Annotated in this window: 47 protein-coding genes, 2 tRNA genes and 1 pseudogene (2 of these 50 only partly in view); 22 read left to right on the top strand and 28 right to left on the bottom strand. The window is 41.6% G+C overall.

Annotation, left to right across the window (positions count from 1 at the left end; genetic code table 11):
* The 4 genes in view from glgC to malQ are tightly spaced (at most 38 nt apart) and all read right to left on the bottom strand, a layout consistent with a single transcriptional unit that may run on beyond the window.
* Window positions 1–971, bottom strand: partial view of a glucose-1-phosphate adenylyltransferase gene (glgC, locus tag HBL79_RS05260; RefSeq protein ID WP_035684681.1) — the 5' portion only. Its footprint begins 337 nt before the window's first position; 971 of the gene's 1,308 nt are visible here — the first part of the coding sequence; it begins with the start codon at window positions 969–971; its stop codon lies beyond the left edge, outside the window.
* A 38-nt stretch (window positions 972–1,009) separates the two neighbouring features.
* Entirely contained in the window at window positions 1,010–3,007 is a 1,998-nt protein-coding gene (gene glgX / locus HBL79_RS05255) for a glycogen debranching protein GlgX (RefSeq protein WP_035684684.1), read from the bottom strand.
* A 12-nt stretch (window positions 3,008–3,019) separates the two neighbouring features.
* The gene (gene glgB / locus HBL79_RS05250; protein WP_035684686.1) at window positions 3,020–5,299 is read right to left on the bottom strand and encodes a 1,4-alpha-glucan branching protein GlgB; all 2,280 of its coding nucleotides are present in this window, start codon (window positions 5,297–5,299) and stop codon (window positions 3,020–3,022) included.
* A 9-nt stretch (window positions 5,300–5,308) separates the two neighbouring features.
* Window positions 5,309–7,444 carry a 4-alpha-glucanotransferase gene (gene malQ / locus HBL79_RS05245; protein WP_035684688.1) on the bottom strand — a complete coding sequence of 712 codons (2,136 nt, stop codon included), beginning with the start codon at window positions 7,442–7,444 and terminating at the stop codon, window positions 5,309–5,311.
* A 200-nt stretch (window positions 7,445–7,644) separates the two neighbouring features.
* Between malQ and HBL79_RS05240 the strand changes: the two genes are divergently transcribed.
* Window positions 7,645–8,031 (top strand): DUF805 domain-containing protein, encoded by a 387-nt coding sequence (locus HBL79_RS05240; RefSeq protein WP_035684697.1) that lies wholly within the window; start codon window positions 7,645–7,647, stop codon window positions 8,029–8,031.
* A gap of 40 nt (window positions 8,032–8,071) precedes the next feature.
* On the opposite strand, the gene HBL79_RS05235 is transcribed toward HBL79_RS05240, so the two are convergent.
* The gene (locus HBL79_RS05235) at window positions 8,072–8,512 is read right to left on the bottom strand and encodes a YcgN family cysteine cluster protein (RefSeq protein WP_035684698.1); all 441 of its coding nucleotides are present in this window, start codon (window positions 8,510–8,512) and stop codon (window positions 8,072–8,074) included.
* Window positions 8,513–8,584: 72 nt separating this feature from the next.
* Window positions 8,585–10,243, bottom strand: a complete 1,659-nt coding sequence (gene glnS, locus HBL79_RS05230) for a glutamine--tRNA ligase (RefSeq protein WP_035684700.1) — start codon at window positions 10,241–10,243, stop codon at window positions 8,585–8,587.
* A 227-nt stretch (window positions 10,244–10,470) separates the two neighbouring features.
* Here glnS and HBL79_RS05225 point away from each other — a divergent pair.
* From HBL79_RS05225 to tdeA, 3 genes and pseudogenes are all read left to right on the top strand, one after another.
* A pseudogene (locus HBL79_RS05225) lies at window positions 10,471–11,637 on the top strand (efflux RND transporter periplasmic adaptor subunit).
* Window positions 11,638–11,654: 17 nt separating this feature from the next.
* Entirely contained in the window at window positions 11,655–13,589 is a 1,935-nt protein-coding gene (locus HBL79_RS05220) for a MacB family efflux pump subunit (RefSeq protein WP_035684704.1), read from the top strand.
* Between the two features lie 96 nt (window positions 13,590–13,685).
* Complete coding sequence (gene tdeA / locus HBL79_RS05215) at window positions 13,686–15,059, top strand: toxin/drug exporter TdeA (protein WP_035684706.1); 1,374 nt, start codon at window positions 13,686–13,688, stop codon at window positions 15,057–15,059.
* An 84-nt stretch (window positions 15,060–15,143) separates the two neighbouring features.
* Here the strand turns inward: tdeA and HBL79_RS05210 are convergent, their stop codons facing one another.
* The 8 genes from HBL79_RS05210 to rsgA form a co-directional block, all read right to left on the bottom strand.
* Window positions 15,144–16,913 carry an autotransporter outer membrane beta-barrel domain-containing protein gene (locus HBL79_RS05210; protein ID WP_046097395.1) on the bottom strand — a complete coding sequence of 590 codons (1,770 nt, stop codon included), beginning with the start codon at window positions 16,911–16,913 and terminating at the stop codon, window positions 15,144–15,146.
* A 297-nt stretch (window positions 16,914–17,210) separates the two neighbouring features.
* Window positions 17,211–18,635, bottom strand: coding sequence for a dihydrolipoyl dehydrogenase (lpdA, locus tag HBL79_RS05205; protein ID WP_035684710.1), 1,425 nt, complete (start codon window positions 18,633–18,635; stop codon window positions 17,211–17,213).
* Window positions 18,636–18,721: 86 nt separating this feature from the next.
* Window positions 18,722–20,620, bottom strand: a complete 1,899-nt coding sequence (aceF, locus tag HBL79_RS05200) for a pyruvate dehydrogenase complex dihydrolipoyllysine-residue acetyltransferase (RefSeq protein ID WP_035684713.1) — start codon at window positions 20,618–20,620, stop codon at window positions 18,722–18,724.
* Window positions 20,621–20,671: 51 nt separating this feature from the next.
* Complete coding sequence (gene aceE / locus HBL79_RS05195; protein ID WP_035684715.1) at window positions 20,672–23,335, bottom strand: pyruvate dehydrogenase (acetyl-transferring), homodimeric type; 2,664 nt, start codon at window positions 23,333–23,335, stop codon at window positions 20,672–20,674.
* A 324-nt stretch (window positions 23,336–23,659) separates the two neighbouring features.
* Window positions 23,660–24,160 (bottom strand): PTS glucose transporter subunit IIA, encoded by a 501-nt coding sequence (gene crr / locus HBL79_RS05190; protein WP_017807272.1) that lies wholly within the window; start codon window positions 24,158–24,160, stop codon window positions 23,660–23,662.
* A gap of 62 nt (window positions 24,161–24,222) precedes the next feature.
* The gene (gene ptsI / locus HBL79_RS05185) at window positions 24,223–25,950 is read right to left on the bottom strand and encodes a phosphoenolpyruvate-protein phosphotransferase PtsI (RefSeq protein ID WP_035684716.1); all 1,728 of its coding nucleotides are present in this window, start codon (window positions 25,948–25,950) and stop codon (window positions 24,223–24,225) included.
* A gap of 97 nt (window positions 25,951–26,047) precedes the next feature.
* Window positions 26,048–26,305: a phosphocarrier protein Hpr gene (ptsH, locus tag HBL79_RS05180; protein ID WP_017807274.1), complete on the bottom strand. Its 258-nt coding sequence runs from the start codon at window positions 26,303–26,305 to the stop codon at window positions 26,048–26,050.
* 222 nt (window positions 26,306–26,527) lie between these two features.
* Entirely contained in the window at window positions 26,528–27,586 is a 1,059-nt protein-coding gene (rsgA, locus tag HBL79_RS05175) for a small ribosomal subunit biogenesis GTPase RsgA (protein ID WP_035684717.1), read from the bottom strand.
* A 71-nt stretch (window positions 27,587–27,657) separates the two neighbouring features.
* Here rsgA and orn point away from each other — a divergent pair, with 71 nt between their 5' ends.
* From orn to HBL79_RS05160, 3 genes are all read left to right on the top strand, one after another.
* Window positions 27,658–28,206, top strand: coding sequence for an oligoribonuclease (gene orn, locus HBL79_RS05170; protein ID WP_035684723.1), 549 nt, complete (start codon window positions 27,658–27,660; stop codon window positions 28,204–28,206).
* A 138-nt stretch (window positions 28,207–28,344) separates the two neighbouring features.
* A tRNA-Gly gene (locus tag HBL79_RS05165) sits at window positions 28,345–28,420 on the top strand.
* A gap of 15 nt (window positions 28,421–28,435) precedes the next feature.
* A tRNA-Gly gene (locus tag HBL79_RS05160) sits at window positions 28,436–28,511 on the top strand.
* 115 nt (window positions 28,512–28,626) lie between these two features.
* Here the strand turns inward: HBL79_RS05160 and prfA are convergent.
* From prfA to HBL79_RS05145, 3 genes are all read right to left on the bottom strand, one after another.
* Window positions 28,627–29,709, bottom strand: a complete 1,083-nt coding sequence (gene prfA, locus HBL79_RS05155; protein WP_035684725.1) for a peptide chain release factor 1 — start codon at window positions 29,707–29,709, stop codon at window positions 28,627–28,629.
* 203 nt (window positions 29,710–29,912) lie between these two features.
* Entirely contained in the window at window positions 29,913–31,202 is a 1,290-nt protein-coding gene (gene serS / locus HBL79_RS05150; protein ID WP_035684727.1) for a serine--tRNA ligase, read from the bottom strand.
* A gap of 73 nt (window positions 31,203–31,275) precedes the next feature.
* Complete coding sequence (locus HBL79_RS05145) at window positions 31,276–32,625, bottom strand: replication-associated recombination protein A (RefSeq protein WP_035684730.1); 1,350 nt, start codon at window positions 32,623–32,625, stop codon at window positions 31,276–31,278.
* Between the two features lie 187 nt (window positions 32,626–32,812).
* Between HBL79_RS05145 and HBL79_RS05140 the strand changes: the two genes are divergently transcribed.
* Window positions 32,813–33,172 carry a type II toxin-antitoxin system RelE/ParE family toxin gene (locus HBL79_RS05140; RefSeq protein WP_017806586.1) on the top strand — a complete coding sequence of 120 codons (360 nt, stop codon included), beginning with the start codon at window positions 32,813–32,815 and terminating at the stop codon, window positions 33,170–33,172.
* A gap of 1 nt (window position 33,173) precedes the next feature.
* A complete protein-coding gene (locus HBL79_RS05135; protein WP_017806585.1) occupies window positions 33,174–33,482 on the top strand; it encodes a helix-turn-helix domain-containing protein in 309 nt (102 codons plus the stop codon).
* A gap of 51 nt (window positions 33,483–33,533) precedes the next feature.
* On the opposite strand, the gene lolA is transcribed toward HBL79_RS05135, so the two are convergent.
* From lolA to HBL79_RS05105, 6 genes are all read right to left on the bottom strand, one after another.
* Complete coding sequence (gene lolA, locus HBL79_RS05130) at window positions 33,534–34,154, bottom strand: outer membrane lipoprotein periplasmic chaperone LolA (RefSeq protein ID WP_035684733.1); 621 nt, start codon at window positions 34,152–34,154, stop codon at window positions 33,534–33,536.
* Window positions 34,155–34,235: 81 nt separating this feature from the next.
* Window positions 34,236–37,088, bottom strand: a complete 2,853-nt coding sequence (locus HBL79_RS05125; RefSeq protein ID WP_035684736.1) for a DNA translocase FtsK — start codon at window positions 37,086–37,088, stop codon at window positions 34,236–34,238.
* Between the two features lies 1 nt (window position 37,089).
* Window positions 37,090–37,569, bottom strand: coding sequence for a leucine-responsive transcriptional regulator Lrp (gene lrp, locus HBL79_RS05120; protein WP_017806582.1), 480 nt, complete (start codon window positions 37,567–37,569; stop codon window positions 37,090–37,092).
* Between the two features lie 146 nt (window positions 37,570–37,715).
* Window positions 37,716–39,068 carry an anti-phage deoxyguanosine triphosphatase gene (locus HBL79_RS05115; protein ID WP_046097394.1) on the bottom strand — a complete coding sequence of 451 codons (1,353 nt, stop codon included), beginning with the start codon at window positions 39,066–39,068 and terminating at the stop codon, window positions 37,716–37,718.
* A gap of 1 nt (window position 39,069) precedes the next feature.
* Window positions 39,070–39,756, bottom strand: a complete 687-nt coding sequence (locus HBL79_RS05110) for a CidB/LrgB family autolysis modulator (protein WP_035684739.1) — start codon at window positions 39,754–39,756, stop codon at window positions 39,070–39,072.
* Window positions 39,753–40,175, bottom strand: coding sequence for a CidA/LrgA family protein (locus tag HBL79_RS05105; RefSeq protein ID WP_035684740.1), 423 nt, complete (start codon window positions 40,173–40,175; stop codon window positions 39,753–39,755). The genes HBL79_RS05110 and HBL79_RS05105 overlap by 4 nt, the downstream gene beginning before the upstream one ends.
* Window positions 40,176–40,299: 124 nt before the next feature.
* On the opposite strand from HBL79_RS05105, the gene HBL79_RS05100 reads away from it, so the two are divergent.
* From HBL79_RS05100 to HBL79_RS05085, 4 genes are read left to right on the top strand one after another with little or no spacing between them, the layout of a single operon-like run.
* Window positions 40,300–40,830, top strand: a complete 531-nt coding sequence (locus HBL79_RS05100; RefSeq protein WP_046097444.1) for a thermonuclease family protein — start codon at window positions 40,300–40,302, stop codon at window positions 40,828–40,830.
* A complete protein-coding gene (locus tag HBL79_RS05095) occupies window positions 40,820–42,019 on the top strand; it encodes an aminotransferase class V-fold PLP-dependent enzyme (protein ID WP_035684741.1) in 1,200 nt (399 codons plus the stop codon). Before HBL79_RS05100 ends, HBL79_RS05095 begins: the two co-directional genes overlap by 11 nt.
* A gap of 4 nt (window positions 42,020–42,023) precedes the next feature.
* The gene (locus HBL79_RS05090) at window positions 42,024–42,413 is read left to right on the top strand and encodes a SufE family protein (protein ID WP_035684744.1); all 390 of its coding nucleotides are present in this window, start codon (window positions 42,024–42,026) and stop codon (window positions 42,411–42,413) included.
* Between the two features lie 53 nt (window positions 42,414–42,466).
* Entirely contained in the window at window positions 42,467–43,081 is a 615-nt protein-coding gene (locus HBL79_RS05085) for a hypothetical protein (RefSeq protein WP_110478977.1), read from the top strand.
* Window positions 43,082–43,121: 40 nt separating this feature from the next.
* Here HBL79_RS05085 and ycfP read toward each other — a convergent pair whose 3' ends face one another.
* Together ycfP and HBL79_RS05075 are read right to left on the bottom strand one after the other, a co-directional pair.
* Complete coding sequence (gene ycfP / locus HBL79_RS05080; protein WP_035684749.1) at window positions 43,122–43,661, bottom strand: alpha/beta hydrolase YcfP; 540 nt, start codon at window positions 43,659–43,661, stop codon at window positions 43,122–43,124.
* Between the two features lie 137 nt (window positions 43,662–43,798).
* A complete protein-coding gene (locus tag HBL79_RS05075) occupies window positions 43,799–44,743 on the bottom strand; it encodes an ATP-grasp domain-containing protein (protein ID WP_035684750.1) in 945 nt (314 codons plus the stop codon).
* A gap of 174 nt (window positions 44,744–44,917) precedes the next feature.
* Here HBL79_RS05075 and HBL79_RS05070 point away from each other — a divergent pair, with 174 nt between their 5' ends.
* Entirely contained in the window at window positions 44,918–45,181 is a 264-nt protein-coding gene (locus tag HBL79_RS05070; protein WP_035684753.1) for a GrxA family glutaredoxin, read from the top strand.
* 121 nt (window positions 45,182–45,302) lie between these two features.
* Window positions 45,303–46,616 (top strand): amino-acid N-acetyltransferase, encoded by a 1,314-nt coding sequence (gene argA / locus HBL79_RS05065; RefSeq protein ID WP_035684756.1) that lies wholly within the window; start codon window positions 45,303–45,305, stop codon window positions 46,614–46,616.
* A 232-nt stretch (window positions 46,617–46,848) separates the two neighbouring features.
* On the opposite strand, the gene HBL79_RS05060 is transcribed toward argA, so the two are convergent.
* On the bottom strand, window positions 46,849–48,297 hold the full coding sequence (locus tag HBL79_RS05060) for an NAD-dependent succinate-semialdehyde dehydrogenase (RefSeq protein WP_035684760.1): 1,449 nt from the start codon (window positions 48,295–48,297) through the stop codon (window positions 46,849–46,851).
* 355 nt (window positions 48,298–48,652) lie between these two features.
* On the opposite strand from HBL79_RS05060, the gene dksA reads away from it, so the two are divergent.
* From dksA to folK, 3 genes are all read left to right on the top strand, one after another.
* Entirely contained in the window at window positions 48,653–49,090 is a 438-nt protein-coding gene (gene dksA, locus HBL79_RS05055) for an RNA polymerase-binding protein DksA (RefSeq protein ID WP_017806564.1), read from the top strand.
* Window positions 49,091–49,426: 336 nt separating this feature from the next.
* Window positions 49,427–50,698, top strand: coding sequence for a polynucleotide adenylyltransferase PcnB (gene pcnB, locus HBL79_RS05050; protein WP_370539164.1), 1,272 nt, complete (start codon window positions 49,427–49,429; stop codon window positions 50,696–50,698).
* Window positions 50,698–51,177 (top strand): 2-amino-4-hydroxy-6-hydroxymethyldihydropteridine diphosphokinase, encoded by a 480-nt coding sequence (gene folK / locus HBL79_RS05045; RefSeq protein WP_035684762.1) that lies wholly within the window; start codon window positions 50,698–50,700, stop codon window positions 51,175–51,177. The genes pcnB and folK overlap by 1 nt, the downstream gene beginning before the upstream one ends.
* A gap of 103 nt (window positions 51,178–51,280) precedes the next feature.
* Here folK and thiI read toward each other — a convergent pair whose 3' ends face one another.
* Window positions 51,281–52,729: a tRNA uracil 4-sulfurtransferase ThiI gene (gene thiI, locus HBL79_RS05040; RefSeq protein WP_035684763.1), complete on the bottom strand. Its 1,449-nt coding sequence runs from the start codon at window positions 52,727–52,729 to the stop codon at window positions 51,281–51,283.
* A gap of 588 nt (window positions 52,730–53,317) precedes the next feature.
* On the opposite strand from thiI, the gene xseB reads away from it, so the two are divergent.
* From xseB to yhbY, 4 genes are all read left to right on the top strand, one after another.
* Complete coding sequence (gene xseB / locus HBL79_RS05035; RefSeq protein WP_035684766.1) at window positions 53,318–53,605, top strand: exodeoxyribonuclease VII small subunit; 288 nt, start codon at window positions 53,318–53,320, stop codon at window positions 53,603–53,605.
* 38 nt (window positions 53,606–53,643) lie between these two features.
* The gene (gene ispA / locus HBL79_RS05030) at window positions 53,644–54,534 is read left to right on the top strand and encodes a (2E,6E)-farnesyl diphosphate synthase (protein WP_035685234.1); all 891 of its coding nucleotides are present in this window, start codon (window positions 53,644–53,646) and stop codon (window positions 54,532–54,534) included.
* A gap of 78 nt (window positions 54,535–54,612) precedes the next feature.
* Window positions 54,613–56,472 carry a 1-deoxy-D-xylulose-5-phosphate synthase gene (dxs, locus tag HBL79_RS05025; protein WP_017806557.1) on the top strand — a complete coding sequence of 620 codons (1,860 nt, stop codon included), beginning with the start codon at window positions 54,613–54,615 and terminating at the stop codon, window positions 56,470–56,472.
* 351 nt (window positions 56,473–56,823) lie between these two features.
* Window positions 56,824–57,120: a ribosome assembly RNA-binding protein YhbY gene (yhbY, locus tag HBL79_RS05020; RefSeq protein ID WP_017806556.1), complete on the top strand. Its 297-nt coding sequence runs from the start codon at window positions 56,824–56,826 to the stop codon at window positions 57,118–57,120.
* A 130-nt stretch (window positions 57,121–57,250) separates the two neighbouring features.
* Here yhbY and greA read toward each other — a convergent pair whose 3' ends face one another.
* Window positions 57,251–57,671: the 3' portion of a transcription elongation factor GreA gene (gene greA / locus HBL79_RS05015; protein WP_035684768.1), read on the bottom strand. The gene runs 56 nt beyond the window's last position; the window shows 421 of its 477 coding nt (coding positions 57–477); the start codon falls outside the window, past its right edge; its stop codon occupies window positions 57,251–57,253.

Here is a 57,671-nt window from a genome sequence, read left to right as displayed (position 1 = left end):
ATGTCCGATTTACTATAAAAGAATTTTGATGGATAAGTTTGCGTTGGGTTACCGCGAATCGGCCAGCGTTGATCGTAAATATCCAACTGCGGATTTTCTGACACTAAATCAATGTTAGATTGCCAGAAGCTGTCCAATGTTCCCACATCACGCCAATAGATTTCGCCATCGGTGTTGCGTCCCATACAAGAACGGCTAAATGGGTGGGCGTATAATGTGCCTTCTTCAAGGCATTTCGGTAAGATGTCTTTACCGAAATCGTGAGAGGTGTAAGGGGTGTTCACTTCACGCTCTAAAATATCGTAAAGATAATCGGCGTTAAATACATAAATTCCCATCGAAGCTAAGGATACGTTAGGTTTGCCTGCCATTGCCGGGGGATCTTTCGGTTTTTCCACAAAGGCTTTTACTTTAAGATTTTCGTCCACTGCCATTACCCCAAATTCACAGGCTTTTTCTCGGTCTACTTCAATACAGCCCACCGTACATTTGGCATTGCTAGAAACGTGATCGAGCAACATTTGGCTGTAATCTTGTTTGTAGATGTGATCTCCTGCCAAAATCAGAATGTATTTCGGGCAGTAATGATCGCGAATAATCGCCATATTTTGATACACCGCGTCCGCCGTGCCACGATACCAAGTGGAATCATCAATTTGCTGACGCGCTGGGAGCATATCAATGAACTCACCCCGCTCTTGCGGCAAGAACGACCAGCCTTTTTGCAAATGGCGTAGCAGTGAGTGTGCGGCATATTGAGTAACTACGCCAATCTTATTAAGCCCTGAATTAAGACAATTTGATAGGGCAAAATCAATAATTCGTCTGTTGCCACCAAAATATAACGCAGGTTTTGCCCGTTTATCGGTGAGTTCATAAAGCCGTGAACCACGCCCACCCGCTAAAATTAACACCAAGGTATCTTTCACAAGATCATATTTATTGGGTGATTTTGAAATACTGTTGCTCATTGCATTTTCCTCGCATTAATTTATTGATTGCTCAATAGTCATTTCCTTTTTTTCGTGCAACATACGAATGCGAGATCATTTACAGCCCATCGATTTCCTTGCATTTGTACTGACGCACCACAATATACAACTTCCCATTTCCCTTCGGGCAACAAGAATGTTTGTAATTCTGCTTTTGCATTGATTAAAAGTAACCAGTCTTTATCTAACTGGATTTGCATTGCTTTGCTGTGCGGATTATGCCAATCCGCCACGGTCATTATTTCCCCTTGCACATTTCGCCATTGCACATTTTTTTCACTCCACCATTCATCGCGTTGTAAACTCGGTATCGCTTTTCTCAAGGCAATGAACTGTTTTGTGGCTTCAAATAAGTGCGGTTGAAATTTTTGCCAATTTAGCCAAGTGATTTCATTATCTTGGCAATAGGCGTTATTGTTGCCTTGTTGGCTATGTCCAAATTCATCGCCCGCTGACAGCATTGGCGTACCGTTGGCAAGCAACAAACTGCCAAGCAAACCGCAACAAGTTAAAAAGCGTTGATATTTCACTTCATCAGGAATATTTTCCACGCCCTCTATGCCGTGGTTATAACTGTAATTTTCATTGCGACCATCACGATTTTTTTCCCCATTCGCAAGATTATGCTTTTCGTTATAACTGGTGAGATCGCACAGGGTAAAGCCATCATGTGCTGTGATAAAATTCACCGAATTATGTGGCTTGCGATCGCCACTTTGATAAATATCGCTTGATCCTGCGAAACGTTGAGCAAAACCACCCAGCTCCCCACTTTTCCATAACCAAAAACGACACAGATCATCACGAAAACGATCGTTCCATTCGGCAAAATAAGGCGGGAAATTTCCCACTTGATAGCCCCCCTCGCCGATGTCCCAAGGCTCTGCAATAAATTTACAATGTTGTAAACGTGGCTCTTGTGCAATTTCTACAAACAGCCGTGCTTGCGGGTTAAAGTCTGGGGTTTCTCTGCCTAACACTGTGGCGAGATCAAAACGGAAACCGTCAATATGGCATTCTTCCACCCAATAACGCAAACAATCAATGATCCAACGGCGTGTAATGTCATTGGCTAAATTGAGCGTGTTGCCGCAGCCTGTGGCATTGAGATATTCCCCCTGTGCGTTTTGCCAATAATACGTCCGATCATCAATTCCTCGTTGGCTAAAGGTTGGGAACGTTTTTTCTGATTCTACGCTATGGTTAAACACCACATCTAAAATCACCTCAATGCCCGCTTGGTGCAAGGTTTTCACCATTGTTTTAAATTCACTTAACGGTGTCGTTCCCGCCTGCCCTGACCAATAGTCCGATTCCACTGCAAACATTGCCAATGGGCTGTATCCCCAGTAATTGGTTAAGCCTTTTTCCTGTAAGTGCGGTTCGTTTAAATGATAATTTATGGGTAAAATTTCCACCGCACTTATGCCAAGTGCTTTTAAATAGGCGATCATTGTGGGGTGAGCCAGCCCCGCATAAGTGCCTCGAATGGCTTCGGGTAAATCTTGGCGAAGCTGGGTGAAACCTTTGATGTGTAATTCATAAATCAAGGTTTCCGCCCAAGGGATAGCAAGTGGTTTATCCCCTTGCCAATCAAAATGTTCATCAACTAACACCGCTTTCGGTGCAAGGCTGGCGTTATCTCGACTATCGCTTAACAAAAACCATTCACGCTTTTCCGCACTGCTTAAATCTGGCTTACCGATCACCGCTTTAGCATAAGGATCGAGCATTAATTTTTGTGGGTTGCACAATGTCCCCGCTTTGCCCTCAAGCCGAAAGCCGTATTCTGTGCCATAGGGTAGATCGCCTACCCACAAATGCCAAATATCCTCCGTTTGATACATTTCTAAAGGCAACTCTTGCCCATCAAAAAATAAGCATAATTTGACATTTTCCGCACAGGCAGAAAAAATCGCGAAGTTCCACCCCGCCTCGCCTTGATGACTTCCCGTCTGCGGGCGACTAAAGGTGCTTCCTAAGGGATAAGGTTTGCCGATTGCCGTGTTGATCATTACTTATCTTGCCTATTTTCTTTTATTTGTTCTTTGCCCTTTGGCAGCTTTAACCCCTTTGTCTTTTGTGCTTTGAGGCTTGTGCGTTTTTTCCGCTTTTGCGGGTTTCTTCCATTTCAAATACAAGGTTGCCAGTGGCGGAATGGTAATGGAAATGGATTGGGCTTTATCGTGGCTCGCGATGGCTTCACTCACCACCACGCCTTGATTACCTAAATTTGAGCCTTGATAAAATGCCGAATCAGAATTAAGAATTTCTTCATACTCCCCTGCTTCGTTCACGCCAAAACGATAATTATAGCGAGGCACTGGGGTGAAGTTGCTTACCACAATAAGTCGTTCGCCCCCACGGCTACAACGTTCAAATACAAAGACGGAGTTTTGATAGTCGTCCACTACCAGCCAATCAAAGCCTGCAGGATCATAATCCAACTCGTATAAAGCGGGGTGCGTTTGATAAGTGCGGTTCAAATCTTGCACAAATTTTTGCACGCCTTTATGCCAGCCTCCGCCGATATTTTCATCGAGCAAAAACCAATCAAGGCTTTCTTGATAGTTCCATTCTCGCCCCTGAGCAAATTCATTACCCATAAAGAGCAATTTTTTCCCTGGATAGCCCCACATATAGCCATAATACGCCCGTAGGTTGGCAAATTTTTGCCACGCATCACCAGGCATTTTTCCGATAAGTGAGCCTTTGCCGTGTACCACTTCATCGTGCGAAAGAGGAAGCACGAAATTTTCGCTGTATTGATACATCATTCCAAAGGTCATTTGGCTGTGGTGATGTTGGCGATAAATCGGATCTCTTTTCATATAGGCAAGGGTGTCGTTCATCCACCCCATATTCCATTTGAAGTGGAAACCTAGCCCGCCATCTTGCGGTGGGTGCGTAACGCCCGCAAAAGAAGTGGATTCTTCCGCAATGGTGATCGCCCCCGCATTTTCTGTTCCCAATACATAATTGGTGTGTTTTAAAAATTCGATCGCCTCTAAATTTTCCCGACCGCCATATTGATTTGGAATCCACTCGCCGTCTGCGCGGCTGTAATCACGGTAAATCATTGATGCCACCGCGTCCACACGCAAGCCGTCTAAACCAAAGCGTTCTAGCCAATATAACGCATTGCCAGATAAGAAGTTTTTAACTTCATAACGACCGTAGTTATAAATCAACGTGTTCCAATCTTGATGATAGCCCTCTTTCGGATCGGCATACTCATATAACGCCGTGCCGTCAAAGGCTGCCAAACCGTGGGTATCACTTGGGAAATGCCCTGGAACCCAATCTAAAATCACATTAATTCCCGCCTCGTGAGCTTTCTCGATTAAACGTTTAAAGCCCTCCGCTGTGCCGAAACGGCTAGTTGGGGAATAAAGCCCGATAGGTTGATAACCCCAAGAGCCGTCAAAAGGAAATTCTGACAACGGCAAAAATTCAATATGGGTGAAACCCATTTCTTTCACATAAGGGATCAGCTCATCAGCGATTTCATCGTAATCTAACCAAAAATTGTTCGCGAGATTTCGCCGCCAAGAGCCTAAATGCACTTCATAAATGGAAATCGGTTGATCAAACTGGTTGGCTTTGCGACGTTTTTCCGTCATTTCCACCACATTCGGCAATGGGCTAATTTGCGAAGCCGTATCAGGACGAAGCTGTGAGCTAAAGGCATAAGGGTCGGCTTTCAAACGGAGCTGATCGTTACAATCCAATAATTCAAATTTATACAACTGCCCCAGTGCCACTTTAGGGATAAACAGCTCCCAAATGCCACTTGAGGAATGAAAACGCATTGGGTGGCGGCGACCGTCCCAATAGTTGAAATCCCCCACCACCGAAACCCGCTTCGCATTCGGTGCCCATAAGCGAAAATTCACGCCTGATACGCCTTCGCATTGCATAAAGTGTGCGCCTAAAATTTCATAAGGGCGTAAATGCGAACCTTCCGCCAACAGCCAATTATCCAGCTCTTGAATCATTGGGTGAAAACGGTACGGATCTTCTAAAATCTGTGGCTCATTACCCCAATAGACTTCTAATTGATAAGCAAAAAAACTGTGTGTGTTTGGAATGATACCCGCAAAAAAGCCACGTTCATCAAGGCAATCTAAGGGATAAACCTTGCTTGGATTTTCTTTATCCAGCACCTTAACCTGATTGGCATCAGGCAATAATACGCGAACTTCAATGCCCTTTTCTGTTTCGTGCATACCCAGCACAGAAAAGGGATCGGAATGCGTGCCGTTGAAAAAGGCATTAATGGCTTGTTGTGGAAGCAATGTATTCATATAAACCTCTTATCGCTGACGTGCTTGGTTAATTTCAGTTAAAAGTGCGGTGATATTTTCATCAGAAAAAATGTCCTCAATGGTTCGGGCTAATTTCATACGCCAATTTGGATATTCCATTGATGTGCCAGGAAGATTGAAGGAAATTTCCTGTTCAATTAAATTTTCCAGTTGAACGCCAATGAGCTTGGTTTGGCTTTCTGCTAAATAAAGGTGGATCACCCGCATTAAGTTTTGGTGCATTGCCATTGTGAGGGCATCGCCCCAGTAATTGTCGGGTAAATATTGATCGCGGTGCAAGCTGTTTAATAGGGCTTGTTTATCTAATAACCGCTGATCGTATTTTTGTTTTAGCCCCTCGCCTGCCAATATGCTGAGCTGAGCAAAATGGGCTAAATCACGGCAATGCCAAAAACTCGCGAGTGAGGGAACATCGTGCGTGCCGATAGTGGCAAAAGCATTTTGTGGAAAGGTCTTTTTATCAGGATAATGCAAACCCTGTTTTTCAAAATACAGCACAAAATAAGAAAAAATCTGAAATTCGTTCAATTTCCACCGCACTTCATCAGGCACAGTGCCTAAATCCTCACCCACGATAAGACATTGATTTTGCTGGCTTTCAATGGCTAAAATTGCCATTAATTCAGCGAAAGGGTAATGCACATAAAGCCCATCGGCTGCGGTTTTTTCTGGCGGAATGAGCCATAAACGGAACAGCCCCATAATATGATCGATACGCAACACGCCAAAATGTTGCATATTGGCACGCAATAATTCAATAAACGGTTGGAAACCTCGAGCTTTCAACTCAGTCGGGTTATAAGGCGGAATATTCCAATTTTGCCCCACTGGCCCTAAAGGATCGGGCGGTGCGCCGACAGAAGCCTGAATGCAATATAAATCAGGATCTGCCCACACATCGGCGCTGCCTCTTGAACTGCTCACCGCTAAATCGCCATAAATGCCTAGCGACATTCCTTTATGACGACATAATTTTTGCACGCCATTAAGCTGTTCGTGGGTGAGCCATTGTAGCCAGCAATAAAACATTACATTTTCTTTATGCTGACGAACTAATTTATCTCGTTGCTTATCATTAAGTTGTTGATATTTTTGCCAACCGAGCCAACCAATATGCTGTTCGTCTTCCTTGTGTTGATGTGTGGCTTGCTGATCTAAAACTTCAAATAAACCTTGGTATAACAAGCCCTTACCCTGCTGTTGGACAAAATCCTTAAAAGCTTTCTGCCGGGCTTGCATTTTCGCCGCACGGCTACGCTGAAAATAGGCATATAATTTTTCAAGTGCAGTCAATTTTAAGGACAGAATTTCTGCATAATTTACTTGCTCATTTTGGCGTAAAGCCGAAATTTTCTCTTGAACCTCCGCTTGCTTCAGCCAATTTTGCACGGATTTACACAATTTATATTCAGGCAGCTCGTCAATGGCTAAGTACAGCCAATTTAGGTAACGCCTTGAATTGGCACTGTAAGGACTTGCCCATTCAGGCACGGCAGAATACATTGCGTGCAATGGATTAATGCCGATAAATTCCGCCCCATAACGCCCGCCTTGCTCCACTAAATAGGCAAGATCAGCGAAATCCCCAATCCCCCAATTTCGAGCCGACCGCAAACTATAAAGTTGCACATTCAAGCCCCACACTTTTTGCTGTTGCAAAATTTCAGCTTGATACGCCGTTTTTGAGTAAACCAGTAAGCGAATGTGATAAGTTTTTTCGGCAGTGGCGAGCTGTAAAAGATAATAACCAAAAGGAAGAGAAGGAAGCGAAAGATAAGGTTCAGAAAGCGAAATTGAGACTAAAGGTTGATGTTGTTCATTCAATAATACGGCGTGTTTTATGGCTTGGGGCGGACTTGGCAAATTTAAACGTTCAACAGGATAGCTTATCGGCTCATTTTCCTGCGCTAAAAAAACGTCATCAAATCGCACCGCACTTTTACTCTGATGGTTATTCTGATTATCTCGATGATGTGCATTTTGATAAGGCGTTTGGCTGAGTAGCTCAGTAAAATACGCCAAACTATCAGGGTTAGCATAAATCAACCGCCCCTCAATATCATAATGGGAAAACTGAATGCCTAACTCCTCTGCCCTTGATTGAATTTGTGTCGTCATATCCATTTGCGTTCCCAACAACCATAAAAACTGGAGAATTAACTTTATTCTACAAATGCGTTGGTTAAAAGCAAACGGTTTCCTTTAAATTCGTGATCTTTGTCAAATAAAGATTTTTTCTTTTAAAGACAAAAGATTGCTAATTGACAGAGATATTTCCAATTTCTAAAATAATGAAACTTTTTGTGAGTAATTAAAGGGTAAAAATGAACTGGTATTTGTATGTACTAAAAAACTATGCGCAATTTAATGGGCGCGCAAGACGTAAAGAATTTTGGTGGTTTGTGGCGGTTGATTTTTTATTGTATGTAATTTTAGGTATGCTCGATTTTGTTTTGCTTAATAACGATTTCGGATTTAGTGGTATTTATGGACTTGCAACCTTAATCCCTTCTTTGGCAGTGAGAGTAAGACGATTGCATGATATCGATCGCTCTGGCTGGTGGTTATTAATTGGCATCATTCCTGTAATCGGTTTTATTGTGCTAGTCGTATTTGCTTGTTTAGACGGAACACAAGGTAAAAACCGCTTTGGCGAAGATCCTAAAAATCCAGTGAATGAGCAACTCACTCACGCTAAATTCATTATATAGAAAAAGTGCGGTAAAAATTACCGCACTTTTTTATTTATCTTTACTCATCATCAATCACAAACTCAAACCAATCAATCACGTCTTTTTCGTGAATGCCGTTTTCAATGGGAATATGTGCGAGCTTCACGCTATTGGGATCGCCAGAAATTAACGGATGCCAATCAAACAGCGGTTTATTTTCGTATAGCAAGCGGTAAGCACAAGTATTAGGAAGCCAATGGAAATCAGGCAAATTCTTTTTGGTAAGTTTGGTACAATCGGCTTCAAGCTGAAAACGTTGCGAATAATTACCGCACTTTCCTGTTTCTAAATCTAATAAATTGCAGGCAATACGAGTAAAATATAACTTTTTCCGCCGCCCTCGCCCTTCAATAAATTTACGATAACAGCATTTACCGCAACCATCGCACAGGGCTTCCCATTCTGCTTCATTCATTTCTAACAGCGATTTATGCTGCCAAAAGTTTTTTTCTAATTGCATTGTTATTATTCAATAAAAAAGTGCGGTAAAAATTTTCTCAATTTTTCACCGCACTTATTGTTTAGAAAAGAATTAGAACCCTTCTTTCAAACTTACGGTTAAGTTGAAAATCAGGTGTTCAGGGTGGCTGTCTTTGCTATCAGCACAGAAATAGCCTTCACGTTCAAACTGATATGCTTGTTCTTCTTTGGCGTTAGCAAGGCTTTTTTCTGCGAAGCCGTGTTTTACGATCAATGAATTTGGATTTAACACTTCGTAAAGCTCTTCTGCCGCACTTGGGTTTGGCACGGTGAATAATTTGTCGTACAAACGAAATTCCGCAGGCACGTTATCCGTTGCCGATACCCAATGAATCACGCCTTTCACTTTGCGTCCGTCCGCTGGATTTTTACCTAAGGTTTCAGGATCATAAGTACAATAAACGGTGGTGATGTTGCCCTCAGCATCTTTTTCCACACGCTCCGCTTTGATCACATAAGCGTTACGCAACCGCACTTCTTTGCCGAGTACAAGGCGTTTGTACTGTTTGTTCGCTTCTTCACGGAAATCCGCTTGGTCGATATAAATTTCTTTCGTGAATGGCAGTTGGCGATGCCCTAGCTCTTCACGATTTGGGTGATTTGGTGCGGTGAGCATTTCTTGCCCGTCAAAGTTTTCAATCACGATTTTTAATGGATTAATCACTGCCATTGCACGCGGTGCATTTTGGTTAAGATCATCACGGATACAAGATTCTAACGCACTGAACTCCACCACGTTATCTTGCTTGGTTACCCCAATGCGACGGCAAAATTCACGAATTGACGCGGGTGTGTAGCCACGACGGCGTAAGCCAGAAATGGTTGGCATACGCGGGTCATTCCAACCATCAACCACTTCATCTTCCACTAATTTCAACAATTTACGTTTAGACGTGAGCGTATATTCCAAGTTCAAACGTGAAAATTCATACTGATGTGGCAATGGGCGTTTAATGGAAATATGCTCAAGCACCCAATCGTATAAACGGCGGTTATCTTGGAATTCCAAGGTACATAATGAATGCGTAATGCCCTCAATGGCATCGGAAATACAATGGGTGAAATCGTACATTGGATAAATGCACCATTTATTGCCTGTGTTGTGATGTTCGGCAAATTTAATGCGGTATAACACAGGATCACGCATTACCATAAATGGCGATGCCATATCAATTTTGGCACGCAAGCTTGCTTTTCCTTCGGCAAATTCACCATTTTTCATTTTTTCAAATAAAGCGAGATTTTCTTCCACGCTACGATCACGATATGGGCTATTTTTTCCTGGCTCGGTCAATGTGCCACGATATTCACGCATTTGCTCTGGGGAAAGCTCGTCCACATAAGCCAAGCCTTTTTCAATTAATTCAATGGCATAGCCATAAAGTGCGTCAAAATAATCAGAAGCATAGCGTGCTTTGCCCTCCCAGTGGAAACCTAACCACTCTACATCTTGTTTGATGGAATCCACATATTCCACATCTTCTTTAACGGGATTGGTGTCATCAAAACGTAAATTGCACAGCCCTTTATAATCTTCCGCAATGCCGAAATTTAAGCAAATGGATTTGGCGTGTCCGATGTGTAAATAGCCGTTTGGCTCAGGCGGAAAGCGGGTGTAAACGTGATTTACCTTACCCGCTTCAAGATCTTCGTCAATAATATGACGAATAAAATTGGTTGGTTGATGTTCGGTTTCTGTCGTATGGCTCATTTTGACCTCAAATTCTTCTCTATTTTTGTAAAAAAATTGTCGCCTATTCTACCTTGTTTAAACAGAGAATACAAAAGTGCGGTTGCTTTTCGGTGGATAAATGATACAATCCCCGCACCAAAATGAACGAACGTTCATTCACTATAAAAGTTTTTTCCTTAAGGAATTTTTAAGCTGATATCAACTATAATCCTCAGGCTAAGCAATTATTGTATTTCGGAGTTTTTATGCGTAAAAAATTAATTTTTACCGTGCTGATTAGCGGGCTTGTTGCCTTTGGTGGTTATCGTTATTTTGCTCATCGCGACCAAGCTGACATCACTTATTTAACCGAAACCGTTCATCGCGGTAATATCAAGCAATCGGTGATCACCGCAGGCACAGTGCGGGCGTATAATCGGGTTCAGGTGGGGGCGCAAGCCTCGGGAAAAATTGAAAAAATCCACGTTGTGCTCGGGCAAAAAATTAAACAAGGCGATCTCATCGCCGAAATTGATTCAAAAAATCAGGTGAATACGCTCAATTCAGCCCAAGCGGAACTGAAATCCTATCAAGCCCAGTTAGAAGCCAAACAGGTGGCTTACAATGTAGCAAAATCTTCTTATGATCGTTTATCAAAATTGTACACCAATAAATCCACCTCGTTAGATGAATTAAACGCGGCAAAAAATAATTTATCCGCAGCTAAAGCCGCGATTTCAGAAATTGAGGCTTATATTCAACGGGCTAAAATTCAAGTAGATACGGCAAAAACTAATTTGGAATATACCAAAATTCTTTAGCCCCTTGATGGCACAGTGATTTCAATCCCCGTTTCGGAGGGGCAAACGGTCAATGCTAATCAAACCACTCCAACCATTGTTCAAGTGGCGGATTTAACTAAGATTTTAATCAAGCCTGAAATTTCAGAGGGCGACATCACCAAAGTGAAAGCGGGAATGAAAGTGGAATTTACCACCCTTTCTGATCCTGATAAGGTGTATCATTCCACCATTTATTCTGTTGATCCTGCGGTAACCACGCTGACGGATAATGAATATTCCGAAAGCGTTTCTGACACCAGTGCAGTGTATTATTATGCCAATGTGTTAGTTGATAACCCTGATAATCATTTGCGAATTGGTATGACTACGCAAAATACCATTATCATTGCGGACGAAGAAAACACCTTGCTTGTTCCTACCATTACGTTACACAAAGAGGGAAAAGAAACCTTTGTTAATCTCTTGACAGAAAACAATAAAGTTGAAAAACGTGCCGTTGTTACGGGGTTAAATGATGAAATGAACACGCAAATTCTTAGTGGCTTAAACGAAGGGGAAAAAGTGATTTCCTCGCAAGTAAGCAGCGACGAAAAAGTCGGAAACAACTTCCGCGGCCCTCGGATTTTATAAAGTGCGGTGGTTTTTTTATGAATATTATTGAATTAACGCACATCAATAAGTTTTTCGGCGAGGGCGAAAACCGCACACAGGTGCTGAAAAATATTAATCTCAACATTCAAAAAGGGGATTTTATCGCCATTATTGGGCAGTCAGGCTCGGGCAAATCTACCCTAATGAATATTATTGGTTGTTTAGATACGGCAACCTCGGGTTCTTATCAAATCGCAGGGCAAGAAGTCAGTCAGCTTGATCGTGATGCCCTTTCTGATTTACGCCAGAAAAAATTTGGCTTTATTTTTCAACGCTATAACCTACTTTCTACCCTCAGTGCGGTGGAAAATGTCGCCTTGCCTGCCATTTATGCGGGCATTGATCAGCCTACCCGCCTTGCCAGAGCAAAAAGCCTGTTGGAAAAATTGGGGCTGAGCGATCGCTTAGAAAATAAACCAAACCAACTTTCAGGCGGGCAACAACAACGCGTGAGTATTGCCCGCGCTTTGATGAATGGCGGGGAAATCATTCTTGCCGATGAACCCACAGGGGCGTTGGATAGCAAAAGTGGCGAGACGGTAATGGAAATTCTCACCCAGCTACATAGCGAGGGGCACACCATTATTCTCGTTACCCACGACAAAAATGTGGCAAATTTCGCCAATCGCATCATTGAAATTAAAGACGGAGAAATTATTGAAGATCGCCGTAAAGCCGAGCAAATTAGCGAAAAGCAAGCCGTTAGCGTGCAATCTCGTAAAAATCCCTTGCAGTTTTATCGCGATCAATTTGTCGAATCTTTCAAAATGTCCATTAATGCCATTGTGGCACATAAATTGCGTTCTTTGCTAACAATGTTAGGGATTATTATTGGTATTACTTCTGTGGTTTGCGTAGTGGCATTGGGAAATGGTTCGCAACAAAAAATTCTCAGTAATATCAATGCCATTGGCACAAATACGATGGACATTTACAATGGCACGGGCTTTGGTGATCGGCGAGCGGCGAAAAATCAAAATCTCACCGTGAGCGATGCCAATATTTTAGCCAAGCAAAGCTATATTGATAGCGTTACGCCCAATAGTTCCGTCAGTGGCACTCTAACCTATGGTAGTCAAAGTTTTTCCGCACAAGTGCGGGGCGTTGGCGAACAGTTTTTTAACGTGAAAGGGCTGGCTCTCGCACAAGGGCGTTTTTTTACTGCCGATGAAGTGAAAACCAGCGAACAAGTGGCAGTGATTGATGAAAATACCTTGAAAGATGTGTTCAATCATCAAAACCCGCTCGGCAAAATTTTAATGATGAACAAAAAACCGCTGCGTGTCATTGGCGTTGCGAAGAGTAATAATTTTGGAATGAACAGCTCCAGCTTGAATATTTACATTCCCTACACCACCGCGATGAATAAAATTTCAGGCAACCAGAAAATTAGTTCCATTACGGTAAAAATTCGCGATGAAATTAATTCCAAAGTGGCGGAAAAAGATTTAACCAATTTGCTTACCGTACGCCACGGCAAAAAAGATTTTTTTGTGATGAATACGGATACGATCAAGCAAACTATTGAAAGCACTACTAATACAATGAAATTGCTGATTTCCTCTATCGCGTTGATTTCTCTTATAGTGGGCGGCATTGGCGTAATGAATATTATGTTAGTTTCAGTTACAGAACGCACTAAAGAAATTGGCGTGCGAATGGCGATCGGGGCAAGACAATTCAATATTTTGCAACAATTTTTAATTGAGGCGGTGCTGATTTGCTTAATCGGCGGCAGTACGGGCGTCCTGTTATCACTCTTAATCGGAATGGTGTTTAATCTTTTTGTGCAAGACTTCACAATGATTTTTTCCACCTTTTCCATTGTCGCCGCCCTGCTCTGCTCAAGCTTAATTGGCGTAATTTTTGGTTATATGCCAGCCAAAAATGCTTCGCAATTAAATCCAATTATTGCTTTAGCTCAGGAATAGTTTTTTGATAAAATTTCAACAATCACGCAATACAAAAACTCGGAAAAAACACCGCACTTTGTTTGCATACTATTTTTATTTAATAAGGAAAAAATGATGTTAAAACAATCTAAACTTTCACTTGCTATTGGCTTGTCTGTGTTATTGGCAGGCTGTGCAAATCTTGATGATTCCTATAAAACCTCACAGCAAGATTTTCAACAATATGAAGAATTAACCAAGCAATACAATATTCAAGAAAATTGGTGGACATTATATCACGATCCACAACTTAACCAGCTAGTTCAACAAGCCCTTGAAAACAATAAAGATTTAGCCAAAGCAGCCATAGCCGTAAATACCGCACTTTATAATGCGAATTTAATCGGAGCGAATTTAGTGCCAAGTTTCAGTGGCTCGCTTTCTTCCTCAGCCAGTAAAAATATTAACACGGGTGGAAACTCCACCATCAGCCACGGTGGCTCATTAAATGTCAGCTATACTCTGGATTTGTGGCGTCGTTTGGCTGATGCCTCTTCTGCCGCTGAATGGCGACACGCAGCAAGCGAGCAAGATTTAGAAGCGGCTCGCATTTCATTGATTAACTCTGTGATCTTAACCTACTATCAACTTGGTTACTTAAATGATGCGATTAGCACCGTGAATAAAACCATCAATTACTATTCCGAAATTAACCGCATTATGCAAAATAAATTCCGTCAAGGGGTGGCGGATCGTGCCAGTTCTGACCAAGCTCAGCAAGCCGTTTTAACCGCTCACAATACCTTGATCAACTATCAAACGCAAAAGAAAACCGCAGAAGCCACATTGCGTAACCTATTGAATTTAAAACCAAATGATAGCTTACCCGCAACCTATCCGCATATTTTGAATGTGAAAAATGTGGGCATAAACCTTAATGTTCCCCTTTCTGCCATTGCAAATCGCCCAGATGTAAAAGGCTATCAATATCGCTTAAACAGTGCTTTCAAAGATGCTAAAGCAATGCAAAAAAGCTGGTTTCCAAGCATCACTTTGGGCGGAAGTTTAGGCTCTAGTGGAAACAAAATTGATAACGCCTTTAATACGCCAATCGCTGGTGGAACAGTCGGCATCAGCCTGCCATTCCTTAATTGGAATGCAGTGAAATGGAACGTCAAAATTTCTGAATCTGCTTACGATTTAGCTTTAGTAAACTTTGAACAAAGCATTACTAAAGCTCTTAATGACATAGATACTAACTATTTCATTTATAACCAAGCCAATCAAAGTTTTGAAAACTTAAAACAAACTTATGACTATAATAAACGCATCACGCAATACTACAAAAACCGCTACGATGCAGGAATCTCTGAACTAAGAGAATGGCTAAATGCTGCCAGTACAGAACGCAACTCTGAGCTTTCCATTTTGAATGCCAAATATAACCTCATTCAAAGCGAAAATGCCGTGTATAGTGCGATGGGTGGGTATTACTCTGTTGAACAGTGATAAGATAAATAATTCTTAAAAATAAAGTGCGGCAAAAAATTTATTTGAATTTTCTGCCACACTTTATTTATATAGCAAACGTTATTAGAAGCGATATGAAAGTGTTGCTGATACTGTATCTAAGCGGGCGTTCGTTCTATTTCCTTCAATAAATTCAGCTCCAACTCTAATGCTAACTTTATCAAAGATAAATGTCTGACCTACTGATAATCGAACAGTAAACTTATCATTTTTAGAACCTGTTATTGTTGTTCCATCTTGTAGCTTTAAATCAAACCTATTCGCAGTCAACGCTTGCTCTACTCTTAATGCTATATCAGAACGTGTAGTGAAACTAGAAATATAAGTTTGATAAGAAGCTTGCATTCCAAGATGAGCAAAAGAATTGAAATATGCTGATGAGTCCACTTGTAGTGAATAAGGGGTGGCATTTTGAGAATCAGTCTGCTCATTGAAACTATCTTGATGATAATAGACATTTGTTAAACCACCATTCAACAAAATAGAGCTATTTTCAGTTTGATACAAAGATCGTCCATAAACAATATCTAACGCATATTGTTGAGTATTAAAGGAGGCATGCTGTTCTGAATTACCAAAAGGCGATCGACTAGTATTGACTTTACTAAATACTGCATAAGCTCCTAAATTTAGATAACTTTTATCAAATGCCCAACCGAATGTAGCCAGTAAGCCATTCGTTCTCATCTTCACTTTTGAGGCTAGTGTATAGTTATTTAAAGTCGTTGAATTTCCTTTCATGCTTATCATGGCTAACCCCAAGTTATAACCATTAATTTGAGCATAACCACCTAAGGTAATATCATTTCGATGAATCTTGCTGTGAAAATTCTTATTTTTTAATGTGTAATGATGATAAGCATAATCAACATACGTATTTACATTAGGTGTTGTTACATTCATCTCGCTAGGTTGACGGCGAAGATCACTCTTATCTATGCCTATAGGTTCTACAAAATAATGTCTATATGAAACAAAATACTGAGCATTATTTCTCACCATCGCTGACTGATCTTGTACTACTGCTGTATTATTAAAAAATGACGTTGCCATAGCTCGTGTAGTTTGACTTAAATCAGATAGAGTCCCACTAAATGCAGATGTTGCAGATGCTAAATTTTGTTCTGCTTTTATTTCCATAACTGGCTTAGCTTTTTCTGTCGTATCCCTTGCTTCAGTCATTTTAAGTGTTGGTGTAGCTGGAATAACAGTGGCAGACCCCATTTTAGGTAACTCAGTATGAGATGATGCATCTTCTACCCTCTCTTTTGTTTCAATTTTCTCGCTTGGTGTAGGTATGATTTCTCCTGATTTACCTTCTGCTTCAGGTTGAGAATTATTTGATATAATAGACGATGATTCTTTAGGGTGAACAGTCGCCTCTGAATTATTTGATGTCGGCTGAGAATCTGCTGTACTTCCCTTTTGAGCTGAAAACTTGACTTTTTCTTCTTTTGTCAGATGAACTTCTGATTTAAAAGTTCCATTTTCAGCTTGATATATATGTTTTTTCCCTTCTTCAGTTAAAGAGCCATCATGTTCAAACCACTCAAACTGAATACCATACGTTGTTTCAAAATCTTTACGATCCTGAGATTCAGCACCCTGCTGCAATTTGTCTACGATCATCAATTTATTGAATGATTTATCACCATTATCATATAAAAAAGCCGAAGTTCCTCCATTTACACTTCCATTAAGTGAACTAGAATGACTTCCTGTACTATTTACAGCATACAAAGGGTTTGCTGCTGCCGAAAAGCTATTTATAGAAGTTACTGTAAAAGCAATTCCCAAACTTATCGATACCAGATTTAAATTAAATGTTTTCATAGTAAACCCCACTAAACCTAAATAATTAATTATAATTAGTGCAATACTAAATTAAAATTGGCGGACATTCTAATTAAGTTAACTTGAAAAAGCTATATTCTTTTTCGGTTATAAGCATTCATATGGCTTACATTAAATAATTTCTAAAATTAGGGGGGATTAATTAGATAGTACAAAATATTACTTAAATACTAATAAGGGAGTTTAATTATCTTTTATAAGGTGAAATTGTGTATAAGAGCTAGAAGATAGTTTGAAGCCTTCATATTCAAAAGCTTCAAACATTTTACTAAGAAATTATTTTTTCTTTTTCGCTTTCGGATTTGGTAAATCCGTGATTGAACCTTCGAACACTTCTGCGGCTAAGCCTACAGATTCGTGTAAGGTTGGGTGAGCGTGAATGGTTAAGGCAAGATCTTCAGCATCACAGCCCATTTCGATCGCAAGACCGATTTCACCTAATAATTCACCGCCATTTGTACCCACAATCGCTCCACCGATAATGCGGTGAGTATCTTTATCGAAAATTAATTTGGTTAAACCGTCAGCACAGTCAGAGGCGATAGCACGACCTGAAGCCGCCCAAGGGAATTTCGCTACTTCGTAGTTAATGCCCTCAGCTTTACATTCTTTCTCAGTCTTACCCACCCAAGCCACTTCTGGCTCAGTATATGCGATTGATGGAATCACTTTCGGATCGAAATAGTGTTTTTGCCCTGCGATAACTTCTGCTGCAACGTGGCCTTCGTGTACGCCTTTGTGAGCAAGCATCGGTTGCCCTACAATATCGCCGATTGCAAAGATGTGCGGCACATTAGTACGCATTTGTTTATCTGTATGGATAAAGCCGCGATCGTCCACTTCTACGCCAGCCACATTGGCATCAATCAATTTACCATTTGGTGTACGACCGATCGCCACAAGCACTGCGTCATAACGGCGTGTTTCGTTCGCTGCTTTGCCTTCCATTGAGACATAAATACCGTCTTCTTTCGCTTCAACTGCGGTTACTTTAGTTTCAAGTAGTAAGTTGAATTTTTTCTCGATACGTTTTGTGTAGATTTGAACAATATCTTTATCCGCTGCTGGGATCACTTGATCAAACATTTCTACTACGTCAATGTTAGAACCAAGTGCGTGATATACCGTACCCATTTCAAGACCGATAATACCACCGCCCATAATTAATAGGTTTTTCGGCACTTCTTTTAATTTCAGTGCGTCTGTTGAATCCCAAATGCGTGGATCTTCGTGTGGGATAAATGGCAATTGAATTGGACGTGAACCTGCTGCGATAATAGCATTATCAAAATGAATGGTGGTTTCGCCTTCATCACCTGCAACGATAATGGTGTTAGGGCCTGAGAATTTACCGTAACCGTTTACCACTTGCACTTTACGCATTTTTGCCATTCCCGCTAAACCGCCGGTTAATTGGTTGATTACTTTTTCTTTCCAACCACGGATTTTGTCAATGTCAGTTTGTGGTTCGCCAAACACGATACCGTGTTCTGCTAAAGATTTTGCTTCTTCAATAACTTTGGCAACGTGTAATAAGGCTTTAGATGGGATACAACCCACGTTTAAGCACACCCCACCAAGGGTTGAATAACGTTCAACGATAACGGTATCCAAGCCTAAGTCCGCACAACGGAATGCCGCAGAATAACCTGCTGGGCCTGCACCAAGTACAACAACTTGTGTTTTAATCTCTTTATTCATTTTTTACCTCGTTAAATTGTTGCGATTTTTACACCGCACTTTAACTAAACAGCGTTTCCCATTATCAATGAGAAACGCTAAGGAAATTACATTACTAAACGGCGAAGGTCGCTTAATACGCCATTGATGAAGGTGATAAATCTTGCACCATCTGCTCCATCGATCACGCGGTGATCGTAAGAGAGCGATAATGGTAACATTAAGCGTGGAGTAAATTCTTTACCGTTCCATACTGGTGTCATTTCAGATTTAGACACACCTAAAATGGCCACTTCTGGCGCATTCACGATTGGGGTAAATTGTGTACCACCAATACCGCCTAGGCTTGAAATGGTAAAACAACCACCTTGCATATCAGATGCAGTTAATTTACCTGCACGCGCTTTTTTCGAGATTTCGGCTAATTCACGTGAAAGCTCGATGATGCCTTTTTTGTTTACATCTTTAAATACAGGTACAACTAAGCCGTTTGGTGTATCTACCGCTACGCCAATATTGATGTATTTTTTCAAGATCAAGCTTTGTGCATCTTCAGATAAGGAGCTATTAAAGCGTGGATAAGCTTCTAAGGCTTTCGCTACCGCTTTCATAATGAACACAAGTGGGGTGATTTTTACATCAAGTTTTTGTTTTTCCGCAAGCACGTTTTGCTCTTTACGGAATTGCTCTAAATCTGTGATGTCTGCTTTATCCCATTGTGTAACGTGCGGGATCATTACCCAGTTACGGTGTAAGTTCGCACCAGAGATTTTTTGGATACGGCCTAATTCAACTTGTTCTACTTCACCGAATTTGCTGAAGTCCACTTTCGGCCAAGGGAGTAAGCCTAAACCTGCACCATTTGCAGCCCCTGTTGAAGCAGTTGCAGACACAGAATCACTTTCAACGGCTTTCACTGCGGCTTTTACATAGGCTTGAACGTCTTCTTTCAGGATACGACCTTTACGGCCTGTTCCTTTCACTTTGTCTAGGTTCACCCCAAACTCACGGGCTAAACGGCGAACCACTGGGGTTGCGTGTGCGAAACTTGCACTTGCTGTAACTTCTGCTTGGTTAGCAGGCTGAGCTGATTGTACTGGTGCCGCCGCTTGAGTTTGTGCAGGTGTCGCTGCTGGTTGAGCCGCTGGGGCTGCTGCAGGTGCTGAACCTGCTACTTCAAAACGCATAATTAATGAACCAGTTGAAACCTTATCCCCTGATTTCACTAAGATTTCTTTTACTACACCGGCAAATGGTGCAGGGACTTCCATTGAGGCTTTGTCGCCTTCAACAGTGATTAATGATTGCTCTTCAGAAACGCTATCGCCCACAGCAACCATAATTTCAGTTACGTTTACTTCATCACCGCCAATATCTGGAACGTGAACATCTTGTACACTACCAGATACTGCAGCAGGTGCTGCTGGTGCTTCAGCCGCTGGTTGAGCTGCTGGCGTTGCGGCAGTGGTTTCAAATTTCATTACTAATGAACCTGTTGAAACTTTATCACCTACTTTGATAAGAATTTCTTTTACCACGCCCGCAACTGGTGCTGGCACTTCCATTGAGGCTTTATCGCCCTCTACGTTCAGAATAGATTGCTCTTCTGCAACGCTATCGCCTACGTTTACCAAGATTTCGGTTACATTTACTTCATCGCCGCCAATATCCGGAACGTGAATTTCGATGACAGAACTGACCGCACTTTGCGTTGGGGCCGTTGAAGCTGGAGCGGCTTTTTCTTCCACTGCGGGAGCAGAAGCTGGTGCTGAATCAGCACTTTCTAAAATAAACATTGGCGTACCAGTTGAAACTTTATCGCCAACTTTTACTAATACTTCTTTAATTACACCAGCTTCTGGTGAAGGCACTTCCATTGATGCTTTATCACCTTCAACATTAATTACGGATTGATCAACTTCAACCGTATCACCAGCTTTTACCATCACTTCGGTAACGGTTACTTCATCGCCACCAATATCTGGAATTTGAATTTCTTTAGCCATTTTCTTTTTTCCTCAAAACTCCCCCAACCAAAGTAAGGGGAGCGATGTTAATTATGCGTAAAGTGGGTTAATTTTATCTGCATCAATGCCATATTTTGCAATCGCATCTGCAACCACTTTCTTGTCAAAGATACCTTGTTTAACTAGCTCAGCTAAGGCTGCAACCACAACATAATGTGCATTTACTTCAAAGTGTTCGCGTAAGTTTTCGCGGCTATCTGAGCGACCGAAACCGTCAGTACCTAAAACGCGATAGCTTTGTGCTGGCACATAAGCACGCACTTGTTCCGCATAAAGTCTGATGTAATCTGTTGCAGCTACCGCTGGTGCATCATTCATTACTTGAGCAATGTACGGCGTTCTTGCTTCCGCTTCTGGGTGCAGTAAATTCCAACGTTCTACATCTGCTCCATTGCGTGCCACTTCAGTAAATGACGGCACACTGTACACATCTGAGGTTACACCAAAGTCATTCGCTAATAATTGTGCCGCTTCACGAACGTGGCGTAAAATTGCACCAGAACCTAACAGCTGAACTTTGCCTTTACCTTGACCGGTTACGGTTTCAAATTTATAAATACCTTTGCGGATACCTTCTTCAGCCCCTTTCGGCATTGCTGGCTGGTCATAGGTTTCGTTCAAGGTGGTGATGTAGTAATACACGTCTTCTTGCTCTGGGCCATACATACGGCGAATACCGTCTTGGATAATAACAGGCACTTCAAACGCGAATGCAGGATCGTAAGAGATACAATTTGGAATCACTGCGGATTGAATATGGCTATGACCATCTTCGTGTTGTAACCCTTCACCATTTAAGGTTGTACGACCTGAAGTTCCGCCAATCATAAAGCCACGCGCACGTTGGTCGCCAGCCAACCACATTAAATCCCCAACACGTTGGAAACCAAACATTGAGTAGTACACAAAGAATGGGATCATTGGTACATCGTTTGTGCTGTATGAAGTGGCCGCCGCGATCCAAGACGCAGTTGCCCCTTGTTCGTTGATCCCTTCTTGTAACACTTGACCATCAATAGCTTCACGATAATAAGCCACTTGCTCGCGATCTTGTGGGGTGTAGTTTTGACCGTGTGGATTATAAATACCGATTTGACGGAATAAACCTTCCATACCGAAAGTACGTGCTTCATCAGCCAAAATTGGCACAATGTGTTTACCAACAGATTTATTTTTCAGTAATACATTTAATGAACGCACAAACGCCATTGTGGTTGAAATCGGACGAGATTGTGCTTCAAATAGTTGTGCAAACTCTTCTAGTGCTGGCACTTCAAGTGCTTGGCTAAAACGTGGTGAACGAGTTGGCACATAACCATTTAATGCTTGACGGCGTTCGTGAAGATATTTGTATTCTTCAGAACCTTCTTCAAATTTAATGTAAGGCAGTTTCTCAATATCTTCATCAGACACAGCGATATTGAAACGGTCACGAACGTGTTTAACACCCGACATATCCATTTTCTTCACTTGGTGTGCGATATTTTTACCTTCGGCTGACTCACCCATACCGTAGCCTTTTACGGTTTTCACTAATAACACGACAGGTTTATCTTTAACTTGTTTTGCTTTATTGAATGCAGCAAAAACTTTTAATGGATCGTGGCCGCCACGGTTTAATGCCCAGATTTCATCATCTGTCATTTCTGCCACTAAAGCTTCAGTTTCAGGATAACGACCGAAGAAGTGTTTGCGAACGTAAGCACCATCTTTAGATTTAAAGGTTTGATAGTCACCATCAACCACTTCCATCATTAATTGCAATAATTTGCCTGAGGTATCACGTTGTAATAAACGATCCCAACGACGCCCCCAAATCACTTTAATCACTTCCCAACCACAGCCGTTGAATTGAGCTTCTAATTCTTGAATGATTTTACCGTTACCTGTTACTGGACCGTCTAAGCGTTGTAAGTTACAGTTGATCACGAAAACTAAGTTATCTAATTTCTCACGCGCTGCAAACGCAAGTCCACCACGAGATTCCACTTCGTCCATTTCGCCATCGCCTAAGAAAGCGTAAACGGTTTGGTCAGCGGTGTCTTTCAAGCCACGATGATGTAAGTATTTTAAGAAACGTGCTTGATAAATGGCATTCAATGGACCTAATCCCATAGATACGGTTGGGAATTGCCAGAATTCAGGCATTAGTTTAGGGTGCGGATAAGAAGAAAGCCCTTTGCCGTGAACTTCTTGGCGGAAGTTGTCAAGTTGCTCTTCTGTTAAACGTCCTTCTAAGAATGCACGGGCATAAATCCCCGGAGAAATATGACCTTGGAAGAAAACTAAATCTCCACCATTTTTTTCTGTACGTGCTTTAAAGAAATGGTTAAAGCAAACTTCATAAATGGTTGCTGAAGATTGGAATGAAGACATATGTCCACCAAGCTCTAAATCTTTTTTAGATGCTCGTAATACCATCATAATCGCATTCCAACGAATCGCACCACGAATACGGCGTTCTAAATCTAAATTTCCTGGATAATTTGGCTCTTCTGAAGTAGGGATAGTATTAATATAATCCGTTGTTACCCCTGTTGGTAAAGAAACAGAATTAGCTCGAGCGTGTTGCATTAATTGCTCGATAATAAACTGTGCTCTTTCAACGCCTTCTTCACGAATTACTGAGTCGATCGCTAATAACCAATCATTGGTTTCGATCGGATCTACGTCATTTGTTAACATTTCTGACATAGTCTTTTCCTTATTTATCAAGTTAAAGTTAAGTTTAGTCTCTTAGGAAAGCTAAACAACGAATAGATAATTAAATACTTATAACCTGCCTATTCTACAACTATTAAAAGGAGTTTACAAATAATTAACAAAATTAATAAAATATATGAGTTTTGTTGAAATTTAAAAATTTTGGAAAATTAGGAATGAAATATCAGGATCAATTACAATAAAAGTACTCAATAACTCCTTGTTTAAAAATAAAATAGTCAATATTAGTATTATTTGTGTAAGATAAGAAAAAACCCATTTATATCAATAAATGGGTTTTCCGTACTAGAGTTTCTATTTTTTTAGAATAAGTATAATAGATTCGCCCGCAATCACTTCCCCCGTCTTCTTCTCAATATGGCTAATCTCATCCATATTTGATATCACTACTGGAGTAAGTACTGATTTAGCTTTAGATTCTAATACTTCTAAATCAAGCTCAATGATGGTATCACCACGCTTTACTTTTTGACCTTCGTCAGCAACGCGAATAAAGCCTTCCCCTTTAAGTTCAACAGTATCAATACCGAAGTGTACGAATAATTCAACACCATCTTCTGATTCCATTGAGAATGCGTGATTTGTTTCAAAGATTTTCCCTACCACACCATCAACAGGAGCTACAAGCTTATTACCTGTCGGGCGAATGGCAACTCCATCACCTACTATTTTTTCAGAGAAAACAACATCAGGCACATCTTCAATATTTACAATCTCACCAGAAAGCGGTGCGTATATTTCTACTTCAACTGTTTTACTATTTTTTGAACCAAATAATTTATCAAAAAAACCCATTTTTAGTCTCCTACTAGATAGATAGTTGAGCTATTCTATCCCAAAATCTGAATAATTGGTATTTAGTTTAACGCTTTTTCCACTAAAAAATCGGTTACCAATCTTTCAATATCTGCTGCTGTTGGTTGTTCCAAAGCAGCATCAGCCAGTACTTTTGCATCCTGATAATTTACATTACGAATTAATTTCTTAATTCTAGGTACAGAAATCGCACTCATACTAAATTCATCTAATCCCATACCAAGTAATAATAATGTCGCTTTTTCATCACCAGCAAGTTCTCCACACATTCCTGTCCACTTCCCTTCAGCGTGTGAAGCATCAATTACTTGCTTAATTAAGTTAAGCACAGATGGTGTCATTGGATTATAAAGGTGAGAAATTAATTCATTACCACGATCTACCGCTAAAGTATATTGGGTTAAGTCATTTGTACCAATACTAAAGAAGTCCACTTCTTTCGCTAAGAATTTCGCATTCACTGCGGCTGATGGCGTTTCTACCATTACACCAATTTGAATATTTTCATCAAACGCTTTTCCTTCATTGCGTAATTGTTCTTTCAATAAAGCAATTTCTGCTTTTAATGCTCGAATTTCTTCCACAGAAATAATCATTGGGAACATTACAGCCAATTTACCGAAAGCCGATGCTCTTAATACCGCTCTTAATTGAGCGTGTAAAATTTCTTTACGATCTAATGCAATACGAATTGCACGCCAACCTAAGAATGGATTCATTTCTTTTGGAAGATTTAAGTAAGGTAACTCTTTATCGCCACCAATATCCATTGTTCTTAATACCACTAAGCGGCCATTCATCGCTTCAACTACTTCTTTATAAGCAATAAATTGTTCTTCTTCTGTCGGAAGCTGATCACGATCCATAAAGAGAAATTCGGTACGATATAGTCCTACCCCTTCGGCACCATTACGCTCTGCACCATCTATATCTCGGATTGTCCCAATATTCGCCACCACATCGACACGGTGCCCATCTAATGTTAAGGCAGGTAAATCTTTTAATTTCGCTAACTCTTCTTTTTCCTCTTTCAATTGTTGCTCTAGTTTTCTTAAACGATCAATTTCTTCCTGTGTTGGATTGATATAGACCTGATTATTCACTGCATCAAGAATTAAGAAATCTCCCGTATTGACTTGTTGGGTAACCGTGTTCGTTCCAACAATTGCAGGAAGCTCTAAAGAACGAGCCATAATGGAAGTATGTGAAGTGCGTCCACCAATATCAGTAATAAAACCTAATACTTTATCAAGATTTAGCTGTGCAGTTTCTGAAGGAGTTAAATCATAGGCAACTAAAATTGCTTCTTCATTAATCTCACCAAGATCAACGATCTTCATACCTAAAATATTTTTTATCAAACGATTCCCAATATCTTGAATATCTCCCGCACGTTCTTTTAGGTATTCATCATCAATTTCTGATAGCATTGCCACTTGTTGAGCAATAATGGTACTCGCCGCAACGCCTGCATTCACTTTATTTGAACGAAGATAATCAATGATTTCCTCTTCCAACTCTTCATCTTCTAAAATCATTAGATGACCTTCAAAGATTGCTGCTTTTTCTTCACCTAACGAAGCATAAGCCCGATCTTTAATCGCAGTAAGTTGCTCTACTGCGGCATTTCTACCAGCATAGAAACGTTCAACTTCCGCTTCAATTTGATCATCTTGAATTTTTTGGGTATCAAGAACAATTTTTTCCTCTTTTAAAACAAGAGCTTTACCAAATACGATACCGGGGGACGCTGGAATACCTGAAATCATAATAACCTTCCGAACTAAAAAATAAATACGAAGTACATTAAATAAAAGAATAGCCACAAATAGGCTATATCAGCAAATATCTGTGGCTAAATTCAAATTATTCTAATGTAGGAATCAACGCAACTAGGTGATCTACTGCTTTTTGCTCATCTTCACCTTCAGCAGAAATTGTGATCACTGTACCTTGAGTTAAACCTAGAGTTTGTAATTTGAAAAGGCTTTTCGCACTTGCACTTTTTCCACCAGAAGTTACTGTAATATCTGAAGCAAATGCTTTTGCCTCTTTTACAAACTGTGCCGCTGGACGAGTATGTAGACCATTTGGAGCAGTAATTTCAACATCTTTTGAATACATAGTAAAATCCTCTTGATAAATTGTTTTTATATAAGTGTCATTTTAAAATTAAACACATTACAATATTGCTTAATTTTTGTATTTATTTCATTATTCAAAATAAATCTCGACGTAGTATTAAACTTAACGAGAGAATAATCAACCCTAATCAATATAAAATTTGAACTAAATCACAAAAAATAGCCCAAGACGACGTTTTTTTATGCGATCATTAACCTTTATTTAACCATTATCTTGAATAACGAAGCGCCTATTTCCTTTAATATTAGACAAGCTTTCAATTAAATTATGATAATTATTAAAGCGAATTGGATGAATTTTGCCCTTTTCAACAGCTTCTTTCAAAGCACATCCAGGATCATTCAAATGTTTACAATCTCTAAATTTGCAAGTCCCTAAAAAGTATTGAAACTCACGATAACCTTTCGTAATTTGATTCGCATTTAAATGCCACAAACCAAGTTCACGAATACCAGGTGAATCAATTAAATCTCCACCTTGTGGCAAATGATAAAGCCGTGATGACGTGGTTGTATGTTTGCCTAGCCCCGACAGCTCGCTCACCTCGCCCACTTGTGCATTCACTTCAGGCAAAATCGCGTTAATCAAACTGGATTTCCCAACCCCAGACTGCCCAACAAAAATAGAGGTTCCCGATGATAAAAGTGCGGTCAGATCCTGCATATGTTTTCCCGTTTTGGCAGAAATCATCATCGTTTGATAGCCAATGTCTTGATAAATTTTCAACTGCGTTTCAACCTGCTGACGCTGTTCTTCGGACAATAAATCCACTTTATTCAATAAAATCACCGCGGGAATATTGGCATTTTCACAAACCACCAAATAGCGATCAATAATGTTCAACGAAAGCTCTGGCACAACCGCTGACACAATAATAATTCGGTCAATATTCGCCGCAATCACTTTCAAACCATCGTAATAATCAGGACGAGTAATTTCATTTTTACGCGGATGAATAGCTTCAATCACTCCGCTAACCCCTTGTAATTGCTCATTACCTTTTCGCCAAATGACCTTATCGCCCACGACTAAATTAGATAACGTACGGCGTAAATTACAACGATAAATTTGTCCTTGCTCGTCTTCCACATCGGAGTGGACAGAATAACGCGTAACGACCGTTCCCTCTTGTGTTGGACCAAGCATCTCATCTTGCCATTCAATTTCTTTTTTCATTTTGAGTTTATGGCGTTGCAAGGCTCTCACATTATTTGATTTAATTCGACGCTGTTGATTGTGGGTTAATTTCTGTTTGCTCAACGATAAATCCTTAAAGTGCGGTTAGTTTTCAGTTAAAATATTCAAAATTAACACAAATTATAGGATAACTTATGCAGTTAGATAAACAAAATCTTATTTGGATTGATTTAGAAATGACGGGGTTAGATCCCGAAAAAGAACGAATCATTGAAATTGCTACCATTGTAACCGATAAAGATCTCAATATCCTTGCCGAAGGCCCAGTGCTTGCCATTCACCAACCCGACAGCTTGCTCGCAAAAATGAGCGATTGGTGTAAAAAAACTCACCGCGAAAATGGCTTGATTGAACGGGTGAAACAAAGCAAACTCAACGAACGTGCCGCGGAATTGCAAACCCTTGATTTCCTTAAAAAATGGGTTCCTAAAGGGGCATCGCCAATTTGTGGCAACAGCGTAGCACAGGATAAACGCTTCTTGTTTAAATATATGCCTGATTTAGCGGAATATTTCCACTACCGCTATCTTGATGTCAGCACATTAAAGGAACTTGCCTCCCGTTGGAGTCCTGAAATCCTCAACAACTTCAGCAAAAAAAATACGCATCTCGCATTAGATGATATTCGCGAATCTATCGCTGAGCTTGCCTATTATAGAGAACATTTCATCAAAGCCCCTTAACCTCCCCCCTATCCTCCATAAAAAAGCGGAGGATAGCGGCTTTCTGATCAAAAACCAAGCAAGTGAATTATTTTTTTATTCTTCCCCTTGCGAGATAAAAAATTTTTCGTATAATACGCCTCGTTCTTTACAAAATATGCGGGAATAGCTCAGTTGGTAGAGCACGACCTTGCCAAGGTCGGGGTCGCGAGTTCGAGCCTCGTTTCCCGCTCCAAATATCTTATCTCTTGCGGGAATAGCTCAGTTGGTAGAGCACAACCTTGCCATGGTTGGGGTCGCGAGTTCGAGCCTCGTTTCCCGCTCCAAAGTATATCTATATTATTCTAATGAACTTAAATTTTCTGTTTTGATTGTGTTCTTCATAGTTAAATAAAACTAAAAAGATAATGTAATTCCACTACCTTTTTAGTCTTTAAGTATCTATCCCTGATCAGACAATGCAGCTAATTGATCAGCTTGATATTCGGTAATAATCGGTTGGATTAATTCATCCATTTTGCCATTCATCACTTCATCTAAACGATAAATCGTAAGGTTAATGCGATGATCCGTAACACGCCCTTGCGGGTAGTTATAAGTACGGATTTTATCTGAACGATCACCCGAACCCAGTAAATTACGGCGTGTATCCGCTTGTTCTGCAGCAAGTTTTTCTTGTTCAGCTTGCACAATGCGAGAAGCCAACACCGACATTGCTTTCGCTTTATTTTTATGCTGTGAACGCTCTTCTTGGCATTCCACCACAATGCCTGTTGGAATATGCGTAATTCGCACCGCAGAATCTGTGGTATTAACGTGCTGTCCGCCAGCTCCAGATGAACGATAAGTATCAATACGCAAATCAGCAGGATTAATTTCTGGCAATTCACTTTCTGGCAACTCAGGCATCACCGCAACCGTACAAGCGGAAGTATGAATACGCCCTTGCGATTCAGTTTTTGGCACACGTTGTACACGATGCCCGCCTGATTCAAATTTCAGCTGACCATACACATTTTCACCGCTAATTTTTACGATCACCTCTTTATATCCGCCCTGTTCGCTTTCATTGGCACTGAGCATTTCCACACGCCAACGCTTACTTTCTGCGTAGCGGCTATACATACGGAATAAATCTCCTGCGAAAATCCCTGCTTCATCACCGCCCGTTCCTGCACGGATTTCTAAATAGCAGTTATATTCATCGTTAGGATCTTTCGGTAGTAATAAAATTTGTAATTGTGCTTCCACTTGCTCAATTTCGGCTTTACATTCTTCAACTTCTTCTTGTGCCATTTCACGCATACTCGGATCATCGAGCAATAATTGGGCTTCTTCCATATTGCTATTCAGCTGTTTCCAACGTGCAAAGCATTTCACTACGTCTTCAAGCTGTGCATATTCTTTTGAATAGGCACGAAATTTTTCTTGATCGCTAATCACTGAAGCATCACCCAATAGTGCTTCAAGCTCTTCGTGGCGTTCATTTAAGCTATCTAATTTACTAATAATAGAGGGTTTCATTTGTTAACCTATAAAATCCACTGACAAAAAACGGTACTATTCTAGCACAATTTCTCTTTAAATTTATAACCACAAGCCAAAATCATCATAGAACTTCTTAGAAAAAACCGCGAATTTCTTACCGCACTTTATTTTTTAGAATAAATAAAAAAGGCAAGCGATTCGCTTGCCATATTGAATTATTTTAAATTCCGAAATTAAAGTTATTTCCCAATCACTTCCAATCCGCCCATATATGGACGTAACACTTCTGGTACGGTGATGCTACCATCTGCATTTTGGTAATTTTCAAGTACAGCAACAAGGGTACGCCCAACAGCTAAGCCTGAGCCATTTAAGGTGTGAACAAGGCGTGGTTTTTTCTCACCTTTTACGCGGTAGCGTGCTTGCATACGGCGTGCTTGGAAATCCCACATATTTGAGCAAGAAGAAATCTCACGGTAAGTATTTTGTGCTGGCACCCAAACTTCTAAATCGTAAGTTTTAGCTGAACCAAAGCCCATATCGCCCGTACATAGTAACACTTTACGATAAGGCAGATTTAACAACTGCAACACTTTTTCCGCGTGGCCAGTGAGTTCTTCCAAAGCTTCCATTGATTTTTCTGGCTCTACGATTTGTACCATTTCTACTTTGTCGAATTGGTGCATACGGATCAAACCACGCGTATCACGGCCGTAAGATCCTGCTTCTGAACGGAAACAAGGGGTATGTGCGGTCATTTTAATTGGCAGTTCCGCTTGCTCTAAAATTTCATCACGCACAAGGTTGGTAACTGGCACTTCCGCCGTTGGAATTAAGGCGTAAGGTTGCTCCCCTTCTAGCGGTTTGGTGTGGAATAAATCTTCGCCAAATTTTGGCAGCTGCCCTGTCCCATAAAGGGTGGCGTGATTAACTAAATAAGGCACATAGGTTTCGCTATAACCGTGTTGTTCGGTATGTAAATCAAGCATAAACTGTGCCAAAGCACGATGCATTTTGGCAATTTGTCCTTTCATTACCACAAAACGTGCACCGCTTAATTTCACGCCTGCAGCAAAATCTAGCCCTTGTAAATGCTCACCTAAGGTAACGTGATCTTTCACTTCAAAATCGAAGGTTCTTGGCTCACCCCAACGAGAAATTTCTACATTATCGTTTTCATCGTTACCCAGTGGCACTTCATCGGCAGGAATATTTGGAATGCTAAGGGCAATTTCTTGCAGCTCTGCTTGCACGTCATCAAGTTGGCTTTTCGCCATACTTAATTCAATGCCCATATTATCTACTTCAGCCAATAACGGAGCAATGTCTTCCCCGCGTGCTTTTGCCGCACCGATGGCTTTGGATCGCGTATTACGCTCTGCTTGCAAGGTTTCGGTTTTCACTTGAAGGGCTTTGCGTTGATCTTCTAATTCACTAATGCGAGCCTCATCAAGTTCAAAACCCCGTCTGATTTTTAATTTTTCAGCTACTTCGGCAAGATTATTGCGTAATAAATTTGGATCAATCATTTTGTTACCTTTCTGAAAATAGAGATTGTCAATATAGCCCTGTATTCTAGATCGGATTGAAAAAATAAACTAGTTACTTGACGAGTTTATAGCGTTGAATTTGGCTTTTTTCGTCAAGTTGGCGTAATTTTTCTAATTTCTCACCGATCTGAATTTCCATTCCCCGTTGCGTTGGAAAATAAAATTTCGTTTCTTTCAAGGCTTCTGGAAAATAATTTTCTCCCGCCGCATAGGCATTTTCTTCATTATGAGCGTAACGATATTCCGCCCCATAGCCTAATTCTTTCATCAACTTCGTTGGTGCATTGCGTAAATGCTCTGGTACATCATAATCAGGGCTTTCCACTGCCATTTTCTTCGCTGCGTTAAAGGCTTGATACACCGCATTACTTTTTGGTGCAACCGCTAAATAGACGATTGCTTGGGCAATGGCGCGTTCCCCCTCAGCCGCTCCCACACGGGTGAAGCAATCCCACGCGGCAAGAGCCACTTGCATTCCTCGCGGATCAGCATTGCCCACATCTTCCGACGCAATCGCAAGCAACCGCCGTGCCACATAAAGCGGATCCCCCCCTGCGGTGAGAATACGTGCATACCAATATAACGCCGCATCAGGTGATGAACCTCGCACGGATTTATGCAAGGCGGAAATCAGATCGTAAAAGCGATCCCCTTGTTTATCAAAACGGGCTTGCCGTTCCCCCAGCACTTCCGTTAATAAAGTGCGGTGTAAAATTTTGCCATTTTTTCCCTCTTCTGCCATATCTGCCATTAATTCAAGGCTGTTCAAGGCCAAACGGGCATCACCATTCACATATTCTGCCAGCAACTGCAATACATTATCTTCCAGCACAAAATGTTCATTGCCTAATCCTTTCTCTTTATCCTGAATGGCTCGTTGCAAAACTTGCTCAATATCTTGGGGCGTGAGCGGTTTTAAAATGTACACTTTGGCACGAGAAAGCAAAGCGTTGTTCAACTCAAAAGAGGGATTTTCTGTGGTCGCTCCAATAAAAGTGACCGTGCCGTCTTCAATGTAGGGCAAAAACGCATCTTGCTGGCTTTTGTTGAAGCGATGCACTTCGTCCACAAACAAAATCGTGCGTTGTCCTGTTAGGCGATTTTGTTTAGCTCGCTCAATGGCTTCGCGAATTTCTTTCACTCCCCCCGTTACCGCTGAAATTCGTTCCACTTCAGCATTAATGCGTTGTGCAATAATTTCTGCTAAGGTCGTCTTCCCCGTCCCTGGCGGCCCCCATAAAATCATTGAATGAATATGCCCCGCTTCAATGGCTTTGCGTAATGGTTTACCTACACCAATCAAATGGCGTTGACCATAATATTCCTCTAAATTCGTAGGACGCATTCTCGCCGCCAACGGACGAAAATCATTCTCAGCGAAATCAAACGCAAAATTCGACATTGTTTTTTCTCAGAAAAGTAATGGGAAATTTGCGGGATTATAGCATAGAAGAGAGGGGAAATAACCTCTAGCAAGAAGAATAGAATCTGTTCGCATATCTTTCCTCGTAAAAAATAATATAGAGATTATTGAAAAATATAATCTCTATATTATAATTTTGCTATCATTCTATGGTTTGGGACTTATTATGGTGGTAAAGAAAAAATGGGAAGTCATTGCAACAGCGAGATTTAAAATATGGTTAAAAGAGCAAGATGAGGCTACAAGGATTTCTGTTTTTAATGCATTAAATAATTTGCGGTTCTATGGTCCTCAATTATCTCGTCCCTATGTAGATACCATAAAAGGTTCTCAATATCCCAATATGAAAGAGTTGCGTATTCAACATAAAAGCAAGCCACTACGAGCATTTTTTGCATTCGATCCGCTCAGGCAAGCAATTGTTCTATGTGCTGGAAATAAAAGTAATAATAAACAATTTTACAAACAAATGATTACGATTGCAGATGCAGAATTTACCGATTATTTAGCCACATTGGAGAAATAAAATGACACAATATACTACACTTGATGAGCTTATCGCTCAAGAATCCCCTGAAACACAACAATGCATTAAAGAAATGTCCGAAGAACTCATTCTAGAAACCGGTCTTGCAATGATCCGCGAACAACTCGCACTTTCACAAAAAGAATTAGCACAAGCGATTGGCGTTTCTCAATCTGCAATCGCTCAGATTGAACAACGCGGAAATGATGTGAAACTTTCTACGCTTAAACGCTACATTGAGAAAATGGGCGGTGAATTAAGCTTAACCGTCAAAATGCCTACGGGTTATAGCCAAATTTTTCCACTTTAAAAAACTGCGGTCAAAACCGACCGCACTTTTCTTTTATCATTTTCAACCAAACTATTTTTTCTTACGTTGATCGTCTAGTTCCACGCCTTTGGGTACGCTAAATTTAAACAGGCTATCTGCCAGTGGTTGGTTGGTGATGTTACGCAGGAGATATAAATTAGTTTGCCCGTCTTTTTCCGTGGTGCTGAAATTTTTCAGCACGCCTTCCCCATCGATGCGAATATCAAATTGTTTGATTTGGCTTTTGGCTGATTTCGGTTTTAAGGTGAAAGTATCAGCGTTTTGCTCCACATTATATTGTTTCCAATATTGAGTATCGTTGCTAGTTAAGAGAACAAAAGGCGTGTTATTCACCGCGTCTGCCACCCAATTTGCGGTAACTTGTTGCACAAATGGATCGTAAAACCAGAGAGTTTTGCCATCAGAAATAACTTGGCTTTCTTGCGGGGCTTGGTTGTCCATTCGGAATAAATTTGGGCGTTTGATTTGAATTTTGCCTTTTCCTTGCTGAATTTCTTTGCCTTTAGGGTCGCTGACTTTTTGCACATAATCCGCACTGAGTGCCTCAACTTTGTTTAAGCGTGCCTGCAATTCACTCACGGCATCAGCCCAAGCCAGTGGGCTTAAGCCTAAACATAAAAGTGCGGTCATTTTTACAGCCATTTTTTTCATAAATTTTCCTTTAATTCTAAAATAATGGGAAATCATTGTTTATCAGACAACGATTTCCCTCATTTGTTGCATTGGGTCTAATTAATAATCTGAACGGCGAGCGAGAATTTCTCGCTTGCCATTTTGCAATGGCGAAACGATGCCTTGTTCCTCAAGCTGATCCATAATGCGTGCGGCACGGTTGAAGCCGACACGGAATTTGCGTTGAATTGAAGATGCGGAGGTTGTGCCTGTTTCAATCACAAAATTCATCACCTCATCGAAAAGATCGTCCAACTCCCCGTCATCGCCCGTGCGTGGCGTGTCGCTGTCTTCCTCTTCTGCACTATCCAAAATGCCCTCAATGTAGTTCGGTTTCCCTCTTGCCCGCCAATCATCAGCCACGCGTGCTACTTCGTCATCGCTCATAAATGCCCCGTGTACGCGGATTAGATCGGAAGAGCCTTGTCCTGAATACAGCATATCCCCGCGTCCGAGCAAGGTTTCTGCCCCGCCTTGATCTAAAATGGTACGCGAGTCGATTTTACTCGCCACCGTAAAGGCGATACGACTTGGGATATTGGCTTTGATTAGCCCTGTAATCACGTCCACCGACGGGCGTTGGGTGGCTAAAATCAAATGAATGCCGATGGCACGGGCTTTTTGTGCAAGCCGTGCGATCAATTCTTCAATTTGCTTCCCAGCCACCATCATTAAATCAGCAAATTCATCGACAATCACCACGATGTAGCTGAGTTTTTCTAATGCAGGTGGCATTGCGTCCATTGTGTCGCCTGGTCGCCAAATTGGGTTGGGAATCGGCATTCCCATTGCGTTATATTCCTCGATTTTTTCATTGTAGCCTTCGATATTCCGCACCCGTAACGCGGAGAGTAATTGATAGCGACGTTCCATTTCGTCCACGCACCAACGCAGGGCATTGGCGGCTTTTTTCATATCCGTAACCACTTCGGTTAAGAGATGAGGAATGCCATCGTAAATCGAAAGCTCGACCACTTTCGGGTCAATCATAATAAATTTGACTTCTTCAGGTTTCACGCGAAATAACAAGCTTAAAATCATTGTATTCACGCCAACGGATTTCCCTGATCCCGTTGAGCCTGCCACCAATAAATGTGGCATTTTGGCTAAATCCACCACAATCGGGTTACCGCTGATGTCTTTCCCCAATGCCATTGAAAGCAGGGATTTTGATTCACGAAATTCGGGGCTGTCTAACACATCACGCAGTGGTACCATTTGGCGGTGCAAATTTGGTGTTTCAATGCCAATGTAAGGCTTGCCCGGAATGACCTCAGCCACACGGATTGAGCGGAACATTAACGCTCGGGCTAAATCCGTATCAATGCTGGTAACTTTCGAGGCTTTCACGCCTGGCTGGAGTTCCAATTCATAACGGGTAACCACAGGCCCAACTAACACATCTTTCACGGTGGCTTTCACATTGAAGTTTCGCAGTTGCTGCTCAATGCGTTGCGAGGTGTCTAAAATTTCCTCGCGGGTGATTTCTTGCACTTCCACCTGACGTTTTTCTAGCAGATCCAAGCTCGGCAACGGTGTTGTCGGCTTTTCTTTAATGCTCACCTGCTTTTGTAATGCGGGGTGGATTAAGGAGTCGCCGTAAGGCTTATAGCTTGGCTGATTTGACGCGGGTTCTTGTTCTGCCAAAATGTGTTCTAACGTGTCCTCTTCGTTGATCTCTTTCGCCCGTTGTTGCATTTCAGCTAAACGCTGTTGCTCTTGTGCGGCAAATTGACGTGCCAAATCGTCCATTTCATCGCTTGGCTCGGCGAAATCTTCTGTAACCTGATAAGCCTCCACCGAATAGTCTGGAATGGAAACTTTTAACTCAGGTTCATTAGGTGCTTCATACGGCAAAAATTCCTCCGAAAAACTGACCGCACTTTGTGTATTTGCAGGTTGCGATATGGCGTGCAACTCAGGCTTTTGCGGAGTGATGGGCGGTGAAATTTGTGGACTGACAAGTTCAACTTGCACCACAGGTGCAACCGCTGAGGTAGATTGCGGAAGGCTCACATTTGGCAAGCTGTCGTCCTGCCCAACATCATAACGCGAAAATAATTCCATTTTACGCGGATCAAAAAGCGTCGCATTATTTTCCGTATTTTCTGCAGAGGAAGGAGCATTATCAGAAGCCACTGGTTGGGTTAATTCTTTCAAGCCGCTAATTTGAATAAACGGCTGATTGGATTTAGGCGATTCAGCCTCTTCGCTTTGCTCCGTGTTTTCTGCCTGTTGTGGTTCTGGGCGAGGCTCAACTTTATGAATGATGATCTCCTCCAAAGGCACTGGCTCGCTTTGTTCTTGCGGTTCTTCAGGCGTTGCCATTGTGGGAGTTTTGTGTTCATTCATTGTAAGCCAATAATAAAACCGTACAAAAAGCTGTATTAGCACTTTACCCGAACACAGTACAAAGCCCGCTACGGTAAACAATAAAGCGGACAAAATAAGCCCAGCTTTGCCTAAAATGGGATAAAGGGAAACGACCAAACTGCCCCCCAACACGCCACCCGCCAAATACGCGCTGGTGTTGGAAAGCAACAGCGTGGCTAATGTGGTTAATCCCGCGAATAATATCACGCCGCCGAGGGTGCGAATGGCAGCTTTGATCGCAGTAAGCTGAGTAAATTTTTTCGTTTTAAATAAATAAATCGGCACAAAGCACAATATAAAGGGGATCACATTGCCGATATGCCCAAACAAGGTGAAAAATAAGCCTATGAGCCAAGCTCCTAACGCCCCTGCCTTGTTGATCGTTTCTGGCTGCGAGGAAGACACCGCCCAAGTGTTATCAAATGGGCTGTAACTTGACCACGCGACAATCAAATATAAGCCAAACAGAGAAATAATACCTAAGCATAATTCACCCATATATTGCTTTGGCGTGAGATTTGTTGTTATTCGTTTAATCATTTTATTTTAATTGTAAAAAATTGGTCTGTTTCACTTCTTCCATTACCACATAGGTACGCGTGTCATTCACGCCCGGCAAACGCAATAAGGTCGTGCCAAGTAATTTGCGGTAAGCTGCCATATCTGCCACGCGGGTTTTCAATAAATAGTCGAAATCCCCCGAAACCAAATGGCATTCTTGAATTTCATCAAGCTGCTGCACTGCATCATTAAATTCTTCAAACACATCAGGCTTACCACGCACAAGGGTAATTTCCACAATCACCAATAGCGGAGAGTCCAACAGCTCAGGGTTAAGCAAAGCACGATAGCCCATAATCACCCCTTGTTTTTCCAAACGCTTTACCCGCTCCAAACAAGGCGTTGGCGAAAGTCCCACTTTTTTTGATAAATCAATATTTGAAATTTTGCCATTACGTTGTAATTCATTGAGAATTTTTATATCTATCGCGTCAAGTGCTTTAGGTAATTTCTTTTCCATAATATTTTTCACCACAAATTGCGGAATTCACCGCTTAAAATAAAAATAACACTTAATTTTACACTATTTTATGCAATTTTATAGGGAGAGATTCGTTCTTGAAAGGTTAAAATTTTTCATAAAAAATGATAACACTTTATAAATCGCTAAAGCTGTTGATACACTTTTATTGCATAGGCATCAGACATTCCTGCGATGTAATCGCAGATGATCCGCTTTTTTTGCTCCGCTGAAGCCATTTTCCAGCGATTTGCCGTGTTACGAGGTAACAAGCGTTCGGGGTCGCTTTCAAAAATTTGGAACATTTCGGTGAGCATTCTTTGCCCTTTATATTCAATACGTTGGGTGGTTACATCGCAAATGACATATTTCAACACAAAATCTTTGAACACCTTCAGCACCGCGAGGACGTCTTCGGGAAGCTCGGCGTTATAACGTAACAAAGGCTCAGTAAAATCTGCTGTGATTTTCCACCGCACATTGGTGATAAAATAGTTCACTAATGCCCCAATCGCATTTTTTCGCTCATAATGGTGTGCTGAAAATAATTTTTCACTGAGTGCATCAATATGCTCTCTTATCCACGGGGACGAGCTATTTTTTAATTGTGCTAAAGCTTCTTGCCATTGTTGCAAATGAATAACCCCCACCACAATGGCATCTTCCAGATTGTGAACACCGTAGGCAATGTCGTCTGCCAGCTCCATAATACTGCAATCTAAGGATTTATAACGGGTTTTTAAGGTTTGTTGCGAGGTTTCGCGTAGTGAGCTAAGGGTTTGAAATAAATGGCGATCCGCCTCGCTCAGTGGAGCGAGTAACCAATCAAACATCGCTTTATCCTCGCGGAACAATCCCTTCCCAGGAATCCAGTCCGTCAGTTTAATGGAAAAGGGATTGCTATGATTTGGCATCGCCAGCTCCGCATATTGCGGGGAGACCTCATCTAAAATCGCTGGATATTTCACCACACCGAGCAATGTGCGGCGGGTTAAATTCATTCCTGCGTTGAGGGTATAAGGCTCTAATTTGGTTAAAACACGGAAAGTTTGGGCGTTACCCTCAAAACCGCCGTGGGATTGCATCATATAATTTAATGCCACTTCCCCACCATGTCCAAAAGGCGGGTGTCCGATATCGTGTGCAAAACACAGGCTTTCAATCAGATCATTAGAGGGCAGCAACGGTTTGAGTTGCTTTTGTAACTGTGCATTTTCGATGTTGAGCTGTTGGGCTAGATGGGTAAAGGCTTCGCTAAATTTCAGTTGAGAAACAAGGCTGCTGCCAATTTGAGCCACCTCTAAAGAATGGGTCAAGCGAGTGCGATAAAAATCATTCTCCCCCACCGCGTGAATTTGGGTTTTCGCTTGCAGGCAACGAAAGGCGGCACTGTGCAAAATCCGTCCGCGATCACGGCGAAATGGCGGGCGATGATCTTTTTCTCTTGGATTATCATTAATAAATCGTTCAAGCCAAAGGGGGTTAATGCTATTTTTCATATTATGCCACCATAAGATAAATGAATTTGAACACAAAAGGGGCAAAAATTGAACTTAAAATACCACAAAGCACAAGGGAAATGGAACTAAAATTCCCCGCTTTAGGATCAGTTTCCATACAGCTTACCGTTCCCAAAACGTGGGAAACCGCTCCCACGGATAAGCCTATCGCTTGTGAATGCTTAATCCTTATGGTCTTTAAAATGACATAGCCGAACATTGAGCCTTGCAGCCCAGCCAATAGCACTGCCACCGCTGCCACAGAGGGAATGCCGCCTAAATTGTCCGCAATTTCCATTGCAATCGGCGTAGTTACAGATTTCGGCAAAATGGTCGCTACGATCTCAGGCTCAGCCCCCAACAATAAAGCCAAAATCGCCCCAACACACATTGAAAAGAAAGATGAAAGTGCGGTAATAAATAAAATCGTTTTCCAATAAGCCTGAATTTGGCGGAATTGTTCATAGAGAGGCAATGCTAATGCCACGACGCTCACGCCAAGCAAATGATTTAACGGGGCATTGCCTTGATAGTAATCCTCATAAGGCAAATGAAAAATTAACACGATGGTAATCAACATCGCCACGGTCAAAATAAAACTGTTAAATACTAAGGATTTCAAGCGTTTACTTATTTGCAATGCCAGTGCAAAGACAACAATCGTCAGCAATGTGTAAGCGTAAATCATTGATTCCCCCTACTCGCTTTCGCCCGTTTTTTTAACACTTTTTTACGCAAGCCAGAAAATGAGCCTTGTGAAAACAGATAATCCGCCAAAATTCCGCTTAATACGAGGGTGAGCATTGTTGCCACAATATTGGGAATGAGCAACACTTTGGCTTGGCGAGCGAGAAGATCGGAATATTGAATAATCCCAACGCTAACCGGCACAAACAGCACTGCCATATAACGCATTAACAAACTTGCACCAGCAAAAATCCAATGCACTTTAATCACTTGCAACATCAAACACATAAATAACAGCAACAGCCCCCAAATACTGCCTGGAATGCCGAGCGGGATAAAATGGGCGATTTGCTCCCCGAGAAAATACATTGAGAAAAGAATAATAAAAGAACGCAATAACTGAAAAATCTTCTGGATCATAAGGCTATAAATTATAAATTCATCAAAATCGAGATAATTCTACTCTTATTTTATTCGTTTTGTTATGAGTTTTCGTTACAATACGCTGAAAAATTCAACCTTTTTTAAAATCAATATGATTAGAATGTTAAGAAAGCATTTATTCTTCTTCATTTTTACATTATTTATGCTCCCTCAGGCAGAAGCAGTTCGCTCCGTTCAATGCCTTGTGGTGGCTGTTTCAGACGGTGATACCTTTCGCTGTTTACTCGCTAATAATAAGCAAATTAAGGTGCGTTTAGACAGCATTGACGCCCCCGAAAAAAAACAGCCCTTTGGTTCAAAAGCTCGCCAAACCTTAGCGGATTTCATTCGTAAACAACAAGTCCGGCTTGAAATTAAGGGCTATGATCGCTACCAACGCACCCTTGCCACAGTGTATAACTCACACAACCAAAATATCAATCTCGCAATGGTAAAATTGGGAATGGCGTGGGTGTATCAACACTATGCCAAAGATCCGCAATATTTCCAAGCACAACAGCAAGCCCAGCAACGCCGTCTCGGTTTATGGCGAGATCCTAACCCGATTTACCCCGAACAATGGCGAAAAATGCAAAGTGAGCAACGTAAACAGAAACCTCAGCAAAAAGAAGGATTATTCTATGGCTTTTGATCCCGCCACCTTTCGCCGCGATTTTCCCTATTTCCACCAAGCAGGGGCTGCGGTTTATCTCGACAGTGCGGCAACCAGTTTAAAACCGCAAGTGCTGATTGATGCCACCACCGCCTTTTATTGTTCAGCGGGATCCGTGCATCGTAGTCAATATGATGAAAAACAGACCGCACTTTATGAACAGGCTCGCCGCCGCGTGAAGCATCTCATCAATGCTGAAAGTGAACAGGGGATCATCTGGACATCAGGCACAACCCACGCGATTAATTTGGTCGCCAACGGCTTACTTTCCCAGCTCTCACCACAAGATAACATTATTATCAGCGAAGCCGAGCACCACGCCAATTTTGTCAGTTGGCAGCAGCTCAGCGAAAAATCGGGGGCGAAGCTGGTGGTTCTCCCGTTACTTGATAACGGCATTATTGATGATCGTGCATTCAAAAGTGCGGTCAATAAAAACACCAAAATTGTCGCCCTGAATGTGATGTCTAATGTAACGGGAGCGGTGCAACCGTTGGCGGAATTTATCCCCTTTATTCGTCAGCACAGTCAAGCCTTTGTTTTGCTGGACACAGCCCAAGCCATTAATCATCTTCCCATTGATTTTCAACAACTTGACGCTGATTTCCTCACCTTTTCTGCCCATAAAATCTATGGCCCTACCGGGCTTGGGGTGCTAGCTGGAAAATTAACCGCACTTAACCCACTTCAGCCCTTATTATTCGGCGGCAAAATGGTGCAACAGGTTAGCCCAACCCACACCAGCTTTGCGGAGTTGCCTTATCGTTTAGAAGCAGGCACGCCAAATATTGCGGGGGTAATCGGCTTTAATGCGGTGTTGGAATGGCTAGAAAAATGGGATAACCTCGCCGCTCATCGCTATGTCGCCACATTAAGTGAAAGCCTCATTGCACGCTTGAAACAATATCCAAACTGTCAGCTGTTTACTTGCGACACACACAGCCCGATCATTAGCTTTTTATTTAACGGCATCGATCTTTCTGATCTCGCTACCCTTTTGGCAGAACAAAACATCGCATTGCGTGCGGGTGAACATTGTGCTCAACCCTATTTGGCAAGGCTAAAACAACGTGGTACATTACGCCTCTCCCTCGCCCCCTACAACAATGCACAAGATATTGAACAGTTTTTTACCGCGTTAGATAACGCCCTCGCATTATTAGAGTAAACCGATGAGAACACAAATCAAGAACGCCCCAAGTTGGGAAGAACGCTACCGTTTACTGATTCAGAGCGGAAAAAATCTGCCCCGCCCTGATGAACAACAACTCGCCCAAATGCAACCCATTTCGGGCTGCGAAGCGAACGTGTGGTTTAAAATCGAGCCACAAAACGACCGCACTTTTCATTTTCACGCTTTTAGCGAAGCACGGATTATCAACGGCTTATTGTGGCTGTTATTACAAGAGATCAACGGTAAAACTGCCGAACAACTGCAACAGTTTAATTTGACAGCATATTTTTTAGATTTAGGTATCGCACAACGGTTAAGCAGTACGCGACTAAACGGCTTGAAACAGATCGAGCGACTTGTGCAAAATTTAGCAACTTGTACGAATTAAGGCTGTCGAAATAAAAAAACTTGCTATAATTGCCACAAATCAAAGTCTCAGGAATGATGATGAAAAAAACATTTTCTGCATTTTTACTTTCAACGCTATTTTCCACCACACTTTTCGCCCAGTGGGAAATGGTGGGCAACGCTGATTACAACTGGGGACCTTTCCAAATTTACACCCTCAGCCTTTACACTGAAACGGGGAGTTACCAAGAAAACCAACGTCCGCTCATGCTTTCTTTCAATTTTGATAAGCCTGTGGAAGGAAAAAGTTTTGCCATCAGTTTAATTAAAGAAATTAAATCGATTAACGATGAAAAAGAGATTCAGAATTGGTTAAGTGCATTACAAAAAATCTTTCCAGATTTCTCTCCCAAAGATGTTTTGAGCTATATTGCATTGTCAAACAAAGGCTATTTTATTTTAAATGATACCGTGTTAGATAATGAATTTGACGATAATTTCAACCACGCATTAATCACTAGCTTGTTATCTCCGCAAGGTAGTTATAGCAAAATTCTCCCCCAGCTACTTGGCAAAGAAAAAAGCCAACATAGCCCAAAAGAACATCTACTTGATACGCCTGATGTAGAAAAAATCAACGAGGAAGAACTAAAACCTCAACTTCCCCCACAATTCGAACTTGATCGCCAAACTCAGGAAGAAGTTTAGCAACAAATAAAAGAGCGGATAATTTTAATCCGCTCTATTTTTATGCTGTTTTAAAGGCTCTTATTTGTTGCAAATGTTGCGAAATTTTCTTGAATTTATGCCCTTCGTTGTCGTCCCAAACAATTTCATAAAATGGTGAAAGCACGTTCGCACTGCGTTGAGAATCGAGTACTTCATCTTGTGTCGAAAGGAAAACAAGGCAATTTCCTTGATTTTTCACACGGAAATTTTCTACGCATTTGGTCGCAATGTCTTGATATTCTTCAGGGCGATCGATTCTGCCTTGCATATTTTCATAGGGGAACAAATTCGGGTTAAAAATTGCCTGCTTAATACCGCACAAAAAGCCAATGCGTTCCGCCCAATAACCGCCTAGTCCCACACCACAAATTAAGGGTGAGGAATCTTTACTTTCTGAAATTAACTTATGCACCTCATTGAGTAAAAACTGCATATCGTAACGCGGGTGCAAGGTGCTGTAATTGATAAAACGCACATCGTCATCAATGAATTTGAGCTGCATTATTTTTTCGTGATTACCAGGGCTATTGGAATCAAAACCGTGTAAATAAATAATCATAAGAAACCTCATCAATATCAATGGAGCAATGGAAGTAGCATTTCTTCTCTAAAGCTCAACGCGAAAACAACGCATTTCCACATCAAACGCCCCTCTATTAAAGCAAAAACCTTGCTGTTTTACTACCGCACTTTGATTTAACGAGAAATTTCTTCCACATTTTTTGATCTCGCTCGGATTTTTCGCTCCAAATGCAAAATCATCTGCAAGGCAATGTCTAAGCCACTGGTCTTTTCGATCATTTCAAGCCCCGGGCTAGCATTGACTTCTAACACCAACAGCCCTTGACGGGAACGAATTAAATCCACCCCTGCCACATCTAAGCCCAGTGCTTGCGTGGCTGAAATGGCTATGTGCTTTTCTTCCTCGCTTAACCAAACTTGCTCCCCCACGCCGCCACGATGAATATTGGCACGAAACTCGCCATTTTGCCCCTTACGTTCCATTGCCGCGATCACCTTGCCATCAACCACAAAGCAACGCACATCTCCCCCTTGTGCTTCGGCGATAAACTGTTGCATTAGCACGGGGACATTAGAATGGGTGAGGGTTTCTACAATGCTATTCGCACTGCTGGCACTCTCCGCCAAGATCACCCCGATCCCTTGCGAACCGCTAAGGGTTTTCAAAATCGTTGGCGAGCCAATTAACTCAAGGCTTTCTTTCGGCTGGGTTTCATTGCCTGCCAATAATGAAGGCGGCACGGCAATGCCCCGTTGTAACAACAGTTGCAAACTCTGCCATTTATCACGGGCTTTTAAAAAAGGCTCAACCTCATTTAAACAAGCCACGCCCTGAGCCTGCAAATGTTGCAACACCGCACAGCCCATTTGCGTGCTGGCAGAACCAAATCGCGGCAACACGCCGTCATATTCGGGCAATAAGTCCGCTTTGGCATCACGGGCGGATTGATAATACAACTGAAAGTGCGGTGTTTTTCCCGCCCTATTTTTTTCGTTCAGCTTCAAAATAAAACGATTGGGATCGAGAATATCCATTTGATGACCGCAACTTTCCGCCGCCGCTTTTAAACGCTGACAGCTATAAAGGCGAGGCTCACGGCATAACATTAATAATTTCATTGAGTTGTTTCCACATCACGGGGTTAAATTTTCGATATATTACACCAATTACAGCAATGCTAAAAAATTCCTTTATTCTTTTTTATGAAATCAGTACAATCAACGCGATTTTTTAGCTTGCTAAGCAGTTGAGCCACAAAGTCTTCTGCTTAGCCTCAACAAAAGGAAAACACAATGTTTGTTGTTATTTTTGGTCGTTCAGGCTGCCCTTATTGCGTACGTGCAAAAGAGCTTGCCGAAAAATTAAAAACCAACCTTAGCGATTTCGATTATCGCTATGTGGATATTATTGAAGAAGGCATCAGCAAAGCAGATTTATCCGCTTCAGTAGGTAAACCCGTTGAAACCGTACCACAAATTTTCATTGACGAAGAACCTATCGGCGGCTACACGGATTTCGCTGCGTTAATGAAAGAACAGTTTGATATTGTGAATTAATGTGATGGTAAAAAATGCGGTGAAATTTCACCGCATTTTTTATATTGGTAGAATTTTGCTTGCATATTTACAGAAATGAATATAAATTCAATATAAATGAATAATTATACGGAAATAACTTATGCGTAGCACAGAACTCGTTCAATGGTTTAGGCAATCCACCCCCTATGTGAATATGCACAGAGGGAAAACCTTTGTGATTATGCTTGATGGCGATACCATTGCCAGCCCAAATTTTATCAATATTATCAATGACATCAGCCTACTGCATAGCTTAGGTATTAAACTGGTGATTGTTTTTGGGGCGAGGTTTCAAATCAACAGGCTATTATCTCAACAAGGTATCACCCCGCACTACCATAAAAATATTCGCATTACCGATCCCCACAGCCTTGATGTGGTGAAACAGGCGGTGGGGAAATTAAATTATGATATTTCCGCTCGCTTATCCCTGCGTCTACCTCATTCTGAGGTGATTAATGTGGTCAGTAGCAATTTTATTCTTGCTCAGCCTATTGGGGTTGATGATGGCGTAGATTATCAGCTCAGTGGCAAAATTCGCCGTATTGATAGCGAGAAAATTCAGCAACAATTAGATCAAGGCTCGATAGTGCTACTCGGCCCCATCGCCCCCTCTGTAACGGGAGAAACCTTTAATTTGCCTTTTGAAGAAGTGGCGACACAGGTCGCGATTAAACTCAAAGCAGAAAAATTAATTGGCTTTTCAGATACACAAGGGATTCTAAATCCCCAGCACGAAACCATTGCAGATTTGTTGCCACAGGAGGCGGAACTGCATTTGCAAGCCTTAATCGCACAAGATTTATACCACAGTTCGCAAGCACGTTTTTTGCAAGCTGCCATTGAGGTGTGTCGTGCAGGAGTGAAACGTTCACATTTGCTCAGCTATGAAGAAGATGGCTCATTATTGCAAGAATTATTCACCCGCGATGGGGTGGGAACACAGCTTTCAATGGAAAATTCAGAAACCATTCGCCTTGCAAATATAGCGGATATTCCAGCCTTGCTCGAATTAATACACCCATTAGAGCAACAAGGCATTTTAGTAAAACGCTCTCGCGAACAGCTAGAAATGGATATTGCGAACTATACGATCATTGACCGCGATGGCGTGGTAATCGCTTGTGCTGCTTTAAATGTTTACCCACAAGAAAATATGGCTGAAATGGCTTGCGTTGCCGTTCACCCTGATTACCGCAATTCTTCGCGTGGCGATATTTTATTAGAAGCCATTCAAAAGCGGGCAAAAGCGAAAAACATCAAGCAACTATTTGTGCTAACCACTCGAACCGTGCATTGGTTCCAAGAACGGGGTTTTTATTTAGCGAATGTGGAAGATCTGCCACAAGAAAAAAGAGATCATTATAACTACCAACGCCGCTCCAAAATTTTAATTCAAAACTTAGTGGATTAAGGACGGCTCAGGATAATGGGCAATATATATTGCCCTTCCAATTAGTGAAATGATTTCATTTGATGAGTACGTTGTCTTAAATATAAAAAGTGCGGTACTTTTTTTAGCAGTTTTGAAATAATCCCCTTTCAAAAGAGGGGGCTATACACCCCATTGTTGATCTTCATTAAAGAAAAATCGATAAAACCACGACCAATAAAAATCAAATGCCCTCCACTAAATTTAGGTTATATTAATTCAGTCCCAGACAAAGATATTTTATTTCTAAGAATTCATCAATACCATAATGTGATCCTTCCCTCCCAATGCCTGACTCTTTCACACCACCAAAAGGGGCAATTTCATTACTCACCAAGCCTTCATTAATGCCGACAATACCGTATTCCAATGCTTCAGACAAACGCCAAATACGCCCCATATTTTGCGTAAAAACATAAGCTGCTAAACCAAATTCCGTATCATTTGCCATTGCGATCACCTCTTCTTCCGTTTCAAATTTAAAAATAGGGGCTAACGGGGCGAAAGTTTCTTCTTTTGCTACAAGCATTGTTTGATTGACTTCACTTAAAATTGTTGGTTGAAAAAACGTTCCGCCCAATGAATGGCGTTTACCGCCTAGCATTAATTTAGCCCCTTTTTGTAATGCATCAGCAATATGATTTTGCACTTTTTCAACCGCACTTTCACGAATCAATGGCCCCATCGTTACCCCTGCTTGATTGGCCTCGCCAAGCTGGATTTGTTGCACTTTTTGCATAAATGCTTGTAAAAACGCATCATAAATGCCCGATTGCACATAAATTCGATTACTACAAATACAAGTTTGTCCTGCATTACGGAATTTTGAAGCAAAAACACCTTCTACAGCATTATCCAAATCGGCATCATCAAAGATTAACGCTGGTGCGTTTCCTCCCAGTTCTAAAGCCAATTTTTTGACGGTATTTGCCGATTGTGCCATTAATAATTTTCCCACTCGAGTAGATCCTGTAAAAGTCAGTTTACGCACGATCGGACTTTCGCAAATCACCCGCCCCACCTCTACGGCTTGTGTTGTTGGAATGACATTAAATACCCCTTTAGGCAATCCCGCTTGGTTGGCAAGCTCTGCCAATGCCAATGCAGAAAGTGGGGTTTCAGGAGCAGGCTTTAACACCACAGAACAGCCCGATGCCAATGCAGGAGCGGCTTTTCTAGTAATCATTGCGTTAGGAAAATTCCAAGGCGTAATTGCAGCAACTACGCCAATAGGTTGCTTTATTGTCATCAGACGATGGTTTGCTTTATCTGAAGCTAAAATCTCTCCTTGAACGCGTTTTGCTTCCTCCGCAAACCATTGAATAAAACTTGCACCATACAGCACTTCACCACGACTTTCTGTGATAGGCTTCCCTTGTTCAAGACTAATAATTTGTGCAAGTTGTTCTTGATTTTGCAAAATTAAGGCATACCATCGCATCAAAATGGCTGCTCGTTCTTTGGGTAAAATCCGTTTCCACTGTTTTTGAGCCTGTTCAGCTGCCACAATGGCTTGTTCTGTTTCAGTTTTACCTAAATCAGCAACCTGACAAATTTCTTGTTGTGTTGCAGGATTTAACACGGAAAATGTACGTCCGCTTTGTGCATCAACATATTCCCCATTAATATACCCTTGTGTTTTAATTAACGAAAATGCTTGCATATACATTCCTTTATGTTTACTGAGATTTTAGCTGTTTCCACTTTACCACTTATTCTACTTTCTTCTATATCTCTTTGTATTTTTTTACCTAAAAGTTGTTCTATAATTCTCAAATTTCGTATTTAATTTAGAAAATTTTTTACTATGATGTAAATTTATTTGCTAATTGTTTCAAGTTCTGATATTTATACCGCTTTTAAAAATGCCCTATTCCATTAATGCGGAATTTTTCAAAATAATCTTAACCCCTCCAAAGTGCGGTTAAAAATATAGCTGAATTTGACTATTGCTACAATGATATGAAGGTCAGTTATAACGTCATAAATGGAAGAATTACTATTAGGAGATACCGACAATGACAACATCATCTTTAAGTTTATTAGCCTTAGCTGGCGTTGAGCCTTATCAACCAAAAGAAGGCGAAGAATATATGAATGATGAGCAACTGCTTCATTTCAGAAAAATTCTTGAAGCTTGGCGTAATCAAATCCAAGAAGAAACCACTCGCACCGTTGCCTATATGCAAGATGAAGCCTCAAACTTCCCTGATCCAGCCGACCGAGCAACACAAGAAGAAGAATTCAGTTTAGAGTTACGCAACCGCGATCGCGAGCGTAAATTAATGAAAAAAATTGAAAATACGCTGAAAAAAATCGACACGGGCGATTTTGGTTACTGCGATTCTTGCGGCATTGAAATTGGCATTCGCCGTTTAGAAGCACGTCCAACGGCTGATTTATGTATTGATTGCAAGACCTTATCCGAAATTCGTGAAAAACAAATGATCGGTTAATGCCGTTTAATCACATTGCTTTACCAAAAAGTGCGGTCATTTTTAACCGCACTTTTCACACGTTTAATTTTCGCTTTTTCAAGCAAGGGGCTGACTATTTTAACCTTAATCAAAAATCTGTTTAAAAAGAAAACAGAAAAAACGGAAAACGAAACCCAACACAAAACGCCTGCGATTGCTCGTAAAACAAATCCTCGAAAAGGCAATAAAACCACGAGCAAAACCCAGCGTCCCGCTCCCGCTTTTGCACAACCCAAAGCAAAAGGGAAACCTGCACTTTCACGCCACGCCAATAAGCATATTCTTAGTGCTTCACAATACGGCATTCAGCCGCGAATGATGAGTAAAAATGCCTTGACGGTAGTACAAAAATTACAGCGTAACGGCTATGAAGCCTACATCGTCGGTGGCTGTGTGCGAGATTTACTGTTAGAGCAAAAACCAAAAGATTTTGATGTGGCAACCAATGCACGCCCTGAACAAGTGCAAGCCATTTTCCAACGCCAATGTCGCCTGATTGGTCGCCGTTTCCGCCTCGCTCACATAATGTTCGGACGGGATATTATCGAAGTGGCGACATTCCGTGCGAATCATTCCGAACATCACAGCGAACGTCAATCCAAGCAAAGCGATGAAGGTATGCTGTTGCGAGATAACGTTTACGGCACACTTGAGCAAGATGCAGAACGCCGTGATTTCAGTGTAAACGCCTTGTATTATAATCCGCAAGATAACAGCTTACGCGATTATTTTAACGGGGTGGAAGATCTGAAAGCGGGCAAATTACGCCTTATTGGTGATCCTGTGGTTCGCTATCAAGAAGATCCTGTGCGAATGCTGCGTGCAATCCGCTTTATGGCGAAGCTAGATATGTTCTTAGAAAAGCCAACGGAAACGCCAATTCGAGAAATGGCTCATTTGTTACGCCACATTCCGCCTGCACGTTTATACGATGAAAGCCAAAAACTTCTGCAAACGGGCAACGGGGTGAAAACCTACCATCTGTTGCGTCAATTTGGCTTATTTGAACAATTATTCCCGAGCTTAATGCCCTACTTCACGGAAAAACAAGACAGCTTTGCGGAGCGAATGATCCTCACCGCGTTAACCTCTACCGATGAACGTATTGCGGATAATTTACGCATTAATCCTGCCTTTTTGTTTGCCTGTTTCTTCTGGTATCCGCTCAGGGAAAAAGTGGAAGTCCTCAAAAACGAGGGAGGGCTGAATAATCACGACGCTTACGCTTTGGCAGGCAATGAAATTATTGATCAATTTTGCACCGCACTGGCTGCCCCACGCCGTCATACTACGGTAATTCGCGATATTTGGTTCTTGCAATTACAACTCTTAAAACGCACAGGCAACCAGCCTGCTCGCGTGATGGCACACCCTAAATTTAGGGCAGCTTTTGATTTGCTGGCAATGCGTGCCCAAGTGGAAGGTGGCGAAGCTATTGAGCTAGCGACGTGGTGGCACGAATATCAATTCAGTAATGAAGAACAGCGTAATGCCCTCGTGCAAGAGCAGCAAAAGCGTTATCCCGCGGCGAAGAAAAAACGCTATCGCTCTCGCAAACGCCGCATCAATAAAGAGGCATCAGCCTAATGAAATGCGTCTATATCGCTTTGGGCAGTAATTTAGCCACCCCAGTACAACAGCTTGAAAATGCCCTCAAAGCCTTAGCGGAGCTGGCGGATAGCGAATTAATCGCCGTTAGCCCGTTCTACCAAAGCAAACCGCTCGGGCCGCAAGATCAGCCCGACTACGTTAATGCGGTGGCTTGCCTGCACACGGCCCTTTCCCCCTTAGCCTTGCTCAATGAGCTACAACGCATTGAAAAGGAACAGGGGCGTGTGCGTTTACGCCGTTGGGGCGAACGCACGTTGGATTTGGATATACTGCTTTATGACAAAGAAATAAGGCAGTCAGAACGCCTCACTCTGCCCCATTATGATATGAAAAATCGCGAATTTGTGATCGTGCCACTCTACGACATCGCCCCCGATCTCATTTTGCCTGATGGCACAGCGGTGGAAACATTAGTGGCACATTTTACTCAGCATAATATGCAAAAATTGACGTAACTTTGTAACGAAATTGTAACTAAATGTAATCTAACAATGAGCAATGCACCAGACTAATTAAGTTCAAATCCCTCTACCCAAATAAAAGCGAGGGATAACCTATTTACTTGCTCAGTATTTTTACATTTTTAAACCCTTTATCTTTTAAATAAAGTGCTTGAAGCTTGCTCATTACCCCGCGTTCACAATAAAGCACATAGGTTTTGCTTTGATCTAACTCAGCAAATTGGCTGGAGAGTTTATAAAACGGCATTAGCTGGACTGTGGCATTCGCTAATTGCAACGGGTTTTCATCGCTTTCTTCGGGGCTACGAATATCAAGCACCACATCGTTCTCGCCTAAAATGGAAACCGTATCCACTTCCACTACCTCTTTTTCGGTTTGCTCAGCGATTTGTCGAATGTCTAAATACTGTGCATTTTGCACCGCACTTTCTAAAATGCTGAAATCAAACTGGGCTTCTTCGTGGAGAATTTTTTCTCGCACCGCTTTAACCGTCGGATTTTTAGAAATCACCCCACAAAATTCCGGCATTGATTTTGCAATATCCTCCGTGCCAATTTCTTTCGCCATTGCGATAATTTGTTCTTTATCGTGGGTGATAAGCGGACGTAGCACCAACGCCTCTGCTGCTTCATCAATTAAACGCAAATTGGTTAAGGTTTGGCTAGAAACTTGCCCTAAGGCTTCACCCGTAACAATGGCTTGAATGCCGAAACGCTCCGCAACTTTGCTCGCCGCTCGCACCATCATACGCTTCAACACTACGCCCATTTGTCCATTGTCAATTTTTTCTAAAATCTCCGCGACCACAGACTCAAAATTAATCGCCACAAAACGCACCTTGTGCGATCCGCTAAAACGATTCCAAATGTGATACGCCATTTGCTTCACGCCGATTTCGTGTGCCGCACCGCCAAGATTAAAGAAGCAATAATGCACCCTTGAACCACGACGAACGAGCATATAACTGGATACGCCAGAGTCAAAACCGCCCGAGATCAACGAAAGCACATCTTCTTGCGTGCCAATCGGATAACCGCCAAGCCCAAGATGACGTGCTTTCACCAACATCATTTTGTCATCTTCAATGTCAATGCGAACCGTAACCTCAGGCTGGCTCAGCTTGACTTTTGCACTGGCGATATGCTGATTTAACCCGCCCCCCACATAGCGTTCCACGTCTAAAGAAGAAAAATCGTGTTTCCCCTTGCGTTTCACGCGAACGCAAAAGGTTTTGTTTTCCAGTAACGGAGCGACATCTTGCAAGGTTTGCTGAAAAATATCGTGCAAATCAGCGAAAGGCTTTTCTTCCACTTCAAGAAAATGATGAATGCCGGGAACCCGCCCCAACAATTCGATGAGCAACGCCCGATTTACCTCATTTTTCGACCGCACTTCAATGTAATCCCAGTGCTTCACCACCGCAACGCTGTCATCATACTTGTTCAAAATATTGCGAATATTCCCCGTTAAGATTTTAATAAAACGTTTCCGCACGCTTTCACTTTTAATCATAATTTCAGGGAAAAGTTTAATAATAAATTTCATTAGCACGTTTCTATATCAAGAAAAAAATTGGGCGATATTGTACAACATCTTTCCCCAATCCCCAAAGCATCAACGCATATTTAGAAGTGCGGTGGTTTCTAATGCCGTTTTTTCTCAATGCAAAAACACCCTAAAAAAAACCACCGCACTTTTTAAAATCGCTCTTTTTCTTCCCCGTACAAATTGCCCGAATGAAAATAAAATTTTCAGAAAAGTAACGCCGAGCGAGAGCGAAGCGAACATCAGGCTTACAAAATTTTATTGAAATGAGGAACAGCAATGTTCGCAAAATTTCTTACTGCCAGACAAGGCGTTTTGCCGCAGACAGTACAAAAGTACGGCAAGGCAAAACAACGCAGTATGACAGTAAAAGAAATTTTGCGATAGTCGGGGTATACTTTTCTTTGCTTACTCACTTTTGGATAAGCAAAAGAAAGTAAGTCGCCAACGGCGAAACCGTTATCTCCCCAAAGAAAAAAGCAATCCTCCCCAACATAAAACCGAAAGAAGTTTACCTATATTCATTAACAAGCACACAAAAATACCGTACAATGTGGCATTTATTTTGGCTTCATAATAGGATAAACAATGGCACGCAAAGCAACGCAAAAGGCGGACGAGAACGCTTTAGATTTTGAAAGCACATTAACCCAGCTTGAAACCTTGGTTTCACGCTTGGAAAACGGCGATTTGCCCTTAGAACAAGCGTTAAAAGATTTTGAGGAAGGAATCAAATTGGCACAGCAAGGGCAAGAACGCTTACAGCAAGCGGAACAGCGTATTCAAATTTTACTGTCGAAAAGCGATAAAGCGGCATTAAGCGATTACCCTGCGAAAAATGAGAAGCAAAATGATGAGGAAAATTTTTCCTTTTAATGCGAAACCGAACACAAAAAATTAACCAATCAGCTGCTATGTATCACTTTTCACAAGATTTACAACAATGCCAAGTGCGGATCAATCATTTTCTCGCTCAGCAATTTGAGCCGATTGACAGCCGCCCCTCGCCCCTCGCTGAGGCGATGAAATATGCCTTATTGCTCGGTGGCAAGCGGGTTCGTCCTTTTTTAGTTTACGCAACGGGGAAAATGCTCGGGGCTGATCCTACTCATTTAGATTATGCCGCCGCAAGCATTGAAGCGATCCACGCCTATTCTTTGGTACACGATGACTTGCCCGCGATGGATAACGACAGCCTCAGACGTGGACACGCCACCTGCCACATCGCCTTTGATGAAGCCACGGCAATTTTAGCGGGTGATGCGTTGCAAGCCTTTGCTTTTGAGCTGTTAAGCCAAACACCAAATTTGTCCGCTGAACAACGTCTTGCCTTAGTGGCTGAGCTGGCTCAAGCGTCGGGCGTGAAAGGAATGTGCTTAGGGCAAAGCCTTGATTTACAAGCAGAACATCAACAGGTTAGCCTTGCGGAGTTGGAAAAAATTCACCGTAACAAAACGGGGGCGTTACTCAGTTGTGCGTTAAAAATGGGCTTTATTTGCTCCCCGCACTATCAAAATCAGCCATTAGCTGAACAACTTGAACGCTACGCCGCCGCCATTGGGCTTGCGTTTCAAGTACAAGATGACATTTTAGATATTGAGGGCGAGAGCGAAATTCTCGGCAAAACCGCGGGGGCAGATGTGGCAGCAGATAAAAGCACCTATCCGAAATTATTAGGCTTGGCGGGGGCAAAACAAAAGGCTCATCAGCTTTATCAACAATCCCTTGATGCACTAGAAAATGTGCCATTTGATAGTACCGCACTTAAAGCTCTTGCGGAATTTATCGTAACAAGAAAAAATTAAACAGCGTAGGACACCGCCTTAAACAACGATAAAATAAAGTGCGGTCTAAATTTAACCCTTTTTTGGATTTGATTAACAATGGAAAATTATCCTCTTTTATCACTGATTAATTCACCAGACGATTTACGTCTTTTAAATAAAGATCAGCTCCCTCAGTTGTGTAAGGAATTACGCGGATATTTATTGGAAAGTGTTAGTCAAAGCAGTGGACATTTGGCATCTGGGCTTGGCACGGTGGAGCTAACAGTAGCATTGCATTATGTGTTTAAAACCCCTTTTGACCAACTTATTTGGGACGTGGGGCATCAAGCCTATCCGCACAAAATTCTCACAGGTCGCCGCGAAAGAATGTCCACCATTCGGCAAAAAAATGGGCTTCACCCTTTCCCTTGGCGTGATGAAAGCGAATTTGATGTGCTGAGCGTGGGGCATTCTTCCACCTCTATTAGTGCAGGATTGGGGATTGCGGTAGCCGCACAAAAAGAAAACGCAGGGCGTAAAACCATTTGTGTGATTGGCGATGGGGCGATTACCGCAGGAATGGCGTTTGAGGCCTTAAATCACGCTGGATCATTACATACAGATATGCTTGTTATTCTCAATGATAATGAAATGTCGATTTCAGAAAATGTCGGGGCATTGAACAATTATCTTGCCCGCTTATTTTCAGGCTCGCTCTACTCTACCCTACGAGAAAGTGGAAAAAAAATCTTAGCGGGTGTGCCGCCGATCAAAGAATTTGTCAAAAAGACGGAAGAGCACGTTAAAGGCTTTGTTTCCCCGATCGGCACGATGTTTGAAGAACTGGGTTTTAATTATATTGGCCCGATTGACGGTCATAATGTGGAAGAATTAATTACCACCTTGAGCAATATGCGAACCCTAAAAGGCCCGCAATTTCTGCACATCAAAACCAAAAAAGGCAAAGGCTATGAACCCGCGGAGAAAGATCCTATCGGCTTCCACGGCGTGCCAAAATTTGACCCCTCAAGTGGCAAATTGCCGAAATCCAACACGCCAACTTACTCACAAATTTTTGGTAACTGGCTATGCGAAATGGCAGCACAAGATCCGAAATTAATCGGCATCACCCCCGCAATGCGTGAAGGCTCAGGAATGGTGGAATTTTCCAACCGTTTCCCTGAGCAATATTTTGACGTTGCCATTGCTGAACAGCACGCCGTTACCTTTGCCGCTGGGCTTGCCATTGCAGGCTTTAAACCTGTGGTTGCCATTTATTCCACTTTTTTACAGCGCGCCTACGATCAGGTAATCCACGACGTGGCAATTCAAAATCTGCCCGTGCTTTTTGCTATTGATCGGGCAGGTGTTGTAGGGGCTGACGGGCAAACGCACCAAGGGGCGTTCGATCTCAGTTTTCTGCGTTGCATTCCGAATTTGGTGATTATGACCCCAAGTGATGAAAATGAATGTCGCCAAATGCTTTACACGGGCTATCAATGTGGCAAACCTGCCGCCGTGCGTTATCCGCGTGGCAATGCTTTAGGTGTCGCCCTTGAACCTCTCGCTATGCTGCAAATCGGAAAAGGGAAAATCCTGCGAGAAGGACAACATATCGCCATTTTAAACTTTGGGACGCTGCTGCCAAATGCGAAAGCGGTGGCAGAGAAATTAAACGCTACACTGGTTGATATGCGATTTGTCAAACCGCTTGATGAAGCCTTAATTTTACAACTTGCCGAAAACCATTCTTTATTGGTTACCTTGGAAGAAAATGCCATTCAAGGCGGGGCGGGAAGTGCCGTTGCGGAAGTGTTAAATTCTCAACAAAAAAACACCGCACTTTTACAACTCGGCTTGCCTGATTTCTTTATCCCACAAGGAACACAACAAGAAATTTTGGCAGATTTAAAACTCGACGTAGAAGGCATTGAAGAGCAAATTATAAATTTTTTACAAAAAAGTGAAAAAATCTAAAATCTCGATGAACTATTTGCCGCCGCAATGGTCTTAGTAAATGCTAGTGTGTTGCAATGATAAGTGCGACAGTCTTTTTCAAAAAATTTTTCATTAAAAACCTCTCTGCCACATTTTATTAAATGTGGCATTTTTTTTATTTCCCTTTTAAGTTAAAGATAGAGAGCCAAAGAAATCTTAATAAGGTTTTAATCCAATAGAATGGCATATTATTTTTTAATCTAGATAGATATAATTTAAAGATATAACATCTCTATGAAATATGCCATTAACTTTATTAAATATTAATTTAAGGTTAAAATAGTCAAATTAATGGAATTTGTAAAACTCAATAGTTAAGGTAAAACTTTAATGTCACTATCAACAAAACAAAAACAATATTTAAAAGGATTAGCCCATCATTTAAATCCTGTTGTCATGTTAGGTGGGAATGGATTAACCGAGGGGGTGATTGCGGAAATAGACAATACACTAAATCACCATGAATTGATTAAAGTAAAAATTTCTGGTGCCGATCGTGAAACTAAGCAACTTATTATTAATGCAATCTTAAGAGAAACTCAGGCTGTTGCTATTCAAACAATTGGGCATATTCTCGTACTCTACCGACCAAGCGAAGAGCATAAGATTGTTTTGCCTAAAAAATAGCGACCCTATGAACAGCACCTAACAGGATGATTATACAACTAAATAAAAAGCTAAGCCCTGTGCAATACAGGGCTTAGTTTTTGAATTAAAGATATCTAACTTTTGAAGTATATTTCTATACGCTCTATTTTTATTTGTACTCCACACTAATAATCTCAAATTCAACCATACCCCCGGGGGTTGAAATAGTCACACTATCGTCAATCTCTTTACCAATTAATCCGCGAGCAATTGGCGAATTAACGGAAATTAGCCCCTGCTTAATATCAGCCTCATCATCCCCCACAATCTGATAGCTCACTTCTTCATCGGTATTTACATTTAATAGCACTATTGTAGCCCCAAATATCACCCTTCCATTATTGGGTATTTTCGTAACATCTATTATTTGGCTATTTGCAAGTTTTCCTTCAATTTCTTGAATTCTTCCTTCACAAAATCCTTGTTGCTCGCGTGCTGCATGATATTCCGCATTTTCTTTTAAATCGCCATGTTCACGCGCTTCAGCTATCGCTTTAATGATCTCAGGACGACGTATATTCTTTAAGAAC

The sequence above is a fragment of the Avibacterium paragallinarum genome, from assembly GCF_011765605.1.
Taxonomy (GTDB): Bacteria; Pseudomonadota; Gammaproteobacteria; order Enterobacterales; family Pasteurellaceae; genus Avibacterium; species Avibacterium paragallinarum.
The sequence above is the reverse complement of the archived record's forward strand: the minus strand, read 5'-3'. Positions and strand labels throughout refer to the sequence as shown.

Bases quoted from the DNA above. Each gene is read 5' to 3' on its own strand.
- aceE (WP_035684715.1), bottom strand. From the start codon at position 23,335: ATGTCAGAAATGTTAACAAATGACGTAGATCCGATCGAAACCAATGAT.
- argA (WP_035684756.1), top strand. From the start codon at position 45,303: ATGCGTAGCACAGAACTCGTTCAATGGTTTAGGCAATCCACCCCCTAT.
- prfA (WP_035684725.1), bottom strand. From the start codon at position 29,709: ATGAAACCCTCTATTATTAGTAAATTAGATAGCTTAAATGAACGCCAC.
- dksA (WP_017806564.1), top strand. From the start codon at position 48,653: ATGACAACATCATCTTTAAGTTTATTAGCCTTAGCTGGCGTTGAGCCT.
- thiI (WP_035684763.1), bottom strand. From the start codon at position 52,729: ATGAAATTTATTATTAAACTTTTCCCTGAAATTATGATTAAAAGTGAA.
- xseB (WP_035684766.1), top strand. From the start codon at position 53,318: ATGGCACGCAAAGCAACGCAAAAGGCGGACGAGAACGCTTTAGATTTT.
- HBL79_RS05125 (WP_035684736.1), bottom strand. From the start codon at position 37,088: ATGATTAAACGAATAACAACAAATCTCACGCCAAAGCAATATATGGGT.
- folK (WP_035684762.1), top strand. From the start codon at position 50,698: ATGAAATGCGTCTATATCGCTTTGGGCAGTAATTTAGCCACCCCAGTA.
- HBL79_RS05075 (WP_035684750.1), bottom strand. From the start codon at position 44,743: ATGAAATTATTAATGTTATGCCGTGAGCCTCGCCTTTATAGCTGTCAG.
- HBL79_RS05070 (WP_035684753.1), top strand. From the start codon at position 44,918: ATGTTTGTTGTTATTTTTGGTCGTTCAGGCTGCCCTTATTGCGTACGT.
- yhbY (WP_017806556.1), top strand. From the start codon at position 56,824: ATGTCACTATCAACAAAACAAAAACAATATTTAAAAGGATTAGCCCAT.
- lpdA (WP_035684710.1), bottom strand. From the start codon at position 18,635: ATGAATAAAGAGATTAAAACACAAGTTGTTGTACTTGGTGCAGGCCCA.
- HBL79_RS05060 (WP_035684760.1), bottom strand. From the start codon at position 48,297: ATGCAAGCATTTTCGTTAATTAAAACACAAGGGTATATTAATGGGGAA.
- glgB (WP_035684686.1), bottom strand. From the start codon at position 5,299: ATGAATACATTGCTTCCACAACAAGCCATTAATGCCTTTTTCAACGGC.
- HBL79_RS05115 (WP_046097394.1), bottom strand. From the start codon at position 39,068: ATGAAAAATAGCATTAACCCCCTTTGGCTTGAACGATTTATTAATGAT.
- ispA (WP_035685234.1), top strand. From the start codon at position 53,644: ATGTATCACTTTTCACAAGATTTACAACAATGCCAAGTGCGGATCAAT.
- pcnB (WP_370539164.1), top strand. From the start codon at position 49,427: ATGATGAGTAAAAATGCCTTGACGGTAGTACAAAAATTACAGCGTAAC.
- crr (WP_017807272.1), bottom strand. From the start codon at position 24,160: ATGGGTTTTTTTGATAAATTATTTGGTTCAAAAAATAGTAAAACAGTT.
- aceF (WP_035684713.1), bottom strand. From the start codon at position 20,620: ATGGCTAAAGAAATTCAAATTCCAGATATTGGTGGCGATGAAGTAACC.
- glnS (WP_035684700.1), bottom strand. From the start codon at position 10,243: ATGAGCCATACGACAGAAACCGAACATCAACCAACCAATTTTATTCGT.
- ptsI (WP_035684716.1), bottom strand. From the start codon at position 25,950: ATGATTTCAGGTATTCCAGCGTCCCCCGGTATCGTATTTGGTAAAGCT.
- lrp (WP_017806582.1), bottom strand. From the start codon at position 37,569: ATGGAAAAGAAATTACCTAAAGCACTTGACGCGATAGATATAAAAATT.
- HBL79_RS05090 (WP_035684744.1), top strand. From the start codon at position 42,024: ATGAGAACACAAATCAAGAACGCCCCAAGTTGGGAAGAACGCTACCGT.
- orn (WP_035684723.1), top strand. From the start codon at position 27,658: ATGCAGTTAGATAAACAAAATCTTATTTGGATTGATTTAGAAATGACG.
- tdeA (WP_035684706.1), top strand. From the start codon at position 13,686: ATGTTAAAACAATCTAAACTTTCACTTGCTATTGGCTTGTCTGTGTTA.
- HBL79_RS05220 (WP_035684704.1), top strand. From the start codon at position 11,655: ATGAATATTATTGAATTAACGCACATCAATAAGTTTTTCGGCGAGGGC.
- HBL79_RS05085 (WP_110478977.1), top strand. From the start codon at position 42,467: ATGATGATGAAAAAAACATTTTCTGCATTTTTACTTTCAACGCTATTT.
- HBL79_RS05145 (WP_035684730.1), bottom strand. From the start codon at position 32,625: ATGTCGAATTTTGCGTTTGATTTCGCTGAGAATGATTTTCGTCCGTTG.
- HBL79_RS05135 (WP_017806585.1), top strand. From the start codon at position 33,174: ATGACACAATATACTACACTTGATGAGCTTATCGCTCAAGAATCCCCT.
- ptsH (WP_017807274.1), bottom strand. From the start codon at position 26,305: ATGTATTCAAAAGATGTTGAAATTACTGCTCCAAATGGTCTACATACT.
- ycfP (WP_035684749.1), bottom strand. From the start codon at position 43,661: ATGATTATTTATTTACACGGTTTTGATTCCAATAGCCCTGGTAATCAC.
- HBL79_RS05140 (WP_017806586.1), top strand. From the start codon at position 32,813: ATGGTGGTAAAGAAAAAATGGGAAGTCATTGCAACAGCGAGATTTAAA.
- serS (WP_035684727.1), bottom strand. From the start codon at position 31,202: ATGATTGATCCAAATTTATTACGCAATAATCTTGCCGAAGTAGCTGAA.
- HBL79_RS05210 (WP_046097395.1), bottom strand. From the start codon at position 16,913: ATGAAAACATTTAATTTAAATCTGGTATCGATAAGTTTGGGAATTGCT.
- glgX (WP_035684684.1), bottom strand. From the start codon at position 3,007: ATGATCAACACGGCAATCGGCAAACCTTATCCCTTAGGAAGCACCTTT.
- HBL79_RS05240 (WP_035684697.1), top strand. From the start codon at position 7,645: ATGAACTGGTATTTGTATGTACTAAAAAACTATGCGCAATTTAATGGG.
- HBL79_RS05095 (WP_035684741.1), top strand. From the start codon at position 40,820: ATGGCTTTTGATCCCGCCACCTTTCGCCGCGATTTTCCCTATTTCCAC.
- HBL79_RS05105 (WP_035684740.1), bottom strand. From the start codon at position 40,175: ATGATCCAGAAGATTTTTCAGTTATTGCGTTCTTTTATTATTCTTTTC.
- lolA (WP_035684733.1), bottom strand. From the start codon at position 34,154: ATGAAAAAAATGGCTGTAAAAATGACCGCACTTTTATGTTTAGGCTTA.
- dxs (WP_017806557.1), top strand. From the start codon at position 54,613: ATGGAAAATTATCCTCTTTTATCACTGATTAATTCACCAGACGATTTA.
- HBL79_RS05235 (WP_035684698.1), bottom strand. From the start codon at position 8,512: ATGCAATTAGAAAAAAACTTTTGGCAGCATAAATCGCTGTTAGAAATG.
- HBL79_RS05100 (WP_046097444.1), top strand. From the start codon at position 40,300: ATGTTAAGAAAGCATTTATTCTTCTTCATTTTTACATTATTTATGCTC.
- malQ (WP_035684688.1), bottom strand. From the start codon at position 7,444: ATGGATATGACGACACAAATTCAATCAAGGGCAGAGGAGTTAGGCATT.
- HBL79_RS05110 (WP_035684739.1), bottom strand. From the start codon at position 39,756: ATGATTTACGCTTACACATTGCTGACGATTGTTGTCTTTGCACTGGCA.